The organism is Nonomuraea glycinis (genome assembly GCF_014646515.1).
In the GTDB taxonomy this organism is placed as follows: domain Bacteria; phylum Actinomycetota; class Actinomycetes; order Streptosporangiales; family Streptosporangiaceae; genus Nonomuraea; species Nonomuraea glycinis.
On sequence record NZ_BMNK01000007.1, the window covers coordinates 2,398 to 59,317 of the forward strand.

The following is a 56,920-nucleotide window of genomic DNA, read 5'->3' on the forward strand; positions in this document are numbered from 1 at the left end:
CTCGTAGTGATTTCCGTTCCGATCGTGGTGGTCGTCCTGAGGGTGCCTCGGGTGAGCGTCGGCCGTTCCGGGATCGGGATGACCGTGGCCCTCGTGGTGAGGGTGCCTCCGGCGGCGAGAGCCGGCCGTACCGGGATCGGGACGATCGTGGGCCGCAGCGTGGGGGTGGCGAGGGCCGGCCTCCGTTCCGTGGGCGGGACGATCGTGCGGGTTCCGCCGGTGGTGAGCGCCGGCCGTTCCGGGATCGGGACGATCGTGGGCCTCGGCGGGAAGGCGGGTATCAGGGCGGTAATGACCGTTCGCGGTCGTTCTCACGGGATTCGCGTGAGGAGCGTCCCGACAGTGGGACGCGGGCGAGGTACGGCAGGGACGACCGTGCGGCGGAGGCCCCGGCGCGCGAACCGTTGCCCGAGCTTGAGCCGGACATCACGGCTGACGAGCTCGACAAGGAAGTGCGTGAGGAGCTTCGGTCCCTGCCCAACGACCTGGCGGAGCTGGTCGGCCGGCACATGATCGCCGCCGAGCGTGCTCTCGAACAGGATGATCCCGACAAGGCGTACGAACACACCAAGGCGGCTCGTAGGTTCGCGGCCCGCATCGGCGTTGTACGTGAGGCGGCCGGCATCGTCGCCTACCGTGCGGGGCACTTCTCCGAGGCGCTGAGCGACCTGCGTGCCGCGCGGAGAATGACCGGCTCGGATGCGTACCTGCCGATCATGGCTGACTGCGAGCGGGGGATGGGCAGGCCGGAGCGGGCGCTGGACCTTGTGCGTTCGCGGGAGGCTGATCGTCTCGACCGGGCAGGCCGTATCGAGCTGTCGATCGTCGAATCTGGCGCTCGGCGCGACCTCGGGCAGCACGACGCCGCCGTCATCACCCTCCAGCGCCTGCCCGAACTGCGCGATTCGCAGCCGAAGCCCTGGTCCGCGCGGCTCGCCTACGCCTACGCTGACGCGCTGGCCGAGGCGGGGCACGAGGAGGCGGCCACGGACTGGTTCGGCAGGGCGATGGCCTTCGACGAGGACGGGGAGACGGAGGCCGCCGAGCGGTACGCCGAGCTGACCGGTACCGTCATCGAGGACGTCGAGGAGGAATTCGTCGACGACGATGACTCCGACGAGGCGTCCGTGGAGGAGGGTGACCTTCTCGAAGACTCGGCGGCGGAGGAGTCCGACGAGCTCGTCGACGAGTATCCGGAAGACGCCGAGCCGGGGATCGATCAGGACACTTCTGATTCGGTCGAGGTGACGGAAGTCGCCGCCGGCGATCTGGCGGACACTCCCGCTGAGGCTGGACCGGAGCGGGATGAAGTTCCGAGCGGCTCGAAGGATGCTGATCGAGGCGACGTCCTGGATGACCCGCGTGATGGGGAGCGGGACGACGCTCTGGACGATGGCCCTGATGCGAAGCAGGACGACGTTCAGGACGAGCCGCGCGATGCGGAGCGGGACGGCGTTCAAGATGGGGCGGAGGATGCCGGGTCGGGTGATCTTCTGGATGACCTGGAGGACGCCGAGTCGGACGAGGTCTCGGAGGTTGCCGGGTCGGGTGACTCGGAGGGCGATGTCTCTCCGGCTGCGCAGCCGGAGAAGGTCATGGAGCTTGGTGTTCCGAGCATCACCCCGGCTTTCATCGAGCCGGACTTCGGTGACATCCTCGACCAGCCCGACGAGGAGCCTCAGGACACCTCGAAGCGCGACAAGTAAGCCTTCATGCGGGTACGGCTCCCGTACCCGCATGAAGAGTTACGGCGTGACGCGGTCGAGCCAGTGCAGGATGCCCGCGACGTTCGAGGGAGCGCCGCTGAGGAGTTCGAGCTGCTCGGCCGCGCCGTCATCGGCGGCGAGCGCGCTGTAGCGCTCCTTGGTACGGTCGCGGACCATCGCGACGGCATGATCGAGGTCCATGCCCTCGGCGTGGGCCTGGCGGGTCAGATCCACCCAGATCTGGAGTTCTTCCGCGGATCGTTCGAGCGTTTCATGTACGGCATCAACCGGTCCGTAGTGGCTGAACAGCAGCCGCTGCGGACCGAGCGCCTCGAACAGGGCGATCGAGTTGAGTGCCGTCTGCAGGTCGAAGTCCGGTGGGGGCGTCGCGGGACGGAGGTCGCCGGTCTCGGGCAGGTAGACGCCCGCGGCGTCGCCGACATACAGGTCACCGGTGGCGGAATCGATCAGGCCCACGTGGTGCTTGGCGTGGCCGGGCGAGTAATGGCTGCTCAGTGTTCTGCCGTTGCCGAGATCGATGGCTCCGGTGTCGCCCAGTGCGACGATGCGTTCGGCTTCGGTGGGCGACAATTCCCCGAAAAGTGTGTCGAGGCGATCTCCCCACACCATGCGGGCGCTGGCCATCAAGCGGGACGGCTCGGCCAGGTGCCGCGCGCCCTTCTCATGTACGACCACCTGCGCAGACGGGAAAAATTTGGCGATATCGCCCACTCCGCCAGCGTGGTCCAGGTGGATGTGCGTGACCACCACCGTGGCGAGGTCCTCCGGGCCCACGCCCAGCGAGGCCAGCGCATCGCGCACCACCGGCGCGGACGTCGAGGTCCCGGTCTCCACCAGGCATGGGCGATCACCGAGGATCAGGTAGCCGGCGGTGATTCCGGTGTAGCCGGCCATCTTCGTGTCGATCTCATAGACGTCGCCGCCTAGCGCGGTGATGTTGTCCACAGGCACACTCCCGAGCAGCGTCGGCTATCCCCAGAACGGCGTTCGAGCCGAACCGGACTCCCTCTCATCGTAGAGAGTGATCTCCACCACGACATCAAGGGGAGGACGACAGTGGACCGCAACGAGGTCTTGCTGGTGGGGCGGCTGTCGGCGGCGGTGGAGGACCGGCGCCTGCCGAGCGGCGACATCATGACGAAATGGCGGCTGCTGGTGCGCCGCCGCAAGCACGGGCGCGTCGGAAGCCACACGGACAGCATCCCTTGCGTCACCTTCGACCCCGAGGCGGCCGAGCTCGTCCGGAATCTCAAGCCCCGAGACGCGATGGAGATCACCGGTGCCTTCCGCTGCCGGGTCTACGGCCCGACGGGGGCGAAGATCTGGTGTTACCAGGTGGAGGTGAGCACGGTCAGACCGCTCGAGGCCGAGCTCTTGCCTCAGGCGGAGTCCTTGGCCGAACCCGATCCGCCGGAGTCCTTGTGGCCCCGGCCAGTGGCTTATCTCGCTGATGCGAGTTGATGGCATGGGGGTGCGGTGGGTGGCGTACGGGCGTGCGTGAGGTCGGCCATCTGAGCCGGTGACGTTGAGGCCGGCCTGGTCGGCTGAGCCGGTGGCGCTGAGATCCACCGGGTCGGCTGGGCCGGTGGCGTTGAGGTCGGCTTGGCCGGCTGGGCCGGTGGCCGGGTGAGGGTGGTCCAGCCGGTGCGGGGTGGGGTCGGCTCAGTCGGTGGCGAAGGTGCGGAGGACGAGGCCTGTTCGGGGTTTTGGGCCGAAGGAGGTGGATTTGCGGGGGACCCGTTCGCCGCCCGCCGCGACTGCCAGCACGTCGTTCATGGCCAGCGGCTTGAGGATGACGGCGGTGCCGCCCGTGGTGATGGCCAGTCTCGCGGCGGCCTGAGCGTCGTGGTGCACGATGCGTACGGTCTGCTCGTTGTCCTCCAGGCCCCACACCTTCGGTAGGACGAACTCGGTGAGGATGGAGGTGTTCAGCGAGTTCCATCGGTCGGAGTGGTCGGCGGGCATGGCGAGGGCGAGCTGCACGGGATCAGGGTCGGTGATGAGGTGGACGCCTTCCTCGCCGGCCAGCAGGAATGCGGGCTCGCCGACGGCGCCGAGGGCGGCCAGGCCATGTTCGAGGTCCCCGTGATCGTGGACGCGCCAGGATCCCCTCGCCCGGGCGACCGCCTCCTCCAGGGGGAGGTCGGGGATGACCCGGTGGATCGCCTGGAGGTTCGGCGCGTACGTGGTGGAGTCCACGAGCAGGGCGAGGCCGAAGTCCCATGGGCTCGACTCACGCCGGCTCGGTCCGGGCTTCAGAGCGTCCGTACGGGGTGTGTCTTCTGAGGCCGGCGGGATCGTTTGCTCGGCTGGGGCGGGGGGTGCCGTGGTCGGCTGAGCTGCGGTGGGGGGTGCGGTGGTCGGCTGGGGTTCGGCGGAGGCTGCGGTGGTCTGGGTGAGGTGTTGCTGGCGCTGAAGGACGCGGTAGGTGGCGTATCTGTGGTGGCCGTCGGCGATGAGCGCTTGGCGGGGGTGGAGGTCGGCGTTGATGGCGTCGATCTCGGCCTGGTCGGTGATGCACCAGAGGCGGTGGGTCAGGTCATCTTCCGTGTGGGCGGTGATGAGGGGCGGGCGCGTTGCGGCCACCTCGTCCACCAGCGTCGTGGCCGCGCCGTGGTCGCCGTTGTAGAGGAGGAAGATGGGTTCGAGGTTGGCCTGGGTGGTGCTCATGAGCGCGAGGCGGTCCGTGATGGGGCCGGGGAGCACGTCCTCGTGCGGCAGGATGATGCGCTGCGCGGGATCGGTCAGGCCCACGTCCCCGATGAGTCCGCGCTGGAGGACGTCCTGGCCGCGCTGCTCGTAGACGTACAGGGCCGGCTGTTCGTCGCGGACGAGCACTCCGGACTTCAGCCAGGCCAGCAAGGTGTTGCGGGCCTCGCTGTACCGGGAGGGCGATGGGGCGGAGCCTTGGGGACGGTTAGGAGTTGTGTCGGTATTTGTCGCATCGGTTGGCTGGGGAGCCTCGGGGAGTTGCCGTACATGTTCGATGGGGGCGTCCGATGGGGGCGGGGCGGGAAGGATGAGACGGACGACGTTGTTGGGATGGGAGTCCAGCAAGGTGTGGGCGTCCCCGTTCGAAATCAGGTCGTACGGTGGGGAGGTCACCTTGGCGGGATCATCAACGGCGAAACGGACACCTCGGAACGGGCGTAGCACAAGCCCATCCGGTATCGGCAGTTCGGAAATCCCCATACCGGGCATGCTGCCATAAACCCTTGAGCCTTTCCGTAGTAGCCCCGACGCCACGACGGCGTCCGATTCCGCAGGAAATCGTCGTATGTCGAAGAAGGAGAGCTCACGTATGGTTCAGGGCGGAAACGTACACGATGACCCTTATGGGACCCCGGGTGGTGATGTCTACGACTGGTACCAGCGTGGGGTGAAGTTGTTGCAGGAAGGTAGTCCGGCTGCCGCCGCCGCGCTGCTGGAGCGGGCCGCCGTCGCTGAGCCCGACTCGCGCAGCATCCGGGAGGCGCTGGCCAGGGCGCAGTTCAACTCCCGGCAGTACGCCGAGGCGGCCAGCAGCTTCCGCCAGATCGTCGATGCGAACCCGGCGGAGGACTACGCCTATTTCGGGCTGGGGCTGTCGCTGTGGCGCACGGGTGACATCGAGGGGGCCCAGGAGCCGCTGGCCATCGCTGTGGCCATGCGCCCCGACGAGAACCACTACGTGTCGGCCTTGAAGAGTGTGCGCGCGACGCTGCGCGCGCGGCGGGAGATGTAGACCCGAGAGATTCTCGGCAGCGGCGCTTACGCAACGAGGGCAGCTTCGAAGGGCAAGCGGTTCCTGATCGCCGAGCTGACGCCGGAAGATGCCCGCCCACGAGTGAAGCCCTTGCGGTGAGCCTGCCTCCAGAGCATGCGCGCCCTCGCCTCCCAGACCCGACCGACCCACCCTGCCCCGACCAGGCCCTCACCCGACCGACCCCACCCCTGACCCGACCAGGCCCTCACCCGACCGACCCCACCCCTGACCCGACCAGGCCCTCACCCGACCGACCCCACCCCTGACCCGACCAGGCCCTCACCCGACCGACCCCACCCTGACCCGACCCGCCCCCGACCAGAAGAGAACTGGCCCGGCCTACCGGACAGGGTCGACCTGAGCCTGAACCGGGTCCTGAGCCCTAAGCGGGTGCCCAACCCGAACCGGGTCCCGAGCTTGAACCGGGGCGGTTCAGCGGGGTGTCCAACTCCGGTCCCGGCTTGGCGCGGCTGACGAGGTGGTGGGGAGAGCGTGGGTTCGGGTTGGGTCAGGGGGCGTGGCGGGTGGCGTTGGACAGGATGGCGTGCCGGTAGTACGTCGCCAGGCCGGGAGTCGTGCGGTCGATGGCGGCTGTGAAGCGCGGGTCCGTGACGTACAGCTCGGCGAGACCCCGGTGGATGTCGTACCCGCACGGATAGCACCAGCGGGTGATGTGCGCGCGGTGCTCCTCCGCCAGGTCCATCGCCTGCTCGCCGGTCGCCGGGGCGCCGGCCAGCATCAGGGCCGCCAGCCGGTCGGAGATGTCGGCCGCCTCGGCGGTGAAACGGGCCCAGTCCTGCTTGGTCATCGACCGGGTACGGGCGGCCGACTTCGTCCAGGCGTCGGTGCCGCCCCATCGCTGCTCCGCCTCGGTCGCGTACTCCTCCGGGGGGAAATCGCCAAAAAGCTCCGCCTTATCCTCTTGGGTGAGATTGAGTTCCATGGACATGGTCAGCCTCCTCATAGGTGGGTACGCCGCCGAGGCTAAGGTCTGACGCGACGTGAGAGTCAACGGAATGAGGCGCGGTGCTGATCGACGGCTACGACACCCTGCTACTGGACCTGGACGGGGTCGTCTATCTGGGTGATCGGGCGGTGCCGGGGGCGCCGCGGGCGTTGGAGGAGGCGCAGCGGCGTGGCGTGCGGCTGGCGTACGTGACCAACAACGCCTCGCGGACGCCCGCCGCGATCGCCGCGCACCTGCGCGCGCTGGGCGTGCCCGCGGGCAGTGCCGATGTCGTCACCTCGGCGCAGGCTGCGGCGCGGCTGGTCGCGGAGAGGGTTCCGGCGGGGTCGAACGTGCTGGTGGTGGGCGGGTCAGGGCTTCGGCTGGCGGTACGGGACCAGGGGCTCAGGCCGGTCAGCACGGCGGCGGACTCGCCTGTGGCGGTGGTCCAGGGGTTCGCGCCGGGATTGTCGTACGGGCTGCTCTCGGAGGGGGCGCTGGCCGTCCGGCAGGGGGCGCTGTTCGTGGCCTCCAACGGCGACAGCACGATGCCCACGGGGCGCGGGGAGCAGCCGGGCAACGGGTCGATGGTCCGGGTGATCGCCACGGCCACGGGGGTGGAGCCGGTGTACGCGGGTAAGCCCGATCCGCCGCTGCATCGCGAGTCGGTCATCCGTACCGGGGCGCGGCGGCCGCTGGTGGTGGGGGATCGGCTCGACACCGACATCGAGGGCGCCGTGAACGCGGGTGTCGACGGGCTGGCGGTGCTCACGGGCGTCTGCACTCCGCTCGACCTGCTCACGGCGCCTGCCCGGCGCAGGCCGACGTACGTGAGTGAGGATCTGTCCGCGCTCCTGCGGCCCTATCCAGAGGTACGGCACGGCGACTGCGGAGGCTGGCGGGCCGGGTGGGTGAACGGCTCGCTGCGCCTGGAGGGAGACGGCAGCCGGATCGACGGGCTGCGCGCCGCCTGCGACGCGGCCTGGGCCGAGGCGGGTGCGGGCAGCGCCGAGGAGGACGCGGTCAAGCCGGTGCTCGACCGCATCACCTGACACCGTCCACGGTCGATCGCCGTACCAGCTGAAGGTCGCGGGAGGCGGCACCGCAGGGGAGGGCGCCGGGCGGGCTGGGGGTGGCACGAGTGCCGCCGGGCAGCCTGGAGCTGGAGGTGGCGGGGGCGGCGCAGCTGGGTGGGCTGGAGGTCATAGGAGGCGGCGTAGGCGGAGGAGGTCGCCGAAGCTTGCGTCGATCTTCACCCGGCCGCCGAACAGCGCGCGGGCCAGGTCGAGCCGGCCGTCGGCCAGGGCGATCAGGTCGTCGCTGCCGATGGTGAGCTTGACGTCGGCCGGTTTGCCGTCGGCCGGAGCCTGCTCCAGGAACGGGTCCAGCCCTCCGTGGTGCAGGCGGCCGTAGAAGACGACGTCAAGGTCGGACAATCTGCAGCTGACCGTACGCTCGACCACATGCTTGGCCCGGTCCGCCTCGTCGATCTCGTCGAACTGGGCGACGAGCTTGACCAGTGCCGTCCGGCACTCCTCGACGCTTGCCATGGTGTTCCCTTCTGCCCTTTTACGGTCCGTAGCGTTCCACATCACGGTCGCTGGTACGAACCTCCAACGACTGACACCCCTTCCAAGGTCCCGGACGCTTCCGCGAGGCGTTACCGTCGTGTCATGAGTGAGCTGCCGGAGGAGACCGGCGACGAGCGGGTCGACGCGGTCCTCGCGGGGCTGGCCCGCCTGCCCGGGTTGCCGGTGAGCGACCACGTGGCGGTCTTCGACGAGGCGTTCTCCGGGCTGGAGGCCACCCTCGGCGCTGTGGACGCCCAGTGAGCCGCAGGCTCCGGCTCGACAGCGAGCTGGTACGCCGCGGCCTGGCCAGATCGCGGGAGCAGGCGGCCCAGCTCATCGAGACGGGCCGGGTCAGCGTGGGCGGCCGGCGCGCGGCCAAGCCCGCGACCCAGGTGGACACCGCGTCGGCCATCGTCGTGGCGGAGTCCGACGACGGGCCCGACTACGTCTCGCGTGGCGCGCACAAGCTGGTCGGGGCCTTGGACGCGTTCGGCGAGCTGTCGGTGGAGGGACGCCGCTGCCTGGACGCGGGTGCGTCCACCGGCGGGTTCACCGACGTGCTGCTGCGCCGCGGCGCCGCCGGCGTGCTCGCGGTCGACGTCGGCTACGGCCAGCTCGCCTGGCCGCTGCGCAGCGACGAGCGGGTGACGGTCATGGAGCGGGTCAACGTCCGCGATCTCACGCCCGATCAGGTCGGCGAGCCGCCGACGCTGATCGTCGGCGACCTGTCGTTCATCTCGCTGCGGCTGGTGCTGCCCGCCCTGGTGGCGGTCGCGGCACCGCGGGCGGACTTCGTGATGCTGGTGAAGCCCCAGTTCGAGGTGGGCAAGGAGCTCGTCGGAGCGGGTGGTGTGGTGCGCGATCCCGAGCTGCGGGCCGGCGCCGTGCGCGAGGCCGCCGCCAAGGCGCGGGAGCTGGGCCTGAGCGTGCGCGGGGTCGTCGCCAGCCCGCTGCCCGGACCGGCGGGCAATGTGGAATACCTGCTCTGGCTGGGCAAGGGTGAAGGCGAGCCGCCGGTCGCCGACCTCGAGACCGAGATCCGGCGGGCCGTGGCGGAAGGGCCGCAATGAACCGGACCGTGCTGGTCACCGTGCACACCGGACGGGAAGCCGCCATCGAGAGCGCCCGCCTGGTGATCGACCGGCTCCTCGATGCGGGCATTCGCGTCAAAGTGCTCGATGTGGAGGCGGGTGACCTCGGCTGCCATGGCGCGGAGGTGGTGACGGGCGAGCCCAGCGCCGTCAAAGACGCCGAGGTCATGATCGTGCTCGGCGGCGACGGGTCGCTGCTGCGCTCGGCCGAGCTCGCCAGGCCCACCGGCACCCCGCTGCTCGGCGTCAACCTCGGGCACGTCGGCTTCCTCGCCGAGGCCGAGGTCGCGGACCTGACCACCGCCGTCGACAGCGTGGTGGCGGGCCGCTACGACGTCGAGGAGCGCATGACCATCGACGTGCTCGCCAGGCAGAACGGCCAGATCATCGCCGACACCTGGGCGCTGAACGAGATCACCGTGGAGAAGCAGGACCGCATGCTGGAGGTGGTGGCCGAGATCGACGGCCACCCGCTGTCCCGCTGGGGCTGCGACGGTGTGATCTGCGCCACACCGACCGGCTCCACCGCCTATGCCTTCTCCGCGGGCGGTCCGGTGGTGTGGCCGGAGGTGGAGGCCATGCTCATGGTGCCGATCAGCGCGCACGCGCTGTTCGCCCGGCCGCTGGTCGTCTCGCCGCGCTCCACGCTCGCCGTCGAGATCCTCCCCGACACGCCCGGCGGGGTGCTGTGGTGCGACGGCCGCCGGCGCTTCGACCTGCCGTCGGGCGCACGGGTGGAGGTCCGGCGCGGCAGCGAGCCGGTACGGCTGGCCAGGCTGCACGGGGTGGAGAGCACCGGCGCGCCGTTCACCGACCGGTTGGTCGCCAAGTTCGAACTACCCGTTCAGGGGTGGCGCGGAAGGGTGCGACCCTGAGTCAATTGGTGAGCGAGCGCGTAGGATCACATGCGCACAGGTGTTCGGAACATGCCTGAGGCGTTCTGCCGAGCGCGTGATCATGAAACACGGAAGTGACGGGAGTGGGCAGTTGCGACCAAGGGTCGAGGAGGTCCGCATCCAGGGACTCGGCGTCATCGACGAGGCCGTGCTGGAGCTTTCGCCGGGCTTCAACGTGGTCACAGGCGAGACCGGTGCGGGCAAGACGATGGTCGTCACCGGGCTCGGACTGCTGTTCGGCGGCCGGGCCGACCCCTCGCGCATCCGTCCGGGCGCCGACAAGGCCACCATCGAGGGCACGCTCGTCATCGAGGGCGGCGGCCGCGTCGCCCAGCAGGTCGAGGACGTCGGTGGCGAGGTGGAGGGCGGCGAGCTCATCATCTCCCGCACCGTCTCCGCCGAGGGCAGGTCCAGAGCCTGGCTCGGCGGCCGCACCGTGCCGGTCGGCACCCTGACCTACCTCGCCGACGACCTGGTGGCCGTGCACGGGCAGATGGACCAGCAGCGCCTGCTGCAGCCCGCCAGACAGCGCGCCTCCCTCGACCGCTACGCCGGAAACGACCTGGTCAAGCCGCTGCGCGCCTACACGCAGACCTACAAGCGGCATAAGCAGGTCGCCGCGTTGCTCGACGAGCTCACCACCAGGGCCAGGGAGCGTTCGCAGGAGGCCGACCTGCTCCGGTTCGGCCTGCGGGAGGTCGAGAAGGTCGACCCGAAGGCGGGCGAGGACCAGGACCTGCTCGTCGAGGAGGAGCGGCTCTCGCACGCCGACGCCCTGCGCAGCGCCGCGACCACCGCCCACACGGCGCTGCTCGGCGACCCGATGGAGGCCACCGGCGGTGCGGATGACGTGATCTCGCTGCTGGGCGAGGCCCGCTCCGCCGTCGAGGCGGTGCGCGACTTCGACACCCAGCTCGCCGACATGGCCGACAGGCTCGCCGAGGCCGGCTACCTCATCGCCGACGTGGCCACCGACCTGGCAGCCTACGCCGAGTCGATCGAGAGCGACCCCGCCCGGCTGGCCGCCGTACAGGAGCGGCGCTCGGTGCTGACCGGGCTCATCAGGAAGTACGGCGAGGACAGCGCGTCGGTCCTGGCCTGGGCGCAGGAGGCCGCAGGCCGGCTGACCGAGCTCGAGGGCGACGACGAGCGCATCGGCGAGCTGACCCGCGAGCTCGAGGAGCTGACCGAGCGCCTGACCGAGCAGGCCGCCGAGCTCACCCGGGTCCGGGTGGCGGCCGCCGAGCGGTTCGGCCGGGCCGTCACCGAGGAGCTCACCGCCCTGGCCATGCCGCACGCCCGGGTGACCGTCGAACTCTCCGAGGCGGCCGAGTTCGGCCCCGACGGCGTCGACGAGGTGGAGCTGCGGATGGCGGCCCATCCCGCCGCGCCGCCGCTGCCGCTCAACAAGGGCGCCTCGGGCGGCGAGCTGAGCCGGGTCATGCTCGCGATCGAGGTGGTGTTCGCCGGCGCCGACCCGGTGCCCACGTTCGTGTTCGACGAGGTCGACGCCGGAGTCGGCGGCAAGGCCGCGGTCGAGATCGGGCGCCGGCTCGCCCGGCTGGCCCGCACCGCGCAGGTGATCGTCGTCACCCACCTGCCGCAGGTCGCCGCCTTCGCCGACCAGCACCTGGTGGTGGAGAAGGCCGGGGACGGCAGCGTAGTGCGCAGCGGCGTCGTCACGCTCAATCACGAAGGTAGGGTCAAGGAGCTGTCACGCATGTTGGCCGGACTGGAGGACTCCGAGCTGGGCAGGGCACATGCGGAGGAACTGCTCGGCCTGGCCGCCAACGACCGGTGATCCTGCGTGACATAGTGGACACGCCCCGCAGTGCGTGGCCTCCTAAGTGATTCCCTCTGGCAGGATGGTCTTGATGAAGGTTCCGGGTAACAGGATGCCGGGCCTCCGCGGACGGAAGGTCAACGACCTTCCCGGTGTCACGGGTGTGGCGCGAATCGACCGGCGGACGAAGAGGCTCACCAAGCGCCTCAAGCCGGGCGAGATCGCGATCATTGACCACGTCGACGTGGACCGGGTCAGCGCGGAGGCACTGGTGTCATGCGAGGCCGCGGGCGTGGTCAACGTCGCCGCGGGCATCAGCGGTCGCTACCCCAACCTCGGCCCGCAGATCATCATCGAGGCCGGTGTCCCGTTCATCGACAACGCCAGCCAGGAGCTGTTCGAGCGGATCAAGGACGGCGACACCGTCCGGCTGCACGAGGGGGCCGTCTACGTCGGCGACGAGGTCGTCGGCAAGGGCGAAGCGCAGACTCCCGAAGCCGTCGAGGCCGCCATGGCCGAGGCCCGGGCCGGCCTGGCCGTGCAGATCGAGGCCTTCGCCGTCAACACGATGGAGTACGTCCGCGGTGAGGGCAAGCTGCTCATCGACGGGGTGGGAGTGCCGCCGATCCGCACGCCCATCGAGGGCAGGCACGCCCTCATCGTGGTGCGCGGCTATCACTACAAAGAAGACATCGCCACCCTGCGCCCCTACCTCAGGGAATACCGGCCGGTGCTCATCGGCGTCGACGGCGGCGCCGACGCGCTCCTGGAGGCCGGCTACCTGCCCGACGTGATCGTGGGCGACTTCGACTCTGTCTCCACCAAGGCGCTCACCTGCGGAGCCGAGCTCATCGTGCATGCTTACCGGGACGGCCGGGCGCCCGGCCTGGAGCGGGTCCACCAGCTCGGCCGCGACGCCGTGATCTTCCCGTCGACCGGCACCAGCGAGGACATCGCGATGCTGCTGGCCGACGACAAGGGCGCCGAGCTGATCGTGGCCGTCGGCACCCACGGCACGCTGGAGGAGTTCCTCGACAAGGGCCGCTCCGGCATGGCCAGCACCTTCCTGACCCGGCTGCGCGTCGGCAGCAAGCTCGTTGACGCCAAGGGCGTGAGCATGCTCTACCGCAGCCGCATCTCCACCCCGCAGCTGCTGTTGCTGGCGATCACCGCGCTGATCACGATGGGTGTCGCGCTCGCGCTGTCGCCGCTCGGCCAGACCTGGCTGAACGGCCTGCAAGATATCTGGAACTCCTTCATCTTCTGGTTGGTCGGGCTCTTCTCGTGATCGATTTTCGCTATCACCTCGTCTCCATCGTCGCCATCTTCCTGGCGCTGGCCGTGGGCATCGTTCTCGGCACCACGCTGCTGGAGAATCCCGCGATCAGGTCGGCCGAGGAGTTGACGCGCCAGCTCACCGCCGACAAGCAGGAGCAGCGCGGGCAGATCGACGAGCTGCTGAGACGCAACCAGGCCACCGACTCGTTCGTGACCACCCTCACCCCGAAGCTCGTCGAGGGTGAGCTCGCCGGCGAGCAGGTGCTGCTGGTGGAGGCGCCGGGCGTCAACGCCAGCATGCGCGAGGCCGAGCAGGAGATGCTCACCACGGCCGGCGCCGTGATCACCGGCCGCCTGTCGCTGGCCGACAGATACTTCGACCCCAAGAGCGCGGGCGTGCTCGACGGCCTGGTCAACCAGCTCAAACCCGCCGAGATGACGTTCGCTACGACGGCCACCACGCATGACAAGGCCGCCACCCTGATCGCCGCCACCGTCATGACCGCCGACCAGGCCCAGGTGGGCGTCGCCGACCAGACGGCCGAGGCCGTGCTCACCGGCCTGGAGACGGGTGGGTTCCTCGACCTCGACGGCGACCCTGGCAAGCGGGCCACCCTCGCGGTGATGCTCGCGCCGGAGACCCCCTTCGAAGGCGACGGCGCACCGGCCCAGGCCGCGGCCTTCACCACGCTCGCCGGCGGGCTGGACGCCGGCGGCAAGGGCGTGGTGATCGCAGGGCCGCCCACCTCCGCCGCCGCCGGCGGCGTGATCACCTCGTTGCGCGAGGACGCCGAGCTCGCCAAGCGGGTCTCCAGCGTCGACCGGGTCGATCTGCCTGAGGGCCGGGTCGTGACCGTCTATGCTCTGCGGGAGCAAGTGAGCGGGGGCGCCGGACAATACGGCACCGGCCAGGGGGTCAGCGCGTTCCAGCCCGTGGAGCCGACCCCGACCCCGTCATCCACCGAGTCAGGGAGCTGACATGGCCCGTGGCCTGCTCTACGCCCTCGCCGGCGCCACGCTCGGCGCCGCCGCGGCCCGCGCCGCCTACACCGCCTTCACCCGGGACAGGGACACGGGCAGTCGCTGGGCCCGCAAGAACCACCGGGGCGAGCCCATCACGCTGCTGGAAGGCCCCGCGTTCGTGGCCGGGGCCGGCGCGGCCGCCGCGATGGCGCCCGGTCTGCCGCCCCGGGTGCGGATGGCCGCCCTGCTCGCGGGCGCGGGCAGTGGAGCGCTGGGCGCCTACGACGACCTGTACGGGACGACCTCGTCCAAGGGCTTCAAGGGGCACCTGACGGCGCTCGCGCGCGGCGAGGTCACCAGCGGTGCCGTCAAGATCCTCGGGATCGGCGCGACCGGCCTCGCCGCCGCCGCCCTGGTCTCCCGCGGCCCGGTCGACACGATGGTCAACGGCGCCGCCATCGCCGGGGCCGCCAACCTGGCCAACCTGTTCGACCTGCGCCCCGGCCGGGCCATCAAGGTCGGGCTGCTCACCGGCGGGCCCCTGCTCGTGGCCGCCGTCGTCCGTGACGCGCCGATGACGGCGGCGCTGGCCGCGGTGCCGCTGGGCGCCGCCGCCGCACTGCTGCCCGAGGACCTCGGCGAGCAGGCGATGCTCGGCGACGCCGGCGCCAACGCCCTGGGCGCCCTGCTCGGCCTCGCCGCCGTGACCCAGCTCGGCCGCCCCGGCAGGCTGGTCCTGCTCGGCACCGTGGCGGCGCTCACCGCCGCCTCGGAGAAGATCAGCTTCACCAAGGTCATCGCGGGCAACCCGGTGCTCAACCGGCTGGACATGCTGGGGCGCCGCCCCGTCGACCCCGTGTGAGGACCGTGCCCACCGTGATCGGGCGAATGTCAGGAGGAGTGTGACGTCCCGGCTCGCGCGCGGCGTGGCAGGAGGCGCGCTGCTCATCGGGGCGATCACCGTCCTGGCCCGCATCACGGGCTTCGCCAAGCAGTACGCCCTCGCCCAGACCGTCGGCACCAACTGCCTGTCCTCGGCCTACTTCACGGCCAACCAGATCCCCAACATCGTCTTCGAGGTCGTCATCGGCGGGGCGCTGGCCGGGATGGTGGTGCCGGTCCTGGCCGGCTCGGCGGCCGGAGTGACCGAGCCCGGGTCCGGCCGCGACCGGGTGGGGCGGATCACCTCGGCCCTGCTGACCTGGGTGCTCGTGGTGCTCGTCCCGGTGGCCGTGCTCACCGCGCTGCTGGCGGGGCCGATCGTCGGCCTGTTCAGCGTGGACGGGTGCGAGGCGTCGGCGGTGAACGCCGTCGCGACCCGGATGCTGGTCGTCTTCGCGCCGCAGATCCCCCTGTACGGCGTGGCCGTCGTGCTCTACGGCCTGCTCCAGTCGCACAACAGGTTCGCCGGGCCCGCCGTCGCGCCGCTCGTGTCCAGCATCGTGGTCATTGTCGGCTACCTGCTGTTCGTGCCGCTCAGCGACGGCACGGTGGACCCCGGCCAGGTCCCGAGGGCCGCCGAGCTCGCGCTGTCCATCGGGACCAGCCTCGGCGTGCTGGCGCTCGTCCTCACCGTCGTCGGCCCCACCGCCCGGCTGGGGCTGCGATGGCGGCCCACGCTGCGCTTCCCCGAAGGGGTGGCCGGGCAGGTGCGCAGGCTCGCCCTGGCCGGGATCGCCGCGCTCCTGGCCCAGCAGGCCGCCATGGTGGTCGTGCTGGCCCTGTCCAACAAGGTGATCGGCGGGGGCGCGCTGGCGGCCTACAACTACGCGTGGGCCATCTACCTGGTGCCCTACGCGGTGCTGGCCGTACCGATCGCCACCAGTGCGTTTCCCAGGCTGTCCGCGCAGGCGGAGGGGGGCGAGACGGAGGCGTTCTCGGCGCTCGCGGCGAGCACCACGCGCGCGGTCGTGCTGGTGTCGGGGGTGGCGGCCGGGATGCTCGTCGCCGCGTCCGAGCCGGGTTCGGTGGTGTTCCTGGGCAGCAGCGAGACCACCGTGTCGCCGGTCGAGCTGGCCCGGACGGTCGCGCTGTTCGCGCCGGGGTTGATCGGATACGGGCTCATCGCCCACCTGAGCCGGGTGCTGTACGCCCTCGGGCGGGGCCGGGCCGCCGCGGCCGGGACGGTGCTGGGGTGGGGGGTGGTGATGATGGCGCAGACCGCGTTCGCGCTGGCGTTTCCCACCGGGTGGCAGATCGCGGGGATGGCGCTGGGGATGACCGCCGGGATGACCGTGGGCGGGGGAGTGCTGCTGTTCTTCGTGGTGCGGGCGCGGGGCAGGGCCGCGATGGCCGGGCTGGGCCGGGCGGGGGCCGCCGCCGTCGTGGGGGGCGCGGCCGGGTTCGGGGCGGGGGCCGCCGTGGCGAGCGCGTTCGGGGCGACGGGGACGTGGGCGAACGTGGGGGCGACGCTGCTGGCCGCCGTGCTGGCGCTGGCCGTGGGAGGCGGTGTCGTGATTCTGCTGGACCGGGCCGACGCCAGGATGGTGGCCGACGCGCTCGGCAAGCGCGGAGGGTGATGAGACTGGGCGAGGGCTCGTGCGGGCGGAGGCCCGTGCGCTGGGTGGATGCCTGTCAGCCCGGGGAGAGGCTCATCAGACCAGGCGGAGGCCTATGCACCGGGCGGAAGCCGGGCAGTCCGGGCGGAGGTCTTTGCGGCTAGGGGGAGTCCGCCCGTCTGGGAAGAGCTTGGTGGGGCTTAGCCGGGGGTGCGCGGCTCAGCGGGGGCTTGTGAGGGTGGAGGCGGGGGTGGTGACGGTTGGTCGAGAGGGAGGAGTGGCTGTGCGGGTGGCTTTCGTGCTGGGCACCACGTCAGGAGGTACCGGGCGGCATGTGCTGATGCTGGCCGGTGGCCTGGCGCGGCTCGGGCATCGCGTGCTGGTGGTGGGGCCGCGCAGCGTGGAGGAGCGGTTCGGGTTCGGCGCGGTGGGAGCCCGGTTCGCGGAGGTGCGCGTCTCCGAGCGGCCGGATCCGGTCAACGACCTGCGGACGGTTCTGGCGATCAGACGTCTGACCAGGGGGGCCGACGTGGTGCACGCCCACGGGCTGCGCGCCGGGGCGCTGGCCGGGCTGGCATGGCGGGGCGGAGCGGGGCTGCTGGTTCGCCGGGGTACGCCGAGGCTGCCGGTGCGGCAGGGTGCGCCGGGGCCGGCGGTTCGGCGGGGTGGCCCGGGGCTGGTTGTCACCCTGCACAACGCGCTCACCGCCGGGGGCGCCGTCGGGGCGGTCTACGGGGTGCTGGAGCGGATCGTGGCGCGGCTGGCCGATCAGGTTCTGGTCGTCTCGCCCGATCTGGGAGAGCGGATGCGTGCGCTCGGCGCCCGGGATGTGCGCCCGGCGGTGGTGCCCGCGCCGGTACCGCGCGCCGCCCGGCGCTCCCCGGCCGAGGTGCGGGCGGAACTGGGGGCGGGGGAGCGGCCCATCGTGCTCACGATCGCCAGGCTCGCCCAGCAGAAAGGGCTCGAAGGCCTCTTGGACGCCGCCGCGGGCCCGTGGCCGGGCGGGCGGGAGCCGCTCTTCGTGATCGCCGGGGAAGGGCCGTTGCGCCCCGCCTTGCAGCGCAGGATCGACGACGAGCGGCTGCCCGTGCTCCTGCCGGGCAACCGGGACGACGTACCCGACCTGCTCGCCGCCGCCACCGTGGCCGTCTGGGCCAGCAGGTGGGAGGGGCAGCCGCTGAGCCTCAGTGAGACCCTCATGGCCGGGCGGCCGGTCGTCGCCACGGCCGTCGGCGGGGTCCCCGAGCTCGTCGGCGACGCCGGGGTGCTGGTGCCCTACGGGGACGTGCACGCGCTGCGGAGTGCCGTACACGAGGTGATCGCGGATCCGGCGGCGGCGGCGCGGTGGGCGGCGGCGGCGGCGCGGCGCGGCGCGGAGTTGCCGGGGGAGGACGATGCCGTCAGGAGCGTCCTGGATGTCTATGAGCGGTCAGATCGAAGCCCTGATTAGGTGCGGCATACGCGTTCTCGTATACTGCGTGCGTTAAGGGAGGGGAGTATCCCTTCGCGGCAGCCTCGTCATCACGGTGTAGTCCCACTCCACGGGGCCCCCGGGGCTGCCGGTCCGCGTGTCAGGCGGGCGGGAGAGACCTCCGGCAATCCGCCGTGTATGCCGGAGGTAAAGCAACGTGAGCGAACCATGGTGGGCTTGGGCTGTCGTCATCGGCGGGCTTCTGCTCGTGTTGGCGATCGACCTGTGGATTGTTGATCGCGGTGAAGCCCGCGAGTTCTCGATGCGGCAGGCCGGTTACTGGGTCTCCTTCTACATCGCGCTGGCCGCGATCTTCGGCGTAATCCTCTGGATGACAGCGGGACCGGTGAAAGCCGGCGAGTTCTTCGCCGGATATATCACCGAATACAGCCTCAGCGTCGACAACCTGTTCGTCTTCTTCATCATCATGAGCCGGTTCGCCGTGCCCAAGGCCTATCAGCACAAGGTGCTGCTCGTCGGCATCCTGCTCGCCCTGGTCATGCGCGGCATCTTCATCGCGGTCGGCGCGGTCGCGCTTGAGCGGTTCAGCTGGCTGTTCTACGTTTTCGGCGCCTTCCTGGTCTACACGGCGGTCAACATCATCCGCCAGCACCTCAAGGGCGAAGAGGAACAGGTCAACGAGAACCTGTTGCTCCGCTGGGCGCGCAAGACCTTCCCCACCACGGAGACCTACGTCGGCTCCAAGGTCACCGTCAAGATCGACGGCAGGCGCATGGTCACCCCCATGCTGATCGTCATGATCGCCATCGGCAGCACCGACCTGCTGTTCGCGCTCGACTCGATTCCGGCGATCTTCGGGCTCACCACGGATCCGTTCATCGTCTTCACCGCCAATGCGTTCGCCCTGATGGGACTGCGTCAGCTGTACTTCCTCCTGGGCGGGCTACTGCAGCGACTCGTGTACATCAGCTATGGTTTGGCGTTCATCCTGGGGTTCATCGGGGTTAAGCTGGTATTGGAAGCTCTGCACGCCAGTGGGGTTTCCTGGGCACCGCAGATCCCCATCTGGGTGTCGCTCACGGTCATCGGCGTCACCATGGTGGTCACAACCGTGGCGAGCCTGGTCAAGTCCCGCATTGACGCGCGTAAGAGCGAGCAAACCCCATCGGAGCAGGTCTAGCGGAATGGCTTTCGGGGCGCTTTGCTTGTGTAGTTGCGTCGTGTCATAGTTGCGTGTTCTGTAACATCACGGCAAAGCGCCTCAGTCCTAGTCACCACCGAAGGTTGTACGTGTCAGTCGATTCTGCTAAGTCGGGCCGTGTAAGGCTCGCACGCGGGGTCTCCCCGTGGCTCCTCCCGACGGTGGCCACGGCGGCCGCCACCGCGCTTCTGACGCGACGGGATCGCCGGTGGGCGCTCGCGGCAGTGCCGCTGGGCGCGTTGACCGGTGCGATGCTCTGGTTCTTCCGCGACCCCGACCGCAGCGCGGGCGAGGGCCGGATCCTGGCACCCGCCGACGGCGTCGTGCAGAGCGTCGATCCATGGCCGGACGGCCGCACCCGGGTCGCGATCTTCATGAGCCCGCTGAACGTTCACGTCAACCGGGCACCCCTTGCGGGAAATGTCGCATCCGTGCAGCATGTGCCAGGTGGGTTCCTGCCGGCTTTCAACAAGGACAGCGACCAGAACGAGCGCGTGGTGTGGCATTTCGAGACCGCACTCGGTGACATCGAGATGGTGCAGATCGCGGGCGCGGTGGCGCGCAGGATCGTGCCGTACGTGAGCGCCGGAGCGAAGGTCGCGCGCGCCGAGAGGATCGGGCTCATCCGGTTCGGATCGAGGGTCGACATCTACCTTCCCGAAGGGATCTCCCCCGCGGTTTCCGTGGGCGAGAAGACGGTTGCGGGGGTGACCAGAATTGACCACGGCTGACGCCGGCGGCTGGCAGGCCGAAGAGGAAGAGCCTCGCGGTCCTGTCGGAAAGGCGTTCCGCCTGTCCGCCGCAGACTCCTTGTCCTTGGGCAACGCGCTGTGTGGATTCCTCGCCGTATGCGTGCTGGCCGCCTCGGCGATCGAGGCCCTCAAGACGGACGGCAACTTCAAGCCCGCTCCCAGCTACTTCGCCACGGCGGTGGTGCTCCTGCTCATCGGCGCCACCTGCGACCTGTTCGACGGCCTGGTCGCGCGGCGCTTCCGCGCCTCCGCCATGGGCGCCGAGCTCGACAACCTCGCCGACGTCATCAGCTTCGGGTTCGCGCCCGCGTTCATGATCGTGATCTGGGGTGGGTTCACCGACGACCTGCCCTTCGCGGCGGTGGTGGGCGCCGCCGCGGCCCTGCTCGTCGCCGGGGTCGTACGCCTGGCGCGGTTCGCCTGCGTCAAGACCAAGAGCGGCGACTTCATGGGCTTGCCCATCCCGATGGGCGCGATGACCGTGATCTCGATCGTGCTGCTGTTCGAGCCGGGCATCTGGTCGCTGCTGGCCGTGCTGGGCGTGGCCTGGCTGATGGTCAGCCGCATCGAGTACCCCAAGCCGAAGGGGCAGCTCGCGGCCGTCGTCCTCGCCTGGATCATGGTGAACGTCGCGTTCCTCACCTTCTGGGTCGCCTGGCCCGAAGGCGGCGACATGCCCATCAAGATCGGTGCGACCATGCAGATCGCGCTGGTCGCCGCCATTCCGCTGCGCGTGCTGTTCTACAAGCGCGAACTCCGCCGGGAGGCGGAGCGCATCGGCTCCTGACCACTGCGGATTTCGATCGGATGGCATCGCGAGGGGCAGGATTTTCGCGGTGACATCCGCTTTGATGGAGACATGCCGGCCACGCCCCGTGAGCACACCCGAACGTACTTCCTCGGCAAGCTGGCCGTGGAGCTGGAGCGGCACGGGCTGACCACCACCCTGCGCGCCGACCCGCCCGCGCTGCGGATCAGCCATCCCGACACGGCGCTGCTCGCCGAGACCGTGGACTGTGTGCCCCTGCCTGACGGGTGGTTCTACCGGTGGTCGTGGGGCGAGCTGGTGGGGGTGGCCGACGATCCCGCGCTGGCCGCCACCCGGATCGTGCACGTACTCGGCCGCCGCTGATTCGTACCCGCTGGTGGCGGTAGGGCTTCCATGGGGGCGCCCGCTGATCCGTACCTGCCCGTCGCGGTAGGGCTTGCCGGGGAGCGGCCGCTGACCCGGAGGTGGCGGGTCCCCGCGACGGCGCGCGCGGGCGCCGTCGCGGGGGTTCGCGGCGAGCGTGATCTGGTACGGCTCCCCGGGCGCGGCGTGTCGGTCGTTACCAGCCTCGGGCCTTCCACTCCGGCAGGGAGGGGCGCTCGGCGCCCAGGGTGGTGTCCTTGCCGTGGCCCGGGTAGACCCAGGTCCGGTCCGGGAGGCGGTCGAACAGGCGCTCGGCCACGTCCGTGTAGAGCTGCTGGAAGCGTTCGGGATCCTTCTGGGTGTTGCCCACGCCGCCGGGGAAGAGCGAGTCACCGGTGAACAGGTGCTGCTCGTCGTCGCCGCCGTCGTAGAGCAGGGCGACCGAGCCCGGGGTGTGGCCGCGCAGGTGGATGGCCTCGATGGTGACGACGCCGACGGTGACGCGGTCGCCGTGCTCGATCGTGCGGTCCACCGGGATCGGCAGCCCGGGAGCGTCCAGGGGGTGGGCCAGCACCTGAGCGCCCGTCACCGAGGCCACCCGCTCCAGCGCCTGCCAGTGGTCGCCGTGCTGGTGGGTGGTGATGATGGCGCTGATCGGCTGGTCGGCCACCAGGGCGAGCAGGCGGTCGGCCTCGGCCGCCGCGTCGATGAGCACCCCGTCGCCCGTCTCGGTGCAGCGCAGCAGATAGGCGTTGTTGTCGTACGGGCCGACCGCGAGCTTGTAGATCTTCAGGCCGGGCAGCTCTCGCACGTCGGCGGGGCCGCCGACCTGAACGTCGCCTGTGTAGGTCATGGGTAGTCCTTCGGTGGCGTCGCGGGAAGGTCAGCGGGAGCGGTCATCGTCAGCCACGGCGGTGCCGGCGGAAGGTCCGAGCCTGCCGCGCCGGGTTGCCACGATCGCCCCACGGGCACCACCTTAACGCCCTCGCCCGCTGATCTTCCGGTGAGCCAGGCCAGGATGTCCGTCGGTGCGCCCTCCACCGCGGGGCCCCGGCCGAGGTCCGGCCAGGGCGGGAGCGAGGAACCGGTGAAGCGCACCGCGCCGACCGTGCTGTGCTCGTGCCCCCACATCCGGTGGCAGTCGTGCAGTTCCCTGCGGACGAACGCGGCGGGCCAGGGCGACGCTGTCTTCGATGTCGGCGATGAGCTCGGCGGCCGGGAGGGCGGCGCGGGACTCGATCTGCCGCTCGCGAACGGCCATGCTCGGGTACTGCGGGGTCACGATTCCCGTCCTGGCCCAGGTGAGCAGGTTGAGGTGGCTGTCGGCGTTCCTGGCGACATGGACGAGCACGTGGCCTCTGGACCAGCCGGGCAGGCGGGACGGCGCGAGGACGTCCGCGTCGGACAGGGAGGCGGCGGTGGCGAGCAACCGGTCGTTGGCGGCGGCCATCTCGGCCAGTAGTCTCTGAAGGACGGTCATGATCTGATATTTCATCATCTGAGGTCAGCCGGGGCCCGACCGGTCAAGTCGCCGGTGATGGGCATAAACGGGCAGGTCGCGGGGTTGATTCAGGAAGGCCTCCTGTCGGGGTGGGAGTAGGCCGTAACCTGAGAGAGACGGATTTCCGCCCGGCCGTGTGCGGCCCCGCCGAAATTGTCGGACCCCCCGTCTACCATCCCCCGTGGACCTATCCGCCTTTCGACATCCGGGATCACCGTGGCAGACCGCCTGATCGTGCGTGGTGCACGAGAGCACAACCTCAAGGACGTCTCGCTGGACCTGCCGCGAGACGCTCTGATCGTCTTTACCGGCCTGTCCGGCTCTGGCAAGTCGAGCCTGGCCTTCGACACGATCTTCGCCGAGGGCCAGCGCCGTTACGTCGAATCGCTGTCGGCCTACGCACGCCAGTTCCTCGGCCAGATGGACAAGCCCGACGTCGACTTCATCGAGGGCCTGTCGCCGGCGGTGTCGATCGACCAGAAGGCGACGAGCAAGAATCCGCGCTCCACCGTCGGCACGATCACCGAGGTCTACGACTACCTGCGGCTGCTGTGGGCCCGCATCGGCAAGCCGCACTGCCCGGTCTGCGCCCGTCCCATCGCCAGGCAGACGCCGCAGCAGATCGTCGACCGGGTGATGGACCTGGAGGAGGGCACCCGGTTCCAGGTGCTGGCCCCGGTCGTCAGAGGCCGCAAGGGCGAGTACGGCGAGCTCTTCCGCGAGCTGCAGACCAAGGGCTTCGCCCGCGCCAGGGTCGACGGCACCGTGGTCCGGCTGGAGGAGCCGCCGACCCTCAAGAAGTACGAGAAGCACGACATCGAGGTCATCGTCGACCGCCTGTCGGTCAAGGAGTCGTCGCGGCGCAGGCTGACCGACTCCGTCGAGACCGCGCTGCAGCTGTCCGGCGGCACGATCACGCTGGAGTTCGTCGACCTGCCCGAGGGCGACCCCGGCCGCGAGCGCTTCTACTCCGAGCACCTCTACTGCCCGTACGACGATCTGTCGTTCGAGGAGCTGGAGCCGCGCTCGTTCTCCTTCAACTCGCCGTTCGGCGCCTGCCCTGAATGCACCGGCCTCGGCACGAAGATGGAGGTGGACCCGGACCTGGTCGTGCCCGACCCCGAGCGCGAGCTCGGCGAGGGCGCGTTGCACCCCTGGTCGGGCGGCCACACCAGCGAATACTTCGTCCGGCTCGTCGAGGCGCTCGGCCACACCATGGGCTTCACCCTCGCGACGCCGTGGGAGAAGCTGCCCAAGAAGGCGCAGAAGTCGCTGCTGTTCGGCCACGACGAGCAGGTGCACGTCCGCTACAGCAACCGCTACGGTCGTCAGCGCTCCTACTACACCACCTTCGAGGGCGTCATCCCGTGGGTGCAGCGCCGGCACGCCGAGGCGGAGAGCGACGCGACCCGCGAGCGGTTCGAAGGCTACATGCGCGAGATCCCCTGCCCGGCCTGTAAGGGGGCCAGGCTCAAGCCGGTCACGCTGGCCGTCACGGTCGATGGCAGGTCGATCGCCGACGTGTCCGGCATGTCGATCGGTGAGTGCGCGAAGTTCCTGGCCGAGCTCCAGCTGTCCGAGCGCGACATGCACATCGCCGAGCGGGTGGTCAAGGAGATCAACGCCCGGATGGGCTTCCTGCTCGACGTCGGCCTGGACTACCTCACCATGGACCGCGCCGCCGCCACCCTGGCCGGTGGCGAGGCGCAGCGCATCCGGCTGGCGACGCAGATCGGCTCCGGCCTGGTCGGCGTCCTCTACGTGCTCGACGAGCCCTCCATCGGCCTGCACCAGCGCGACAACATGCGGCTGCTCGACACGCTCATCAGGCTGCGCGACATGGGCAACACGCTGATCGTGGTCGAGCACGACGAGGACACCATCGCCGCCGCCGACTGGGTGGTCGACATCGGCCCCGGGGCCGGCGAGCACGGTGGTCAGGTGGTCGTCTCCGGCACGGTGCAGGAGCTGCTGGCCAGCGAGGAGTCCATGACCGGCCAATACCTGTCCGGTCGCAGGAGCATTCCGATCCCCGCCAAGCGCCGTAAGCGTGACAAGAAGCGCCAGATCACCGTCAAGGGTGCGCGCGAGCACAACCTCCAGGGCGTCGACATCGACTTCCCGCTCGGCGTGTTCACCGCGGTCACCGGCGTGTCGGGCTCCGGCAAGTCCACGCTGGTCAACGACATCCTCTACAGCGCGCTGGCCAAGGAGCTCAACGGCGCCCGCACGGTGCCCGGCCGGCACGCGCGCATCAACGGCATGGACCAGGTCGACAAGGTCGTGCACGTCGACCAGTCGCCCATCGGCCGCACCCCGAGGTCCAACCCGGCCACCTACACCGGCGTGTTCGACCATGTGCGCAAGCTGTTCGCCGCCACCGCCGAGGCCAAGGTGCGCGGCTACCAGCCCGGCAGGTTCAGCTTCAACGTCAAGGGCGGCCGCTGCGAGGCGTGCTCCGGCGACGGCACCATCAAGATCGAGATGAACTTCCTGCCGGACGTCTACGTCCCCTGCGAGGTCTGCCACGGCGCCCGCTACAACCGGGAGACGCTGGAGGTCCACTACAAGGGCAAGACGATCGCCGAGATCCTCGACATGCCGATCGAGGAGGGGCTCGCCTTCTTCGAGGCGATCCCGGCGATCAAGCGCCACCTGCAGACGCTCAACGACGTCGGCCTGGGTTACGTACGGCTCGGCCAGCCGGCCACCACGCTGTCCGGCGGCGAGGCGCAGCGCGTCAAGCTCGCCTCCGAGCTGCAGCGCCGGCAGACCGGGCGGACCATCTACGTGCTCGACGAGCCCACCACGGGCCTGCACTTCGAGGACATCCGCAGGCTGCTCGGGGTGCTCGGGCGGCTGGTCGACGGCGGCAACACGGTCATCGTCATCGAGCACAACCTGGACGTCATCAAGACGGCCGACTGGGTCATCGACATGGGACCCGAAGGCGGCTCACGCGGTGGCACCCTGGTCGCGGCCGGCACGCCGGAGGAGGTGGCCCTGGTGGACGAGAGCCACACGGGACGCTTCCTCCGCAAGATCCTTTCCGTCTAGACCCTTCGGATCTGGGACCTGTACGCCTCGCGTACGGGAGAGATCGCTTATGACGCCGTACGCGAGAAGGTGCGCCCGCGTACGGGCGAGATCGCCTGGGCGTGTGCGTACGGGAGAAGGGCGCGGCGTTGCGCGCCCGGGAGGAACGCGCTTGCAGGTGTGTGGCGACTGGTGCCGGCACCCGCCGGCGGGGGCGAGGGGCGTCGGTCCTAGGGTGAAGGGATGGTAACGGCCTGACCTGCAGGGGGTCAGCGGAGACGCGGAGGGGTCAGCGGCGATGACGGTTACTGAGGGCGGCTTCGCCATGCCCGCGGTCGGGCGGCGCGAGGCGCTCGGGGCGGCCGGGATCGCGGCCTGCGGGCTGGCGCTCGCCGGGTGCGGCACCGGGGACGCCGCGGCCGAGCCCGCGGCCAAGGGGATCAAGGGGCAGGTCATCGCGAAGACCGCCGACGTGCCCGTCGGGGGCGGCACGGTGGTGCGCAAGTGGAAGATCGTGGTCACGCAGCCGTCCGAGGGCGTCTACAAGGCGTACAGCTCGGCCTGCCCGCATCGCGGGTGCGCGGTCGGCGCGCCGAAGGACAACGTGATGAGGTGCCCGTGCCACGGCAGCGAGTTCGCCGCCGACACCGGCGAGGCGATGACGGGGCCCGCGACCAGGGCGCTGATCGCCTACCAGGTCAAGGTCGAGGGTGACGGCATCGTGGTGGTCTGAGCGGCGGACGTCTCCCCGCGACGGGAAGCCGGGCTTTCGGTAAATCTACGTAGTGCGCGGGATTAAGACACGGCACGCTGAACCGGGGTCAGGGCGGGAGCCGTACCTGAAGTGAGACCCACTACCTGGGAGGACGCACCATGACCGAATCGACGCGCCGCGCGGTGGTTTTCGGAGCCGGAGGCGCCGGGCTGGCCGCCGTTCTGACAGCTTGTGCCAGTTATGGATCGCCCACCACGGTGGTGGCGGATCCGGCTGAGGAGCCCGTCGGCGACGAGGAGTCGTCGGCCGCACCGAAGAAGAAGGCCAAGGCGCCGAAGGCGCTGGCCGACACCAGTGACATCCCCACCGGTGGCGGCAAGATATTCGAGAGTCAGAAGCTGGTGATCACCCAGCCGAAGGAAGGCCAGTTCAAGGCCTTCAGCGCGACCTGCACCCATGCGGGCTGCACGGTGGCCAGCATCTCCAACGGTGTGATCAACTGTCCCTGCCACGGCAGCCAGTTCAAGATCGAGGACGGCTCGGTGGCCAAGGGGCCGGCCAGCGACCCGCTGGAGGAGAAGCAGATCGACGTGGCGGACGGCAAGATCAGACTCGCCTAAGCCGATATTCATCATTTTCTCACGTGCGTGCGGTTTGCTGTGACGCATGGGAGATGACCTCAAGAGTCGTAGAACGGTGTTCGCAGGCGTCGGCGCGGGTGGCTTGGCGCTGGCGTTGACCGCCTGTGGGGCGGGTGGCGACACCACGGCCGCCGCACCCACGCAGAGTGCGCCGGCGGCCGGTGCGCCGTCCGCGGCGGGTGGCGGGCTGGCCAGCACCGCCGACATCCCCGTCGGCGGTGGCAAGATCTTCGCGGACCAGAAGATCGTGGTCACCCAGCCGACGGAGGGTGATTTCAAGGCTTTCAGCGCGACCTGCACGCACAAGGGCTGCGCGGTGACCGCCGTCGAGAACGGCGTCATCGACTGCGCGTGCCACGGCAGCAAGTTCAAGATCGAGGACGGATCGGTGTCGCAGGGGCCCGCCACCGAGCCGCTGGCCGCGCAGGAGATCAAGGTGGAGGGCGACCAGATCACCCTGGCCTGACCCGGACGGTTCCGCTCCGCCCGCCGTACCTGGCCGAAGGTATGGCGGGCATCCTTGTCGGTGGGGGCCATTAGGCTGGAATCGTGGCGAGATCAGCGGGCAGCCCCTTGAGTTTCCGGCCCAGTCCAGGCTCCATCCCCGATTCCCCCGGGGTCTACCGGTTCAAGGACGCCCACAGCCGGGTGATCTACGTCGGCAAGGCCAAGAGCCTGCGGCAGCGGCTCAACTCCTACTTCGCCGACTTCTCCGCCCTGCACCCGCGCACCCAGTCCATGCTGACCACCGCCGCGGCCGTCGACTGGACGGTCGTCGGCACCGAGGTGGAGGCGCTGCAGCTCGAATACTCCTGGATCAAGGAGTTCGACCCGCGCTTCAACGTGAAATACCGCGACGACAAGTCCTACCCCTACCTCGCGGTCACCATGGGCGAGGACTTCCCGCGCGTGCAGGTGCTGCGCGGCGCCAAGCGCAAGGGCACCCGCTACTTCGGCCCCTACTCCCACGCCTGGGCCATCCGCGAGACCGTCGACCTGCTGCTGCGCGTCTTCCCGGTGCGCACCTGCAGCGCGGGGGTGTTCAAGCGGGCCGGGCAGATCGGCCGGCCGTGCCTGCTGGGCTACATCGACAAGTGCTCGGCGCCGTGCGTCGGCAGGGTCAGCCCGCAGGAACACCGCGACCTGGCCGAGGACTTCTGCGACTTCATGGGCGGTAACACCACCCGCTTCATCAAGCGCCTTGAGAAGGACATGCGCGAGGCCGCCGCCGAGCAGGAGTACGAACGCGCCGCCCGGCTGCGCGACGACATCCAGGCGCTGCAGCGGGCGCTGGAGAAGCAGGCGGTGGTGCTCGGCGAGGCGACCGACGCCGACGTGATCGCCCTCGCCGAGGATCCGCTCGAAGCCGCCGTCCAGGTGTTCTACGTGCGCGGCGGCCGCATCCGCGGCCAGCGCGGCTGGGTGGTCGACAAGGTCGACGAGGTCACGCCCGGCGAGCTGGTCGAGCAGTTCCTGCTGCAGATGTACGGCGAGGCCGGCGCCGAGTCGATGCCCCGCGAGGTCCTGGTGCCGACGCTGCCGCCGGACGCCGAGGCGGTCGTCGAGCTGCTGTCGGAGCAGCGCCGGGCCAGGGTGGACGTGCGCGTGCCGCAACGCGGCGACAAGAAGTCGCTGATGGAGACCGTCGAGCGCAACGCCAAGGAGTCGCTCGCCCAGCACAAGATCCGCAGGGCCGGCGACCTGACCACGCGCAGCAAGGCGCTGCAGGAGATCACCGACGCGCTCGACCTGGAGCAGGCGCCGCTGCGCATCGAGTGCTACGACGTCTCCCACCTCCAGGGCGAGAACGTCGTGGCGTCGATGGTGGTCTTCGAGGACGGGCTGGCCCGCAAGGGCGAATACCGCCGCTTCGCCGTCAAGTCCAAGGAAGGCGACGTCGCCTCCATCCACGAGGTCATCATGCGCCGGTTCCGGCGCTATCTGGAGGAGCGCTCCGCCACCGGTGAGCTGGCCGCCGAGGACGACGCCCACGGCCCCATCGACCCGGAGACGGGCAGGCCGCGCAAGTTCGCCTACCCGCCCAACCTGGTCGTGGTCGACGGCGCCGGGCCCCAGGCCGCCGCCGCGCAGCGGGCGCTGGACGAGCTCGGCATCGACGACGTCGCCGTGGTCGGCCTGGCCAAGCGGCTGGAGGAGGTGTGGCTGCCGGGCGACGACCAACCGGTGATCATGCCCCGTTCAAGCGAGGGCCTCTACCTGCTGCAACGGGTCAGAGACGAGGCACACAGGTTCGCCATCACCTACCATCGAGCCAAGAGGTCCAAGTCCGTGAAGGAGAGTGCGCTCGACAGCGTGCCCGGCCTCGGACCGGCGCGCCGCCAGGCGCTGCTCAAGCACTTCGGCTCGGTGAAGAAACTGCGCGAGGCCACCGCGGAAGAAATCTGCGAGGTCCCGGGCATCGGCCCGGCCACCGCCGACGTGATCGTGTCGACCCTGAAGGGGGATGGACAGTGAACACCACCGAGCCGGCGTTCGTCATCGTCACCGGCATGTCGGGGGCGGGGCGCAGCACCGCGGCCAAGGCCCTGGAGGACCTCGGCTGGTTCGTCATCGACAACCTGCCACCGGGGCTGCTGTTCGCCATGGCCGAGGAGGCCGGCAAGGTCAAGCTGGCGGCCGACAAGGTCGCCGCCGTCGTGGACGTGCGCAGCCTGGCCTTCACCACCGACCTCAACGCCGCCATCGAGGAGCTGGAGGGCCGTGGCGTCAAGGTGCGCGTGGTGTTCCTGGAGGCCAGCGACGAGGAGCTGGTGCGCCGTTTCGAGAACGTGCGCCGCCCCCATCCGCTGCAGGGCGAGGGCCGCCTGGTCGACGGGATCGCCCGCGAGCGCGGCATCCTGCGCGAGGTGCGCGCCAACGCCGACCTGGTCATCGACACCTCCGCGCACAACGTGCACGAGCTGCGCGGCAAGATCGTCGCCTACTTCGGCGGCGACAACCGGCCCGGTCTGCGGGTCAACGTGCTGTCCTTCGGGTTCAAGTACGGCCTGCCGGTCGACGCCGACCTCGTGGTCGACTGCCGATTCCTGCCCAACCCGCACTGGGTGCCCGAGCTGCGGCCGATGAACGGCATGGACCCGGCCGTGCGCGACTACGTGCTCGGCCAGCCCGGCGCCAAGGAGTTCCTCGACGCCTACGAGGAGGTCCTCAAGGTCATCGCCGGTGGCTACGCGCGTGAGGGCAAGAGCTACGCCACCCTCGCGGTCGGCTGCACCGGCGGCAAGCACCGCAGTGTGGCCATGTCCGAGCAGATAGCCGCCCGTCTGCGGGACCGCGGCATGGAGGTCCAGGTGAGTCACCGGGATGTGGGGCGGGAGTGACCGATGAACGCCTCGGCGCGATGGCGAGCGAGTTAAGCCGGGCCTCGTCCAGGGCGCAGCCGCCGCCCGGCGGCCCGAAGGTGGTCGCGCTGGGCGGCGGGCATGGCCTGTACGCCTCGCTGTCGGCGCTGCGCGTGGTGACCGACGCGCTCACCGCGGTGGTGACCGTCGCCGACGACGGCGGATCCAGCGGCAGGCTCAGACGTGAGCTCGGCGTGCTGCCCCCCGGCGACCTGCGGATGGCGCTGGCCGCGCTGTGCGGGGACGACGAGTGGGGCAGCACCTGGAGCGAGGTCGTCCAGCACCGCTTCCGCAGCGAGGGCGACCTGCACGGGCACGCGGTGGGCAACCTGCTCATCGTGGCGCTGTGGGAGCTGCTCGGCGACCCTGTCGCCGGACTCGACTGGGTGGGGCGGCTGCTCGGGGCGCACGGCAGGGTGCTGCCGATGGCGTCGGTGCCGCTCGACATCGTCGCTCAGGTGGAGCTCGACGGGGTGATCTCCACGGTGCGTGGCCAGGTGGCGTGCGCGCAGACCGCCGGCCGGGTGCAGTCGGTCACCCTGGTCCCCGAGGATCCGCCCGCGCGGCCGGAGGCCGTCGAGGCGGTGCTGGAGGCCGACTGGGTCGTGTTCGGGCCCGGCTCGTGGTTCACCAGCGTGCTGCCGCACCTCAAGGTGCCCGAGCTCGCCAGGGCGCTGCACCGGACACGGGCGCAGCGGCTCGTCACGCTCAACCTCGCCCCGCAGCCGGGCGAGACCGACGACTTCTCCCCGCAGCAGCACCTGGAGGTGCTCAGACAGCACGCTCCGGGACTGTCGCTGGACGTAGTGCTCGCCGACGCCGGGGTGGTCGACGACCTCGACGCCCTTGACAAGGCCGCTGCCGGTTTCGGCGCGCGGCTGGTCATGGCCGACGTGGCCGCGACCGACGGCTCGCCCCGGCATGACCCACGACGTCTTGCCTCCGTCCTGGACGAGATTTTCCTCCAGAAGCGTTGATCCTGGTCGGCGCGGCGGAAAGGTGCGAGAGACTGCTGTGAGCCGGTCTGAATGGGGGAGGACTAACGCTTATGGCAATGACGGGTGTGGTGAAGGACGAGCTGAGCCGCCTGCCGGTGCTGAAGCCCTGCTGCCGCAAGGCGGAGGTGTCCACGCTGCTGCGATTCGCCAGTGGCCTGCATCTCGTGGGCGGGCGCATCGTGATCGAGGCGGAGCTTGACACCAACGCGACCGCACGACGGTTGATCAAGGACATCGGTGAGGTGTTCGGCCACAAGGCGGAGGTTCTCCTGCTCGCGCCCGCCGGGCTGCGCAAGGGATCACGTTATGTGGTGCGCGTCTACCGCGACGGCGAGGCGCTCGCCCGCCAGACGGGGCTGATCGACAACCACGGGCGGCCGGTGCGGGGCCTGCCGCGCCAGGTCGTGGCGGGCGCGGCCTGTGACGCGGAGGCGGCCTGGCGGGGCGCCTTCCTCGCGCATGGCTCGCTCACCGAGCCCGGGCGGTCCATGTCCCTGGAGGTCACCTGTCCCGGCCCGGAGGCCGCGCTGGCCCTGGTCGGCTCCGCCCGGCGGCTCAAGATCCACGCCAAGGCCCGTGAGGTGCGCGGGGTGGACCGCGTCGTGGTGCGTGACGGCGACGCCATCAGCGCCCTGCTCACCCGGCTCGGCGCGCATGACAGCGTGCTGGCCTGGGAGGAGCGGCGGATGCGCCGCGAGGTCAGGGCCACCGCCAACCGGCTCGCCAACTTCGACGACGCCAACCTGCGCCGCTCGGCCCGTGCGGCGGTCGCGGCGGGCGCCCGGGTGCAGCGGGCGCTGGAGATTCTCGGTGACGAGGCGCCCGACCATCTCGTGGTGGCCGGGCGGCTGCGGGTGGAGCACAAGCAGGCGTCTCTGGAGGAGCTGGGGCAGATCGCCGACCCGCCGCTGACCAAGGACGCCATCGCGGGGCGGATCAGGCGGCTGCTGGCCATGGCCGACAAGCGCGCTTCCGACCTCGGCGTCCCCAACACCGAGGCCGGCCTCACGGTGGACATGCTGTCGTCCTGACCTGCGACTCGCCGTGCGTGCGGCCACTGCCATCGGTCCCGCCCGTGCGCGGTCCGTATCGCGCCCTTCCGTACGGAAGGGCGCGGTCAGGCTTCCGTACGGGAAGGTGAGGCCCCAGGCTCCCGTACGGGAGGGTGCGGTCAGGCCTCGCCGCGGTCGGGCGGGCTGAAGAGGTTGGGTGGGGCGGTGGCGGGCTTGGCGGCCTGGAGCGGCTCGAAGGGGGCGCGGTAGTCGGCCTCCTGGTCCGCGGGAGGCTTCTCGGCGGCGGCGCCCTGGTCGAGCCGTGCGCGGCGGCGCAGGCGCAGCACGCGCAACAGGGTGAGGAGCAGGGCGGTGCCCGCGGCGATGGTCAGATCCCGCCAATGGTCAGGTGAGGCCAGGAACAAGCTCGCCGTCATCGATGCCGTCTGCTTGAGGATGTCAAGGAACGTGTCGATGGTCTCCACCGGAAAACCGATGCCGATGGTGTTGAAGGCCGTGTGGCCACCGATCCAGCCGAGCACCATGGCCGCCAGTGCGTACAGTGCCGCGGTGAACGGCAGGAAGAGACTCCGCGCCCGCGCGGCCCAGTGCGCGAGAGCGATGACGAGCCCGACCGCGAAGGCGCCGGCGGCGGGCAGCACTATCCCGCCGCCGAGCCACCGGACGTCGTATGGCAGTTGGCCACGGTAGAAGAGCCACGTGCCGTATGCCGCCGCCGTCAGTAGCGCCGCGATCAACCCGATGATCAGTCCGCGCAGCAGGCCGGACCTCTTGTGTGACATCTCAGCCCCCAGAGAATGCCTAATTTACTCCGACGAGTCGGGCACTTTACTCGAACCTCGCAAATTGTGCCTCCTGAACAGCGATTCGCAACGTGGGGGTTGAAGTGGTCTAAACCAATTTGGTTCCGATAGGGTTCGATGGTTGAGGTAAGACTCCGTCATCACGTACGAGGAGATCGGTTCCGTGAGCATCCGCGTAGGCGTCAACGGCTTCGGCCGCATCGGTCGCAACTTCTGGCGCGCGGTCGCCGCCAGTGGCAAGGACATCGAGATCGTCGCGGTCAACGACCTGACCGACAATGCGACGCTGGCCCACCTGCTGAAGTACGACAGCATCCTGGGCCGCCTGCCGTACGAGGTGAAGGCCTCCAGCGACGAGATCACCGTGGACGGCAAGGCCATCAAGGTCTTCGAGGAGCGCGACCCGGGCAAGCTGCCCTGGGGCGACCTCGGGGTCGACGTGGTCGTGGAGTCCACGGGCCTGTTCACTGACGCCAACAAGGCCAGGGCGCACGCCGACAACGGCGCCAAGAAGGTCATCATCTCCGCCCCGGCGAAGAACGAGGACGTCACCGTCGTGATGGGCGTCAACCACGACACCTACGACCCGGCGCGGCACACGATCGTCTCCAACGCCTCCTGCACCACCAACTGCCTGGCCCCGATGGCGAAGGTGATCCACGACACCTTCACCATCGAGAAGGGTCTGATGACCACCATCCACGCCTACACGCAGGACCAGAACCTCCAGGACGGCCCGCACTCCGACCTGCGCCGCGCCCGCGCCGCCGCGCTCAACGTGGTGCCCACCTCCACCGGCGCCGCCAAGGCCATCGGCCTGGTCCTGCCCGAGCTCAAGGGCAAGCTCGACGGCTTCGCGATGCGGGTGCCGATCCCCACCGGCTCGGCCACCGACCTCACCGTCGACCTCGGCCGCGAGGTCACCGCCGAAGAGGTCAACGCCGCGGTCAAGGCCGCCGCCGAGGGGCCGCTCAAGGGCATCATCAGCTACACCGAGGACCCGATCGTCTCCTCCGACATCGTCACCGACCCGGCCTCCTGCATCTTCGACGCCGGCCTCACCAAGGCCATCGGCAACCAGGTGAAGGTCGTCGGCTGGTACGACAACGAGTGGGGCTACTCCAACCGCCTGGTCGACCTCATCGAGCTGGTGGGCAAGGACCTGTGACCGGAGTCCGCCGCACCACGCCGTCCGAGCGGACGGGAGGAGCTTAGTTGCGCAAGCTGGACGATCTCGAGGTGAAGGGCCGGCGCGTGCTCGTGCGCGCCGACCTCAACGTGCCGCTCGACGGCGCGACGATCACCGACGACGGGCGCATCCGGGCGTCCGTGCCCACGATCACCGCGCTGGTCGAGGCCGGGGCGAAGGTCATCGTCTGCGCCCACCTCGGCAGGCCCAAGGGGCAGCCGAAGCCCGAGTTCTCGCTGCGGCCGGTGGCCCGCCGTCTGGGCGAGCTGCTCGGCCAGGAGGTGGCCTTCGCCGGCGACGTGGCGGGGCCGAGCGCGCGGAGCACCGTGGCGAGCCTGCAGGACGGCCAGGTCGCCCTGCTGGAGAACCTGCGCTACGAGCCGGGTGAGGAGTCCAAGGACGACGCCACCCGCCGGGCGTTCGCCGAGAAGCTGGCGGACCTGGCCGAGCTCTACGTGAGCGACGGCTTCGGCGCCGTGCACCGCAAGCACGCCAGCGTCTACGATGTGCCCGCGCTGCTGCCGCACGCGGCGGGCGGGCTGGTCGTGGCCGAGGTGGAGGTGCTGCGCAAGCTCACCGAGGACACCGAGCGGCCCTACGTGGTCGTGCTCGGCGGCGCCAAGGTCAGCGACAAGCTCGGCGTCATCGCCAACCTGCTCACCAAGGTCGACAGGCTGCTCGTCGGCGGCGGCATGGCCTACACCTTCCTCGCGGCCCAGGGCCACGAGGTGGGCAACTCGCTGCTGCAGGCCGACCAGCTCGACCAGGTGCGCGGCTTCCTCGACGAGGCGGCCAAGCGCGGCGTCGACCTGGTGCTGCCCGTCGACGTGCTGGCCGCCACCGGCTTCGCCGAGGACGCGCCGTACGACGTCGTGGGCGCCACCGAGATCCCGGCCGACCGGGAGGGGCTCGACATCGGGCCGGAGACCCGCGAGCTGTTCGCGGCCAAGCTGGCCGACGCCAGGACCGTCTTCTGGAACGGGCCGATGGGCGTGTTCGAGTTCGAGGCGTTCTCCGGCGGCACTCGGGCGGTGGCCGAGGCGCTGATCGCTTCCGACGCCTTCACCGTGGTGGGCGGCGGTGACTCCGCCGCGGCCGTGCGCAGGCTCGGCCTGGCAGAAGACGGCTTCTCCCACATCTCCACCGGTGGCGGGGCGAGCCTGGAATACCTCGAGGGCAAGATCTTGCCCGGACTCGCCGCCTTGGAGGACTGACGTGAGAAAGCCGCTCATCGCCGGCAACTGGAAGATGAACCTCAACCACCTTGAGGCGATCGCGCTGGTCCAGAAGATGGCCTTCGCGCTCAACGACAAGGATTTCGACAAGGTCGAGGTCGCGGTCCTGCCGCCGTTCACGGACCTGCGCAGCGTGCAGACGCTCATCGACGGCGACAAGCTGCGCATCCTCTACGGCGCCCAGGACCTGTCCGCCCACGACGCCGGCGCCTACACCGGTGAGGTGTCCGGCGCGATGCTGGCCAAGCTGGGCTGCACCTTCGTGCTGGCCGGGCACTCCGAACGGCGTCAATACCACCGTGAGGACGACGACCTGGTCAACGCCAAGGTGCAGGCGGCCCTGCGGCACTCGCTCACCCCCATCCTCTGTGTGGGCGAAGGGCTGGAGGTGCGGCAGGCGGGCGGTCAGATCGCCCACACGCTGGGCCAGCTCGAAGGCGCGCTGCGCAAGGTCTCCGCCGATCAGGCAAAATCGATCGTGGTGGCCTACGAGCCGGTCTGGGCGATCGGCACCGGCGAGGTGGCCACTCCGGAGGACGCCCAGGAGGTCTGCGGCGCTCTGCGGGTGCGACTCGCGGAGCTCTACGACGCCGAAGTGGCCTCGTCGGTCCGTATCCTTTACGGAGGTTCGGTCAAGTCAGGAAACATAGCGGGGATCATGGCGCAAGCGGATGTGGACGGTGCGCTCGTGGGCGGTGCCAGCATCGATGCCGCGGAGCTCGTGCGTATCTGCCGTTTCTCCGAAATGCCTGGCTAACTGAGTCGTTCTGGGGGTGCGATTTGACATCAGGCCGTACCCTCAAGAAGCAAGTTTGAATCGTCACGCGTAACAGAGCATTGAAGGAACAGGCATACCGTGGAACTCGGAATCTCCATCGCCGTCACCCTGGCGAGCCTTCTCATGATCCTGCTCGTCCTGCTGCACAAGGGGAAGGGCGGCGGTCTGTCTGACATGTTCGGCGGCGGCTTCTCGTCGAACTTCGGCGGTTCCTCGGTGGTGGAGCGCAACCTGGACCGGCTGACCGTCATCACGGGTGTCGTCTGGTTCGTCTCCATCATCGCTCTGGGCCTGGTCGTCAAGCCCTGAGAGGCCAAGTAAACGCGTGACAGTGATTCTGCCCCCGTGTCTCACGGGGCGATCGAGCGAGGAGTTCATCCGTGGGTAGTGGCAACGCGATCCGTGGCAGCCGAGTCGGCGCCGGCCCTATGGGGGAGGCCGAGCGCGGCGAGGCAGCTCCGAGAGTGCGGGTCTCGTTCTGGTGCGCCAACATGCATGAGACGCGCCCCAGTTTCGCCAGCGACGCGGCGGTTCCCGAGCTGTGGGACTGTCCGCGCTGTGGGCTCCCGGCCGGCCAGGACGAGGCGGCCCCGCCTGCCCCGCCCCGGAACGAGCCGTACAAGACGCACCTGGCGTATGTGAAGGAGCGCCGGAGCGACAAGGACGGCAAGGCGATCCTCGAGGAAGCGCTGGAGCGTCTGCGTAACAACAAGTCCCCCTGGTAGGGACGGCAACGTCAGCAGGGCCCCGGCGATCGTTCTCGCCGGGGCCCTGCTGTTCTGTCACGGCCTGTCGTGGACGGGGACGCCGTCGACGAAGGTCATGCGGACCCGGGTGGTCCAGATCTCCCCGGCGGGCAGCGCGAACGGGTCACGGTCCAGCACCACCAGGTCCGCCGGGCGGCCCGGCTCGATCACTCCGGCGGGGGAGCGGTTGATCCAGGCCGAGCCCGCCGTGTAGGCGGTCATCGCGGTCGCCAGGTCGAGGCGCTGCTCCGGCAGGAACGGCGTCCGCGCCGTCGGGTAGTCCACGTGCACCGAGCCGCCCGGCTCGGTGCGGTTCACCGCCACGTGCATGGCCTGCAGCGGGTCGGCGGTCGACACCGGCCAGTCGCTGCCCGCGCAGAACCGGGTGCCGTGCGCCAGCAGGTCCGCGAACGGATACTGCCACGACGAGCGGGGCTCGCCCAGGAACGGCAGCGTCAGCTCGTCCATCTGGGCGTGGTGGGTGGCCCACAGCGGCTGCAGGTTGGCGGTGACGCCGAGCGCGGCGAAGCGCGGCACGTCCGACGGCTCGATGATCTGCAGGTGCGCGATGTGGTGCCGGTTGGCCGGGTCGGTGCCTTCGAAGCTGTCGAGCGCCTCACGCACCGCCCGCTCGCCGATGGCGTGGAAGTGCACCTGGAAGCCGAGCCGGTCCAGCTCCGCGACGTACTCCTTGAGCCTGGCCGGGTCCACGTACGACAGGCCGGTGCCACCGCAGCGGCAGTAGGGCTCCAGCGTGGCGGCGGTGAAGTTCTCGGTGATGCCGTCCTGCATGATCTTCACCGAGGTCGCCGCGAAGCGGTCCAGCCCCTCGGCGGCGGCCCGCCGCGCCACCAGGGAGTCGATCTGCTCCAGGCCGCGGGTCCTGTCCCACCACAGCGCGCCCACCACGCGGGCCCGCAGCCGCCCTGAGCGCGCCGCCGACAGGTAGGTGGGGAGCTGGTCGTCGGAGCCCGCGTACGAGCCCACGATCGCGTCCTGCCAGCCGGTGATGCCCAGCGAGAACAGGTGACGCTCGGCGCCGGCCAGGGCCGCGTCGAGGTCCTCGGCGGTGGGCCGGGGCGTGAGCAGGCCGACCAGGTCCATCGCGCCCTCGTGCAGGACGCCGCTGGGGGCGCCGCCGGCGTCGCGCTCGATCCGCCCGTCGGCCGGGTCGGGCGTGTCCCTGGTGATCCCGGCCAGCTCCAGCGCCCTGCTGTTGACCCAGGCGGCGTGGTGGTCGCGCTGGATCAGATAGACCGGCCGGTCCAGGAAGTCGAGCTGGTCGCGCCGGGGCAGCCCGCCGGGGAACGCCGTCATGTCCCAGCCGCCGCCGTCGATCCACTCCTTGCCGGGGTTCGCCTCGGCGTACGCGCGCACGGCGTCGAGGTAGTCGCCGAGGCCGTACAGCTCCGACAGGTCGCATCTGGCGTGCTCGAGTCCCGCCTGGACGGGGTGCAGGTGCGCGTCGGTGAACCCCGGCGCGAGCAGCCCGCCGTCCAGGTCCACCGTGTCGTGCCGGCCGGCCAGGCGGGTGAGCTCCCGCTCGGCGCCCACGGCGGCGACCGTCCCGTCCCGCACCAGGACGGCCTCGGCGAAGCCGCCCCGGGCGGTGAACACGCGTCCGCCTCTGAAGAGAATGTCCACAGGAGTGTCTCCCATCTCGCTGCCGCCCATCATGCCCGGACGGTCAGTGGCCGGTGATCCGGTCGGCCAGCCGGGCCAGCACCGAGGTGCGGGTCATGGAGCGTTCCCGATGGTCGGCCACCCGATAGAGGCGGTACATCGTGTGCACGCCCAGCCAGCGCAGCGGCTCCGGCTCCCACGCCCGCACCTCGCGACCCACCCACGGCAGCGTGGTCAGCGGCGTCTCCTCGCCCAGGATCAGGTCGCGCAGGGTACGGCCGGCCAGGTTGGTGGTGGTCACCCCGTGGCCGGTGTAGCCGCCGGCCCAGCCGAGCCCGGTCGCCGGGTCCAGGTGCACGGCCGAGCACCAGTCACGCGGCACGCCGAGCACGCCTGACCAGGTGTGCGCCACGCTGGAGGAGGCCGCCGCCGGGAAGAAGTCGGTCAGCAGGTCCCACAGGTCCTCGACCGTCCGTTCGTGGGTGTGACCGCGGGCGTCGACGCGGGAGCCGTACAGGTAGGGCTTGCCCCGGCCGCCGAAGGCGATGCGGTCGTCGGCGGTGCGCTGGGCGTACATGTAGTAGTGCGCGAGGTCGCCGAGCAGCTCGGCGCCGTGCCAGCCGGTCTCCGCCCAGAACGACGCGGGCAGCGGCTCGGTGACGATCATGGAGCTGTTCATCGGCAGCCACTGCCGCCGCAGCCCCCGCAGCCGGGCGGTGAAGCCCTCGGTGGCGCGGATCACATGGCGGGCGCGCACCGTGCCGTACGGGGTCCGCGCCAGGTGCGGGGCGATCTGAGTGACGGGCGTCCCCTCGTAGATCGTCACCCCCAGGTCGCGTACGGCCCGCGCCAGGCCCTGAGCCAGCTTGGCCGGCTGAATGCGCGCGCAGTGCGGGCTCCAGGTGGCGGCGACGGCTCCGGCCACCCGCAGGCGCTCGCCGGGCTCCACCAGCCGCAGGTCCTGCTCGGTGATGCCCCAGGGGCGGGCGGCCGTGACCGAGGCGCGCAGCCGGGCGGCCTGGGCGGTGGTGCGGGCCACGTTGACGACGCCGTCCTTGACGATGTCGGCGTCGATGCCCTCCTTCTCGCAGACGGCGATCACCTCGTCGATCGAGGCGTACATCTCCCGCTGCAGCCGCTTGGCCTCGGCGAGCCCGTGCGTCTTGGCGTAGCGCTCGTGCGAGCCGGCCAGGTCGCCGGTGAGCCAGCCACCGTTGCGGCCGGAGGCGCCGAACCCGGCGAACTCCTGCTCCAGCACCACCACCTCCAGGGAGGGGCGGGCCTTCTTGAGGTAGTAGGCCGTCCACAGCCCGGTGTAGCCGGCGCCGACGATGACCACGTCGGCCTGGAGGTCTCGATCGAGCGGCGGGCCGGGGGCAGGCACGCCGGAGGAGCGGTACCAGAAGGCGACATCGCCATTGACGTACCCGGGTGACAAGGGAACTCGCGCGCTCATGACGCCATATCCTGCTATATCCGGATTAGTTTGCGCATCTCGGTACGAATTCCGTGACGAAACATGGCCTTAGCGGTACCGTAACAGGTGCCCGGCATCCTTCTCATATGGGATTTATGCGCATCCGCACCACGGTCGACGAGCGGCCGGGACGGCTTGCCTCCCTCGCCGCGGCCCTTGCCGCCCGGGGTGGCAACATCCTCGGCCTGAGCGTCCAGTCCGACAGCGACGGCACCGTCGACGAGTTCGTCGCCGACATCCCCGCCCACCCCGAAGCCGTACGCGAGGCCCTGGAGGCGGCCGGCGGACGCCGGGTCCAGGTGGTCCCCGCGACCGCGCACGAGCTCACCGACGAGCCCACCCGCGCGCTGCTGCTCGCCTCCAGGCTGCGCGCCATGCCCTGGCGGCTGCCCGAACTCCTGGCCGAGCTGCTGCGCGCCGACGACGCCAGGTGGATCTATGGTGAGGCGGTGAGTGATCTTCCCGACCCGACGCAGCTCGTGGTGCCCGTCGCGCCGAGGCGCGCCGTCCGGCTGCGCCGCACCGAGTTGCCCTTCACCCTGACCGAGGCGGCCAGAGCGGCCTCCTTCGCCCGGCTGGCCCAGCCGCCGGTGGAGCAGCCCGCCGGAGAGAGCCCGATCAAGCTGGCCGACGGCGTCGAGATCACCATCCGGCCGCTCACCTCGATCTACCGCGAGGCCGTACGCGACCTGCACGACAGGTGCTCGCCGGAGGCGCGCAGGTTCCGCTACTTCACCGCCATGCCCACGCTGCCGCCCCGGATGTTCGACCGGCTCTGCGACCGCAGCCGGGGATATTCGCTGGTGGCGGGCAACGACGGACAGGTGGTAGGGCTGGCCACCCTGCACTTCACCGCCGATCCCGGCGTCGCCGAGATGGCCTTCCTGGTCGAGGACCGCTGGCAGGGGCGCGGTCTGGGCCTGGTGCTGGCCAGGATGCTGGTGGGCGAGGCGCGCGATCGAGGCTACGCCGAGGTCAGGGCCACCATGCTGTCGGACAACGTACGGATGCGCAGGCTGATGATCTCGCTGGGCGCCACCCTCGGCTACACCGAGGACCCCGGCGTGGTGGAGGCGAGGCTTCCGGTCGGAGCCGTGGCACCGGTCTGAGCCGGTGCGGGCTCTTGGCCGAGCTAGAAACCTGCCCAGGTGGGGTATCCCATCTGGGTGGATCTTGACGAGGTGGCAGGCCGGCTGTACGCGCTCGCGCCCTCGGAGTTCACCGCCGCCCGCACCGCGGAGGCCGCCGCGGCCAAGCGGGCGGGCGACGCCGCGCTGGCGCGGCGGATCGCCGGGCTGCGCAGGCCCACGGTCTCGGCCTGGGCGGTGAACCGGGTCGCCCGTGAGCATCCCGACGAGCTGGACGAGCTGCTCTCCCTCGGGCAGGAGTTGCGCGCGGCCTGGCAGGCGCAGGACGCCGCCGCGCTGGCGGAGCTGACCCGGCGGCGCGGCGAGGTGACCGGCCGGCTCGCCAGGCTGATCCGACAGAGTGGCGAGGTCTCGGCCGCCGCCGCGGCCGAGGTGGACCAGACGCTCGACGCCGCCGTCGTGGACGCCGCCGCGGCCGAGGAGGTACGGCGCGGCCGCCTGGTCAAGCCGCTCAGCTACAGCGGCTTCGCCCCGGCCCCCGCTGTCGGCCGACGTCCCGCAGGCAGGAAGAAGTCCCCTGCGGCGGACGAGGAGGTGCGGGCCGGCAAACGCGCGGAGGCCGAGGCTGAGAGGGCCAGGGAGCGGCAGGAGGCCGAGGTCAGGGCGCGGCAGGAGGCCGAGGCCGCGCACCGGGAGTGGAGCGAGGCGCTGGCCGGGGCCGAGCGGGAGCACGGCGAACGCGCGGAGAAGGTCGCCAAGCTGGAGGCCAAGCTGGCCAAGGCCCGCAAGCGGCTCGCGGAGAGCGCGCAACGTCTGGAGGTGACCAGACGCGAGGAGCGCCACGCTCGGCAACGGCTGGAGGAGTAGGGCTGGGGCCGCCAGGTGGGCCTAAGACGCCCTGGGGCGTCGGGTCGGTCCACCTCTGGCCTTGTGCTCGTAGCGTCAAGCTGGAGCCCCTACAGCGGCTCGCGAAGGGGTGCCATCTGTCGCGGAGGTACACCACCCGAGGGGGACAAGGTGAAGCGGACATTCTTGTGTGAGATATCGCCCTAAATCCTTACGGAAGGTGAAATGTCCGGCCTATCGTCGTCGGCATGACCCTCGACGCCTTCATCCAAGCTCTGCCCAAGGTCGAGCTGCACGTGCACCTGATCGGCTCCGCCTCGGTGCCCACGGTGCTGGAGTTGTCGCGCCGGCACCCGGACAGCGCGGTGCCCACCAGCGAGGAGGAGCTCCGCGCCTTCTACACCTTCCGCGACTTCCCCCATTTCGCCCAGGTCTACGGCGCCGTCAACGCGCTGGTACGGGAGCCCGAGGACGTGGCCGCCCTGGTCCTCGGCCTGGCCCGGGACCTGTCCACCCAGGGTGGGCGCTATGCGGAGCTGCAGGTGACCCCGTACGCGCACCACATCATGGGCCTGCCGAAACGCGAGGTCACCCAGGCCCTGGACATCGCCGCGAAGCAGTCCCTGGCCGAGCACGGCGTCGAGATGGCGTACATCTTCGACATCCCCTCGGAGTTCGGACGGGAGGCGGCCGAGATCACCCTCGACCACGCGCTGGGGGAACCTCCCGCCGCGCTGGTAGGTTTCGGGATCGGCGGGATCGAGCAGCGCCGAGCCCCCTTCAGGGACGTCTTCCGCGACGCGTTCGCCGCGGCGCGGGCCGCCGGCCTGCACAGCGTTCCACACGGTGGCGAGATGACGGGTCCGGAGACCATCTGGGAGGTCATCGAAGGGCTGGGGGCCGAGCGCATCGGCCACGGCATCGCCTGCCTCGACGACCCGCGCCTGGTCGCGTACCTGCGTGAGACCCAGCTTCCGCTGGACGTCTGCCCCACCTCGAACGTCCGCACCGGCCAGGTGGCCCGGATCGAGGACCACCCGCTGCCCCGCATGCTCGCCGAGGGCCTGTTCGTCACGCTCAACAGCGACGACCCGCCCATGTTCGCCACCACGCTGAGCGAGGAGTATCGCCTCGCCGCCCGCGTGTTCGGCCTCGGCGTCGAGGACCTGGCGCGGCTGGCGGGCAACGGCGTACGGGCGTCCTTCCTGCCGGCCGAGCGCAAGCGGGCCCTGCTGGACGAGATCGGCGCCCTGGCCGCCGCCTGAAGCGGTCAGGGTGAGGCGATGCGGCCCAGGCCCGGCGGGATCTTCCCGGCGGCGGCACGGTCGAGCAGGAACAGCGTCCGGCCCCGGCCACGGGCGCCCGCCGCGGGCACCTGGACCGGCCCGGACTCCGACAGCGCGAGCCGTACGGCGCCGGACTTGCCCTCACCGGCCGCCACCACCCACACCTCGCGCGAGCCCTGGATGACGGGCAGCGTCAGCGAGATGCGCGTCGGCGGCGGCTTGGGCGCGCCGTGCACCGCCACCACGGTGCGGGTGTCGTAGAGCGAGGGCATGCCGGGGAACAGCGACGCCACATGGGCGTCCGGCCCCATGCCGAGCAGCATCACGTCGAAGCTGGGAGCCGGGCCGTGGTCCTCCGGACGGGAGGCCTTGCGGAGCTCGGTGGCGTAGGAGTCGGCCGACTCCTCGGCCGACAGGCCGGAGTCGGGGCCGAGCATGACGTGCACCCGCTCGGGGTCGACGTCGACGTGGTCGAGCAGCGCCTGCCTGGCGCCGGTCTCGTTGCGCTCGGGGTCGCCGGTGGGCAGGAAGCGCTCGTCGCCCCACCAGATGTCCAGGCGCCGCCAGTCGACGGCGTCACGGGCGGGCGTGTCGCGGATCGCGGCCAGCGTGGCGACGCCGACCGTGCCTCCGGTCAGCACCAGGGACGCCGACCCCTTGGCGGACTGCACGTCGACCAGTCGGGTGATGATCCGCGCCGCCACGGCCTTGGCCAGCACTTCGCCGTCACGGTGCACAACAACAGTGGGAACACTCACGGCGACACTCTTTCACGTTTCGTCCCCGGCCAGGCCCAGGCGCCGCCGTGTGCCCACGGCGGCGCCCGGGACTCAGGGCCGGTACAGCTGGGCCAGGCGCTTGACCGCGGCCTCGTAGACCTCGTCGGTGTCCAGCCTGCGCAGCTCCTCCGCCAGGAGCTCCGACAGCTGCCGCCGGGCCAGCGCCACGTTCCTGCCGGGCTGTCCGGGGCGGGACAGCACCGCCTGGCGGGCGTCGCCGCGCACCACCGACAGCTCCCCGTCGTCGATCGCGAGCCGGACCGCGGTGATGCCGGGGCCGTTGGACACGCCGACCCGCATCTTCGCGCCGAGCCGCTCCGCCAGCCAGGCCGCCAGCAGCGGCACGCTCGGGTTGCCCGCGGCACCCTCCACGACCCCCCGGTGCACCGCGCCCACGGGCTGGTCGAAGGCGGCGGCCAGCAGGCTGCGCCACGGAGTCAGCCGGGCCCACGCCAGGTCGGTGTCGCCCGGCGCGTAGCCCTTGGCCCGGTCGGCGAGGAAACAGACGCCGTCGTCGCCGGCGTTCTTGGCGTCGGTGAGGCGTCGCTGGGCGAGCATGCCGATCGAGTCCGCCGACGGCACCTCGGGGGCGCGGCTCGGCCACCACGCGACCACCGGCGTGTCCGGCAGCAGCAGCGGGCTGACCACGGAGTCGGCGTGCTCGGTGAGCTCGCCGTACAACCTCAGCACCACGATCTCGCCCGGCGAGGACTCGCCGATGCGCAGCTCGGCGTCGAGCCGGTTGGCCTCGTCGGTCTCCCGGTTGATCACCACCAGGATGCGTGACGGATGCTCGCGCGCCGCCTCGGTGGCGGCGCGCAGCGAGTCGTACTGGTCGCGTTCCTCACAGACCACGACCAGCGTCAGCACCATGCCGACGGCGGGTGCGCCCATCTGGTGGCGCAACTGCGTCAGCTGGCTGGAGATCTTGCCCGCCGTCGTGTCGGCCAGCATGAACGTCGTCACTTAGAGCCTCCTCCAGACACGCCCGTCGCGGGCCATCATCGCGTCGGACGCCGGCGGCCCCCACGAACCCGAGGGGTACGGCTCCGGCTGGCCCTGGGTGGTCCAGAACTCCTCGATGGGGTCGAGGATCTGCCACGACAGCTCGACCTCACGCTGGTGCGGGAAGAGCGGCGGGTCGCCGATCATCACGTCCAGCAGCAGCCGTTCGTACGCCTCGGGCGACGACTCCAGGAACGACTCGCCATAGGCGAAGTCCATGGACACGTCCCGCACCTCCATGGCCGTCCCCGGCACCTTGGAGCCGAACCGCACCGTGATGCCCTCGTCCGGCTGCACCCTGACCACCAGCGCGTTCTGGCCGAGGATCTCGGTGTCGTCCTTGCTGAAGGGCAGGTGCGGCGCCCGCTGGAACACCACGGCCACCTCGGTGACCCGGCGGCCCAGCCGTTTGCCGGTGCGCAGGTAGAACGGCACGCCGGCCCAGCGCCGGTTGGCGATCTCCAGCTTGATCGCGGCGTAGGTCTCGGTGGTGGAATCCGTGGAGATCCCGTCCTCCTGGAGGTAGCCGACGACCTTCTGACCGCCCTGCCAGCCCGCCGCGTACTGGCCGCGTGAGGTGTTGAGCGACAGGTCCGCCGGCAGCCGCACCGCCTTGAGCACCTTCTCCTTCTCCCGCCGCAGGGCGGAGGCGTCGAAGGAGGTCGGGTCCTCCATCGCCACCAGCGCCAGCAGCTGGAGCAGGTGGTTCTGGATCACGTCGCGGGCGGCGCCGATGCCGTCGTAGTAGCCGGCCCGGCCGCCGATGCCGATGTCCTCGGCCATGGTGATCTGCACGTGGTCGACGAAGCTGCGGTTCCAGATCGGCTCGTAGAGGTTGTTGGCGAACCTCAGCGCCATGATGTTCTGGACCGTCTCCTTGCCCAGGTAGTGGTCGATCCGGAAGATCGAGCTCTCCGGGAAGGCGGAGTTGGTGATCTCGTTCAGCTCGTGCGCCGACTTCAGGTCGTGGCCGAACGGCTTCTCGATGACCACCCGCCGCCACGACCCGTCGGGCGCGTCGGCCAGCCCCGTCCGCCTGAGCTGCTCCACCACCACGGGGAAGAACTTCGGCGGCACCGACAGGTAGAAGGCGTAGTTGCCGCCCGTGCCCCGCAGCTCGTCGATCTCCCGCAGCGCCATGGCCAGCGCGTCGAACGCCCCGTCGTCGGAGAACTCGCCCGGCACGAAGTGGATGCCCTCGCGCAGCTGGTTCCAGACCTCCTCGCGGAAGGGGGTCCTGGCGTGGGCCTTCACGGCGTCATGGGTCAGCTTGGCGAAGTCCTGGTCCTTCCAGTCCCGCCTGGCGAACCCGACCAGGGAGAAGCCCGGGGGCAGCAGCCCCCGGTTGCCCAGGTCGTAGATCGCCGGCAGCAGCTTGCGTTTGGCCAGGTCACCCGTCACGCCGAACAGCACCATCACGCACGGTCCCGCCACCCGCGGCAGTCGCTTGTCGCGCGGGTCCCGCAGCGGGTTCGCGGCGGCCACCTCCAGTGTGGTGGAGGTGCCGGCGACGGCTGAGGCCACGGCGACGGCTTCTTCAGGGGGGCCTGCGGGCTCACTCATCTCAAACCTCCTGCGCCGCTGGGAGCGGCCGCGCGGCTCCCCACCGCGCGGCCCCGTGACAGGGAGACGGCGCCGGCCGCCTCCTCGCCACGGTGGGACAGCCTCATCAAGGGACCAGGTTCTTGCTGACGCTGTCGAGCAGTTCGTTCCACGAGGCCTCGAACTTCTGCACGCCCTCGTCCTCCAGCACCCGCACCACGTCGTCGTAGTCGACGCCGGCCTCCTTCAGCTCGGCCATGGTGTTCCAGGCCTGCTCGTAGAAGGGGCGGACGGTGTCGCCGGTGACGTTGCCGTGGTCGGCGGCCGCGTCCAGCGTCTTCTCCGGCATCGTGTTGACGGTGCCGGGGGCGACGAGGTCGTCGACGTACATCGTGTCGCGGTAGTCGGGGTTCTTCACGCCTGTGGAGGCCCACAGCGGCCGCTGCGTACGGGCTCCGGCGGCGCGCAGGCGCTGCCAGCGCTCGGAGTTCATGACCTCCTCGTAGGCGGCGTAGGCCAGGCGCGCGTTGGCGACGCCCGCCTTGCCCTTCAGCGCGTCCTTGCCGCCGATCTTGTCCAGGCGCTTGTCGATCTCGGAGTCGACGCGGCTGACGAAGAACGACGCGACCGACTCGATCGTGGCCAGGTTGAGCCCCTTGGCCTGCGCCGCCTCCAGCCCGGCCAGCCAGGCGTCCATGACCGCGCGGTAGCGGGCCAGGGAGAAGATCAGCGTGACGTTGACGCTGATGCCCTCACCGATCGCCTGCGTGATCGCGGTCAGGCCCTCCACGGTCGCCGGGATCTTGATGAACAGGTTGGGCCGGTCGACCAGCCACCACAGGGCGCGGGCCTCGGCGATCGTCTTGTCGGCGTCACGGGCCAGGCGCGGGTCGACCTCGATCGACACCCGCCCGTCGACGCCGGAGGTGGCGTCGTAGACCGGGCGCAGCACGTCGGCGGCCCAGCGGATGTCGTAGGTGGTGATGGCCCGCACGGCCTCGCCCACGTCGACGCCGCGTACGGCCAGGTCGTGCATCTGGGTGTCGTAGGCGTCGCCCTTGCTGAGCGCGCCGGCGAAGATCGTCGGGTTGGACGTCACACCGACCACGTTCTTGTCCCGGATCAGGTCGTCCAGGTTGCCGGTGCGCAGCCGCTCACGGCTGATGTCGTCGAGCCAGATGGACACGCCCTGGCCGGACAGCTTGTTCAGGATCTCGCTCATTTTCTCAGTTTCCCGTCGTCTCGCCCTTGTCCTGACCCAGCTTGGCCAGACTCGACCTGGCCGCCGCCGCCACCCGCTCCGGCGTCAGCCCGAACTGCTCGTAAAGAGTCTTGTACGGCGCGGACGCGCCGAAGTGTTCGAGGCCGACGACTTCGCCGCACTCCCCGACGAACTCGTGCCAGCCGAGTGCGATGCCCGCCTCGACCGCCACCCGAGCCCGGATCGACGGTGGCAGAACGGTCTGCCTGTACGCGGAATCCTGCCCCTTGAACCACTCGACACACGGCATGGAGACCACCCGTGTCGGAATGCCCTGGGACTCCAGCAGCTCGCTGCCCTCGACGGCGATCTGCACCTCGCTGCCGGTGGCGATGAGGATCACCCGCGGCTGGCCGCCGGTGGCCTCGCGCAGCACGTAGCCGCCGTGGGCCACGCCCTCGGTGCTGGTGCCTTCGTACACCGGCAGGTTCTGCCGGGACAGGGCGAGCGCGGCGGGGCGGTCGGTGTGCTCCAGCACCGCCTTCCAGGCGGCGGCGGTCTCGTTGGCGTCGGCCGGGCGCACCACGTCGAGGCCGGGGATGGCGCGCAGCGCCCACAGGTGCTCGATCGGCTGGTGCGTCGGGCCGTCCTCGCCCAGGCCGATGGAGTCGTGCGTCCACACGTAGGTGACCGGCAGCTTCATCAGCGCGGCGAGTCGTACCGAAGGCCGCATGTAGTCGGAGAAGACCAGGAAGGTGCCGCCGTAGGGGCGGGTGCCGCCGTGCAGCGCGATGCCGTTGAGAATGGCGCCCATGGCGTGCTCGCGGATGCCGAAGTGCAGCGTGCGGCCGTAGCGGTGGCCGGGGAAGTCCTTGGTCTGGTGCTCCTCGGGGATGAAGGACGGCTCGCCCTTCATCGTGGTGTTGTTGGACCCGGCCAGGTCGGCCGAGCCGCCCCACAGCTCCGGCAGCACCGGCGCGAGCGCGCTCAGCACCTCGCCGGAGGCGCTGCGGGTGGCCACCGAGGTGCCGGTCTCGAACGCCGGCAGCGCGCTCGCCCAGCCGGCGGGCAGCTCGCGGCGGGAGATGCGGTCGTACTCGGCCGCCCGCTCCGGGTTGGCCGCGCGCCAGCGCGCGTAACCCTCCTGCCACGCCGTGTGCGCCGCACGCCCGCGCGTGGCGGCCTGGTGCGCGTGCTTGAGCACCTCGTCCGGTACGTCGAACGACTTGTCCGGGTCCATGCCGAGGACCCGCTTGGTGGCGGCGACCTCGTCGGCGCCGAGGGCCGAGCCGTGGATCTTGCCGGTGTTCTGCTTGTTGGGCGCGGGCCAGCCGATGACGGTCCGCAGCCGGATGAAGGACGGCCTGCCGGTCTCGGCCTTGGCCTCCTCCAGCACGGCGTGCAGCGCCGCCACGTCCTCGACGTAGGTGCCGGTGTCGGTCCAGTCGACGCTGGCGGTGTGCCAGCCGTAGGCCTCGTAGCGCTTGAGGACGTCCTCCGACAGGGCGATGAGCGTGTCGTCCTCGATGGAGATCTTGTTGTCGTCGTAGATGACGACGAGGTTGCCCAGCTGCTGGTGAGCGGCCAGGGAGCTGGCCTCGTGGCTGATGCCCTCCTCGATGTCGCCGTCGCTGACGACGCACCAGATGTGGTGGTCGAAGGGGGAGGTGCCGGGCTCGGCGTCCGGGTCGAACAGGCCGCGCTCGCGGCGGGCCGCCATCGCCATGCCCACGGCGTTGCCGAGGCCCTGGCCGAGCGGGCCGGTCGTGGTCTCCACGCCCGCGGTGTGGCCGTGCTCGGGGTGACCCGGCGTCAGGCTGTCCCACTGGCGCAGGCGGCGCAGGTCCTCCAGCGTGAGCCCGTAGCCGGACAGGAAGAGCTGGATGTAGAGCGTCAGGCTGGTGTGCCCGGCGGACAGGACGAAACGGTCACGTCCGAGCCAGTTGGGATCGGTCGGATCGTGCCGCATCGTACGCTGAAAGAGCAGGTAGGCGGCGGGAGCCAGGCTCATGGCGGTGCCGGGGTGTCCCGAACCCGCCTTCTCCACTGCGTCCATCGCCAGGGCTCGAACGACATCGACGGCCTGCTTGTCGAGGTCGGTCCATTCGAGGGCTGGCACGAGTTCGGTGCTCAAGTGCTCGGTCTCCGGAATCTAGTCGTCATTGGTGGTGCCGGTTGGCATATCCCGCCCACACCGGACCCTAACCGAGCGGCGCTGGCGATCAATTCCCTTTCTGTCGTGGTGTCCGTAGATGGCGCGAGCCCCCCATTGGCCGGACCGGCCATCCCTGCGACTACAGTTTGGTTGTTCGCAGGGTCGCCACGGCACCCGTTCACGAATCCGCTCTAATCTGAGGTTACGCGTTGACTCCGCACGTGCTGGAAGCGCCTTGACGGTGCTGACGAACAGGCAGACGACGGCCCCCGCCCTCGAGGCCGAGGCGCCGCGAACGATCGGCCCCCGCTCCGTCGGCGCGGTCGTGAAGGCCTATATCGCGCTGACCAAGCCGCGGATCATCGAGCTGCTGCTGATCACGACGCTGCCGGTGATGTTCCTGGCGGCCGGTGGCCTGCCGCCGCTGTGGACGGCCGTGTCGGTGATGGTGTTCGGCACCCTGTCGGCGGGCAGCGCCAACGTGCTCAACTGCTACGTCGACCGGGACATCGACCAGATGATGCGCCGCACCCGGCGGCGCCCGCTGGCCAGGCACCAGGTGTCGCCCCGGGGCGCGCTGGTCTTCGGCATCGTGCTGGGCGTGCTGTCCACCGCCGGGCTCTGGCTGACCACCAACTGGCTCGCGGCCGTGCTGTCCACCGGCGCCATCCTGTTCTACGTGCTGGTCTACTCGATGATCCTCAAGCGGCGCACCGCCCAGAACATCGTGTGGGGCGGCATCGCGGGCTGCATGCCGGTGCTGATCGGCTGGTCGGGCATCACCGAGCGGCTCGACTGGGCGCCGCTGGTGCTGTTCGGCGTGGTGTTCTTCTGGACGCCGCCGCACACCTGGACGCTCGCCATGCGCTACAAGGAGGACTACGCGGCGGCCAAGGTGCCGATGCTGCCCGTGGTGGCCACCGAGCGCCGGGTGATCACGGAGTCGATCCTCTACACCTGGGCCACGGTGGCGTGCTCGCTGGCGCTGTGGCCGGTGGCGGGCACGACGCTGTTCTACCCGGTGGTGGCCGCCGCCCTCGGCGTGATGTGCCTGTGGGAGGTGCATCGCCTGATGGCCCGCCTCAACGCCGGCAAGACCGGCGTGGACCTGCGCCCGATGCGCTTCTTCCACTGGTCCAACGCCTACCTGGCGCTGCTCTTCCTCGCCGTCGCGATCGACCCGCTGCTGGCCTGAGCCCGCCGCCCCCTGTTGCGGCGGGTCTCTTTCCGCCCTTAATATGCATATATGAATAGCTCTTCAGGTGTCGTAGCGGCGTTGGACGGGTGCGTCACCCCCGAGCCGGACGCGGCGCGGGTCGCCGCCACCCGCGACCGGCTGGTGACCCCGCAGGAGGCCACCCGGCTGGCGGAGCTGTTCCGGCTGCTCGGCGACCCGACGCGGGCCCGGCTGCTCTACGCGCTGCTGGAGGCGGGGGAGCTGTGCGTGTGCGACCTGGCCGACGTCGTCGAGGTCACCGACACGGCCGTCTCCCACGCGCTGCGCCTGCTGCGTACGGCGGGCATCGTGGCCAGCCGGCGGGCGGGCCGCATGATTTACTACCGGCTGGCCGACGGGCACGTCCGGATGCTGCTGGACCTGAGCCGCGAGCACCTGAGAGAGGTGACCTGATGGGCGGTGGGCACGGGCACGGACATGGGCACTCCGCCACGGCGGACAAGCGCTACCTGATCGGCGCGCTCGCCCTCATCGCCGGCTTCATGGTGATCGAGGTGGTCGCCGGTGTCATCGCCAACTCGATCGCGCTGATCTCCGACGCGGCCCACATGCTCACCGACGCCAGTGCCATCGCGCTGGCCCTGGTCGCCATGCGCATCGCCGCCCGGCCCGCGCGGGGCGCGTACACCTTCGGCTTCAAGCGCGCCGAGATCCTGTCCGCGCAGATCAACGGCGTGACGCTGCTCCTGCTGGTGGCGTACTTCGTCTATGAGGGCGTGCAGCGGCTGGTGGACCCGCCGCAGGTGTCGGGGCCCGTCGTGGTCGTCACGGCGCTGGCCGGCATCGCGATCAACGCGCTGGCCGCCTGGCTGATGTCCAGGGCCGACCGCCGCAGCCTCAACGTCGAAGGCGCCTTCCAGCACGTGCTCAACGACATGTACGCCTTCATCGCCACCGCCGTCTCCGGCGTGGTGGTCTGGGTGACCGGGTTCCGTGCGGCCGACGCCATCGCCGCGCTGGTGGTCGCCGCGCTCATGCTGAAGGCCGGCTGGGGGCTGCTGCGCGACTCCGCGCGCGTCCTGCTGCAGGCCGCGCCGAGCGACCTCGACCCGGACGAGATCGGCCGGCTGCTGGCCGCCGACGAGGACGTGGTGGAGGTGCACGACCTGCACGTCTGGACGGTGACGAGCGGCTATCCGACGCTGTCGGCGCACATCATCGTGGCGCGCGGGGCCGACTGCCACAGCCTGCGCGTCCGCCTGTCGAGGCTGCTGCATGACCGCTTCGACATCGGGCACACCACCTTGCAGGTCGACCACGGCGCCGCCGAGACCGGCGAGCACTGCGACGACCCGCACGGGCCCCGGCACCTGGGGAGGACGGCGCGCGAGCATTAGATAACCGCAAGCTGTATATTATCCCAGGTGGCTGTGACTCTGCGGTCCAACGGTGACGTCGTCTTCCGATGCGCCTTCCTCGTCGTGTGGTGCACGAAATATCGCAGGCAGGTGCTCGGCGACAAGGTCGAAGGACGCCTTACGGAGCTCATCCACGAGGTCGTGGCGGACAAGGAGGCCTGGCTGGTGGAGGCGGAGGTGAAGGCCGACCACGTGCGCCTGGTGGTGGAGGTGGACCCGCAATACGGCGTGCACCGGCTGGTCAAGGCCGTCAAGGGCCGCTCCTCCCACGCGCTGCGCGAGGAGTTCCCGCACCTGCGCAGCCGGCTGCCGACCCTGTGGACCAACTCCTATTTCGTGGCCACCGTGGGAGGCGCTCAGGACGCGATGGTCGAGCACTACCTCGAGCAGCAGCAGGGCCGTTGAATGCCGGCGCCGCCGTGAGCGCGTCCCCGCCCTTCGGGAACGAAGGGCCCACCAGGACGTCCAGGGATCCGCGCTGGGTGCTGAAGGACCGCCCGTCGTCCGCGCTGATCACCGGGCTGGTCCTCACCGGGCTCTGCACGCTGGCCTCGTTCTCCTTCGACGTGCTCAACGGCGAGCCGGTGCAGTTCTTCATCGCGCTCGGCCTAGCGCTGGCCCCCGTCCCGCTGCTGCTGGCGGCCGTGCTCGCGCTGGACCGCATGGAGCCCGAGCCGCGCAGCAACCTGGTCTTCGCCTTCGCCTGGGGGGCCGGGGTCGCCGTGCTAGTGGCCGGCCTGATCAACTCACTGAACCTGCACTACATCATGGACACCGTCCAGCTCTCCGAGGCCAGCGCCCGCAACATCGCCGCCACCTTCGGCGCCCCGGTGGTCGAGGAGACCATGAAGGGGCTGGTCCTGCTCGGGCTGTTCAAGTTCCGCAGGGCCGAGCTCGACGGGCTCACCGACGGCATCATCTACGCCAGCATGGTGGGCCTCGGCTTCGCCATGAGCGAGAACGTCAGCTACTACCTGGCCGCGCTCAACTCGGAGGAGGGCGGGGTCGGCCTGGCGGTCACCGTGGTGCTGCGCGGCATCCTGTCGCCGTTCGCCCATCCGCTGTTCACCTCGATGATCGGGCTGGCGGTGGCCTTCGCGGCCCAGCGTCCGGGGGCCGAGCGGGTCTTCTCCATCCTGGTCGGCTGGTCCGGCGCCATGATCCTGCACGGCCTGTGGAACGGCCTGGTCTCCTACGGCGGCTTCACCGGCCTGGTGATCGCGTACGTGGTGCTCATGGTGGTGCTCGTGGTGCTGATCGTGGTGGTGTTCCGGGACCGGCGGCGCATCGTCGCGCTCATCCAGCGCTACCTGCCGCCGTACGAGCCGACCAGGCTGGTCAGCAAGGACGACATCACCATGCTGTCGGCGCTGCCCCAGCGCAGGCGGGCCAGGCAGTGGGCGAAGATGTACGGCGGCCGGCGGGGGCTGCGCGCCATGAACGACTACCAGCTCGCGGCGACCGAGCTGGGACTGCTGCACGAGCGCGCGGCCAAGCGCATGGTGGACGAGCAGACCTTCCACGAGGAGCAACGGGCGCTGCTGGAGTGCATGAGCGTCGCCCGGGCCGACTTCCCCTCGTCGCCGGCGGGCAAGCCGCCGCCCTACAACCCTGGCTGAGCCAGGATCCGCCGCCCTGCGCCCGCAGCCGGGGCGTACGTCGCGGCGTGGTACGAGGGGGGCGGACAATTGCTGGCAAAAAGGCACTTCTCAGCAGTGGGGGAGTGGCCGACCTTTCACTCCATACGCTGGCATATGGTCTCAGGCTTCGGCGGTCGCCTCGGTGGGGGAGGGGGAGGCGGGCTCGCCCTGCGGGTCCCGTACGCGCAGCGCGGTGACGACCCGCAGGGCGCCGATCCAGACCAGGGTGGAGCCGAGCACGTGCAGCCCCACCAGGAAGGCGGGCACGCCCAGGAAGTATTGCGTGTAGCCGATGACGCCCTGCGCCAGCTCGATCACCAGCAGCGCCAGCGCCGCCCGGCGGGCCGGCCGGGGCGCGTCGGTCACGTGCAGGGCGAACAGCAGCGCGAAGGTCAGCCCGACGACCACGTAGGCGAGGTCGGCGTGCAGCCTGGCCACGGTCTCGATGTCGAAGTCGTAGCGCGAGGCCAGCACGTCACCCGAGTGCGGGCCGGTGCCGGTCACCACCACCCCGACGACCAGCAGCGCGAACACCGCCGCGAGCAGGGCCTGGCCGAGCCGCCAGGTGGCGGGGTGGGCCACGCGGCGCACGGGGGCGTCACCTTCGCCGGAGCGGGCGTACAGCGCCCAGCAGGCGGCGATCAGGCCGATGGAGATCAGGAAGTGCATGCTCACCGTGAACGGGTTGAGCATCGTGCTGACCACCAGGCCGCCCCACAGGGCCTGGGCGGCGATGCCCAGGGGCTGCAGCCAGGCCAGCCGCACCAGCGACGTGCGCCGGGGGGCCAGCCGCATCGCCGACAGCACGCAGGCAATCCCCACGATCAGCACCAGGAAGGTGACCATCCGGTTGCCGAACTCGATGGCCATGTTGATCGGCGAGATCTCCGGATGCGCGACCGGCAGCAGGCTGTCGGGGGTGCAGTTGGGCCAGGTGGGACAGCCGAGCCCGGACTCGGTGACCCGCACCACCGCGCCGCTGACCGTGATGCCGGCGTTGACCACCACGGAGGCCAGCGCCCAGCCCCGCATCGTCCTCGGGGTCGGCGTCCAGAAGGAGAACAACCGGCGCGCCAGAGGGGGGCGATGGTCTGTGGATAGCTTCACGTCATCGATGTTAGAGGCCGGGTAGGGCGGTCCTGTCACCGCCTTTTCCCTCGAATAGGTATGTGACATATTACTCCTGGGAGGTGGTCGATGTCCGACGTGATCGTCGTCGGCGCCGGGGTGGTCGGCGCGGCCTGTGCCTACTACGCCGCACGCGCGGGACTCGACGTGACGGTCGTGGACCGGGGGCCGGTGGCCGGGGGCACGACCGGCGCGGGAGAGGGCAACGTGCTCGTCTCCGACAAGGAGCCCGGCCCCGAGCTCGACCTGGCCCTGCTGTCCAACCGGCTGTGGCGCGAACTCGACCGGTCGGTCGGCGGCTTCGAGTTCGAGGCCAAGGGCGGGCTAGTCGTCGCCGAGACGGCCGACGTCCGGCTCCAGCTCGCCGACCTGGCCGCCAAGCAGGGGATCCAGCACGAGAACGTGCCCGCGCACGCCCTGCGCGACCTTGAGCCACACCTGGCCGACGGCCTGGCCGGTGGCGTCCTCTATCCGCAGGACGCCCAGGTCCAGCCCATGCTGGCCGCCGCCCGCCTCCTCCGGCACAGTGCCGGTGGCCGTGGCGGCCGTCTCCCGGGAGGCGGTGCGGTCCGGTTGCGGCTGGGCGTGACCGTCACCGGTCTCCTCCGCTCCGGCGAGCGGGTCAGCGGCGTCCGCACCGACCAGGGCGACCTGCCCGGCGGGGCCGTCGTCAACGCCGCGGGCACCTGGGGCGGCCGGATCGCCGCGCTCGCCGGGGTGGACCTGCCGGTCCAGCCCAGGCGCGGCTTCATCCTGGTCACCGAGCCCCTTGGCGAGCCGTTGATCCGGCACAAGGTCTACACCGCCGCCTACGTCACCAACGTCGCCAGCGACTCGGCCGACCTGGAGACCTCGGCCGTGATCGAGGGCACCCCGGCGGGCACCGTGCTGATCGGCGCCAGCCGCGAACGCGTCGGCTTCGACCGCACCACCTCCCCGCCGGTGCTCGCCCGGCTGGCGGCGCAGGCCGTGGCGCTGTTCCCGGTGCTGCGTGACGTGCGGGTCATCAGGTCCTACTGCGGGTTCCGCCCGTACTGCCCCGACCATCTGCCGGTGATCGGCGCCGACCCGCGCGCGCCCGGCCTCTACCACGCGTGCGGGCACGAAGGCGCGGGCATCGGCCTGGCCCCGGCCACCGGACACCTGCTCGCCCAGCTCATCCAGGGGCACCGGCCCGACCTGGACCCGCACCCGTTCCGCCCCGACCGCTTCCAGGCCGAGGAGTCCCGTTGACCGAACCCTTCCAGATCACGATCGACGGCCACCCGGTGCCCGTGACCCCCGGCCAGACGATCGGCGCCGCCCTGCACGCGGCGGGCCGCCGCTCCTGGCGCACGACCCGCTTCGGCGGCCGCCCGCGCGGGCTGTTCTGCGGGATCGGCGTCTGCTTCGACTGCCTGATCACGGTGAACGGCCGGCCTCCCGAACGCGCCTGCCTCCTGCCGGCCCGGCCAGGGGACGAGGTGACCACGTGACCCCGCCCCGGCCGTCCCCCTCACCAGACGGTGGCTCCCCGGCCTTCG

55 protein-coding genes are annotated in these 56,920 nt (G+C 70.6%); 40 read left to right on the top strand and 15 right to left on the bottom strand.

The annotated features are described in order from the left end of the window. The first annotated feature begins 404 nt into the window (after nt 1-404). On the top strand, nt 405-1,706 hold the full coding sequence (locus IEY87_RS20500; RefSeq protein WP_189140340.1) for a tetratricopeptide repeat protein: 1,302 nt from the start codon (nt 405-407) through the stop codon (nt 1,704-1,706). Nucleotides 1,707-1,745: 39 nt separating this feature from the next. On the opposite strand, the gene IEY87_RS20505 is transcribed toward IEY87_RS20500, so the two are convergent. Beyond that, complete coding sequence (locus tag IEY87_RS20505) at nt 1,746-2,672, bottom strand: MBL fold metallo-hydrolase (protein WP_189140341.1); 927 nt, start codon at nt 2,670-2,672, stop codon at nt 1,746-1,748. 111 nt (nt 2,673-2,783) lie between these two features. On the opposite strand from IEY87_RS20505, the gene IEY87_RS20510 reads away from it, so the two are divergent. Then, the gene (locus tag IEY87_RS20510; RefSeq protein ID WP_189140342.1) at nt 2,784-3,188 is read left to right on the top strand and encodes a single-stranded DNA-binding protein; all 405 of its coding nucleotides are present in this window, start codon (nt 2,784-2,786) and stop codon (nt 3,186-3,188) included. Nucleotides 3,189-3,389: 201 nt separating this feature from the next. Here the strand turns inward: IEY87_RS20510 and IEY87_RS20515 are convergent, their stop codons facing one another. Then, nucleotides 3,390-4,928 (bottom strand): DUF1015 family protein, encoded by a 1,539-nt coding sequence (locus IEY87_RS20515; RefSeq protein ID WP_308112947.1) that lies wholly within the window; start codon nt 4,926-4,928, stop codon nt 3,390-3,392. Between the two features lie 100 nt (nt 4,929-5,028). On the opposite strand from IEY87_RS20515, the gene IEY87_RS20520 reads away from it, so the two are divergent. Then, entirely contained in the window at nt 5,029-5,451 is a 423-nt protein-coding gene (locus tag IEY87_RS20520; RefSeq protein ID WP_189140344.1) for a tetratricopeptide repeat protein, read from the top strand. Nucleotides 5,452-5,980: 529 nt separating this feature from the next. Here the strand turns inward: IEY87_RS20520 and IEY87_RS20525 are convergent. Next, complete coding sequence (locus IEY87_RS20525) at nt 5,981-6,421, bottom strand: TipAS antibiotic-recognition domain-containing protein (RefSeq protein ID WP_225277202.1); 441 nt, start codon at nt 6,419-6,421, stop codon at nt 5,981-5,983. A 77-nt stretch (nt 6,422-6,498) separates the two neighbouring features. On the opposite strand from IEY87_RS20525, the gene IEY87_RS20530 reads away from it, so the two are divergent. After that, nucleotides 6,499-7,470, top strand: coding sequence for an HAD-IIA family hydrolase (locus tag IEY87_RS20530; RefSeq protein WP_189140346.1), 972 nt, complete (start codon nt 6,499-6,501; stop codon nt 7,468-7,470). 150 nt (nt 7,471-7,620) lie between these two features. On the opposite strand, the gene IEY87_RS20535 is transcribed toward IEY87_RS20530, so the two are convergent. Then, nucleotides 7,621-7,968 (bottom strand): SCP2 sterol-binding domain-containing protein, encoded by a 348-nt coding sequence (locus tag IEY87_RS20535; RefSeq protein ID WP_189140347.1) that lies wholly within the window; start codon nt 7,966-7,968, stop codon nt 7,621-7,623. 123 nt (nt 7,969-8,091) lie between these two features. Between IEY87_RS20535 and IEY87_RS20540 the strand changes: the two genes are divergently transcribed. The 13 genes from IEY87_RS20540 (at nt 8,092) to IEY87_RS20600 (ending at nt 21,015) form a co-directional block, all read left to right on the top strand. Next, nucleotides 8,092-8,250, top strand: a complete 159-nt coding sequence (locus IEY87_RS20540; RefSeq protein WP_189140348.1) for a hypothetical protein — start codon at nt 8,092-8,094, stop codon at nt 8,248-8,250. Beyond that, nucleotides 8,247-9,059, top strand: a complete 813-nt coding sequence (locus IEY87_RS20545; RefSeq protein WP_189140349.1) for a TlyA family RNA methyltransferase — start codon at nt 8,247-8,249, stop codon at nt 9,057-9,059. Before IEY87_RS20540 ends, IEY87_RS20545 begins: the two co-directional genes overlap by 4 nt. Continuing rightward, entirely contained in the window at nt 9,056-9,955 is a 900-nt protein-coding gene (locus IEY87_RS20550; protein ID WP_189140350.1) for an NAD kinase, read from the top strand. The genes IEY87_RS20545 and IEY87_RS20550 overlap by 4 nt, the downstream gene beginning before the upstream one ends. A gap of 82 nt (nt 9,956-10,037) precedes the next feature. Continuing rightward, nucleotides 10,038-11,777: a DNA repair protein RecN gene (gene recN / locus IEY87_RS20555; protein ID WP_189140351.1), complete on the top strand. Its 1,740-nt coding sequence runs from the start codon at nt 10,038-10,040 to the stop codon at nt 11,775-11,777. Nucleotides 11,778-11,850: 73 nt separating this feature from the next. After that, complete coding sequence (gene steA, locus IEY87_RS20560; RefSeq protein WP_189140352.1) at nt 11,851-13,047, top strand: putative cytokinetic ring protein SteA; 1,197 nt, start codon at nt 11,851-11,853, stop codon at nt 13,045-13,047. Next, nucleotides 13,044-14,015 carry a copper transporter gene (locus IEY87_RS20565; RefSeq protein ID WP_189140353.1) on the top strand — a complete coding sequence of 324 codons (972 nt, stop codon included), beginning with the start codon at nt 13,044-13,046 and terminating at the stop codon, nt 14,013-14,015. The genes steA and IEY87_RS20565 overlap by 4 nt, the downstream gene beginning before the upstream one ends. Before the next feature lies 1 nt (nt 14,016). Continuing rightward, complete coding sequence (locus tag IEY87_RS20570) at nt 14,017-14,862, top strand: hypothetical protein (RefSeq protein WP_189140354.1); 846 nt, start codon at nt 14,017-14,019, stop codon at nt 14,860-14,862. A gap of 40 nt (nt 14,863-14,902) precedes the next feature. After that, complete coding sequence (gene murJ / locus IEY87_RS20575; RefSeq protein WP_189140355.1) at nt 14,903-16,519, top strand: murein biosynthesis integral membrane protein MurJ; 1,617 nt, start codon at nt 14,903-14,905, stop codon at nt 16,517-16,519. A gap of 262 nt (nt 16,520-16,781) precedes the next feature. Then, nucleotides 16,782-17,948: a glycosyltransferase family 4 protein gene (locus tag IEY87_RS20580; protein WP_225277203.1), complete on the top strand. Its 1,167-nt coding sequence runs from the start codon at nt 16,782-16,784 to the stop codon at nt 17,946-17,948. Between the two features lie 178 nt (nt 17,949-18,126). Then, on the top strand, nt 18,127-19,110 hold the full coding sequence (locus IEY87_RS20585; RefSeq protein ID WP_189140357.1) for a TerC family protein: 984 nt from the start codon (nt 18,127-18,129) through the stop codon (nt 19,108-19,110). Between the two features lie 110 nt (nt 19,111-19,220). Next, a complete protein-coding gene (locus IEY87_RS20590; protein ID WP_189140358.1) occupies nt 19,221-19,862 on the top strand; it encodes a phosphatidylserine decarboxylase in 642 nt (213 codons plus the stop codon). Then, complete coding sequence (gene pssA / locus IEY87_RS20595) at nt 19,849-20,670, top strand: CDP-diacylglycerol--serine O-phosphatidyltransferase (RefSeq protein ID WP_189140359.1); 822 nt, start codon at nt 19,849-19,851, stop codon at nt 20,668-20,670. Before IEY87_RS20590 ends, pssA begins: the two co-directional genes overlap by 14 nt. Nucleotides 20,671-20,742: 72 nt before the next feature. Further along, a complete protein-coding gene (locus IEY87_RS20600) occupies nt 20,743-21,015 on the top strand; it encodes a hypothetical protein (protein ID WP_189140360.1) in 273 nt (90 codons plus the stop codon). Between the two features lie 196 nt (nt 21,016-21,211). On the opposite strand, the gene IEY87_RS20605 is transcribed toward IEY87_RS20600, so the two are convergent. Continuing rightward, nucleotides 21,212-21,868 carry an MBL fold metallo-hydrolase gene (locus tag IEY87_RS20605; RefSeq protein ID WP_189140361.1) on the bottom strand — a complete coding sequence of 219 codons (657 nt, stop codon included), beginning with the start codon at nt 21,866-21,868 and terminating at the stop codon, nt 21,212-21,214. A 123-nt stretch (nt 21,869-21,991) separates the two neighbouring features. Further along, the gene (locus IEY87_RS20610) at nt 21,992-22,495 is read right to left on the bottom strand and encodes a maleylpyruvate isomerase N-terminal domain-containing protein (RefSeq protein WP_189140362.1); all 504 of its coding nucleotides are present in this window, start codon (nt 22,493-22,495) and stop codon (nt 21,992-21,994) included. 237 nt (nt 22,496-22,732) lie between these two features. On the opposite strand from IEY87_RS20610, the gene uvrA reads away from it, so the two are divergent. From uvrA to whiA, 8 genes are all read left to right on the top strand, one after another. Then, a complete protein-coding gene (uvrA, locus tag IEY87_RS20615; protein ID WP_189140363.1) occupies nt 22,733-25,573 on the top strand; it encodes an excinuclease ABC subunit UvrA in 2,841 nt (946 codons plus the stop codon). A gap of 277 nt (nt 25,574-25,850) precedes the next feature. Continuing rightward, nucleotides 25,851-26,285, top strand: coding sequence for a Rieske (2Fe-2S) protein (locus IEY87_RS20620; RefSeq protein ID WP_189140364.1), 435 nt, complete (start codon nt 25,851-25,853; stop codon nt 26,283-26,285). Between the two features lie 140 nt (nt 26,286-26,425). Continuing rightward, complete coding sequence (locus IEY87_RS20625) at nt 26,426-26,887, top strand: Rieske (2Fe-2S) protein (RefSeq protein ID WP_189140365.1); 462 nt, start codon at nt 26,426-26,428, stop codon at nt 26,885-26,887. Between the two features lie 46 nt (nt 26,888-26,933). Beyond that, nucleotides 26,934-27,374, top strand: a complete 441-nt coding sequence (locus tag IEY87_RS20630; RefSeq protein WP_189140366.1) for a Rieske (2Fe-2S) protein — start codon at nt 26,934-26,936, stop codon at nt 27,372-27,374. 107 nt (nt 27,375-27,481) lie between these two features. After that, complete coding sequence (uvrC, locus tag IEY87_RS20635; RefSeq protein ID WP_189140717.1) at nt 27,482-29,383, top strand: excinuclease ABC subunit UvrC; 1,902 nt, start codon at nt 27,482-27,484, stop codon at nt 29,381-29,383. Between the two features lie 35 nt (nt 29,384-29,418). Beyond that, nucleotides 29,419-30,249: an RNase adapter RapZ gene (gene rapZ, locus IEY87_RS20640; RefSeq protein ID WP_229699370.1), complete on the top strand. Its 831-nt coding sequence runs from the start codon at nt 29,419-29,421 to the stop codon at nt 30,247-30,249. Between the two features lie 20 nt (nt 30,250-30,269). Beyond that, nucleotides 30,270-31,247 (top strand): gluconeogenesis factor YvcK family protein, encoded by a 978-nt coding sequence (locus IEY87_RS20645; RefSeq protein ID WP_189140718.1) that lies wholly within the window; start codon nt 30,270-30,272, stop codon nt 31,245-31,247. A gap of 71 nt (nt 31,248-31,318) precedes the next feature. Continuing rightward, entirely contained in the window at nt 31,319-32,299 is a 981-nt protein-coding gene (whiA, locus tag IEY87_RS20650) for a DNA-binding protein WhiA (protein WP_189140368.1), read from the top strand. A gap of 140 nt (nt 32,300-32,439) precedes the next feature. Here whiA and IEY87_RS20655 read toward each other — a convergent pair whose 3' ends face one another. After that, the gene (locus tag IEY87_RS20655) at nt 32,440-33,063 is read right to left on the bottom strand and encodes a hypothetical protein (protein WP_189140369.1); all 624 of its coding nucleotides are present in this window, start codon (nt 33,061-33,063) and stop codon (nt 32,440-32,442) included. A 184-nt stretch (nt 33,064-33,247) separates the two neighbouring features. On the opposite strand from IEY87_RS20655, the gene gap reads away from it, so the two are divergent. The 5 genes from gap to IEY87_RS20680 all read left to right on the top strand — a co-directional run bounded on the left by gap (nt 33,248) and on the right by IEY87_RS20680 (nt 37,011). Continuing rightward, nucleotides 33,248-34,252: a type I glyceraldehyde-3-phosphate dehydrogenase gene (gene gap, locus IEY87_RS20660; protein WP_189140370.1), complete on the top strand. Its 1,005-nt coding sequence runs from the start codon at nt 33,248-33,250 to the stop codon at nt 34,250-34,252. A gap of 47 nt (nt 34,253-34,299) precedes the next feature. Next, complete coding sequence (locus tag IEY87_RS20665; protein ID WP_189140371.1) at nt 34,300-35,487, top strand: phosphoglycerate kinase; 1,188 nt, start codon at nt 34,300-34,302, stop codon at nt 35,485-35,487. 1 nt (nt 35,488) lies between these two features. Further along, nucleotides 35,489-36,265 carry a triose-phosphate isomerase gene (tpiA, locus tag IEY87_RS20670; protein ID WP_225277205.1) on the top strand — a complete coding sequence of 259 codons (777 nt, stop codon included), beginning with the start codon at nt 35,489-35,491 and terminating at the stop codon, nt 36,263-36,265. A gap of 99 nt (nt 36,266-36,364) precedes the next feature. Further along, the gene (gene secG, locus IEY87_RS20675; protein WP_189140372.1) at nt 36,365-36,595 is read left to right on the top strand and encodes a preprotein translocase subunit SecG; all 231 of its coding nucleotides are present in this window, start codon (nt 36,365-36,367) and stop codon (nt 36,593-36,595) included. A gap of 71 nt (nt 36,596-36,666) precedes the next feature. Next, nucleotides 36,667-37,011: an RNA polymerase-binding protein RbpA gene (locus tag IEY87_RS20680; RefSeq protein ID WP_189140373.1), complete on the top strand. Its 345-nt coding sequence runs from the start codon at nt 36,667-36,669 to the stop codon at nt 37,009-37,011. Nucleotides 37,012-37,068: 57 nt separating this feature from the next. Here the strand turns inward: IEY87_RS20680 and IEY87_RS20685 are convergent, their stop codons facing one another. Further along, nucleotides 37,069-38,676, bottom strand: coding sequence for an amidohydrolase (locus tag IEY87_RS20685; RefSeq protein ID WP_225277206.1), 1,608 nt, complete (start codon nt 38,674-38,676; stop codon nt 37,069-37,071). A 43-nt stretch (nt 38,677-38,719) separates the two neighbouring features. Further along, nucleotides 38,720-40,111, bottom strand: a complete 1,392-nt coding sequence (locus IEY87_RS20690; RefSeq protein WP_189140374.1) for an NAD(P)/FAD-dependent oxidoreductase — start codon at nt 40,109-40,111, stop codon at nt 38,720-38,722. A gap of 107 nt (nt 40,112-40,218) precedes the next feature. On the opposite strand from IEY87_RS20690, the gene IEY87_RS20695 reads away from it, so the two are divergent. From IEY87_RS20695 to add, 3 genes are all read left to right on the top strand, one after another. Further along, the gene (locus tag IEY87_RS20695) at nt 40,219-41,241 is read left to right on the top strand and encodes a GNAT family N-acetyltransferase (protein ID WP_189140375.1); all 1,023 of its coding nucleotides are present in this window, start codon (nt 40,219-40,221) and stop codon (nt 41,239-41,241) included. A 57-nt stretch (nt 41,242-41,298) separates the two neighbouring features. Then, nucleotides 41,299-42,087, top strand: coding sequence for a hypothetical protein (locus IEY87_RS20700; RefSeq protein ID WP_189140376.1), 789 nt, complete (start codon nt 41,299-41,301; stop codon nt 42,085-42,087). A gap of 227 nt (nt 42,088-42,314) precedes the next feature. After that, nucleotides 42,315-43,331 carry an adenosine deaminase gene (gene add, locus IEY87_RS20705; protein ID WP_189140377.1) on the top strand — a complete coding sequence of 339 codons (1,017 nt, stop codon included), beginning with the start codon at nt 42,315-42,317 and terminating at the stop codon, nt 43,329-43,331. A gap of 5 nt (nt 43,332-43,336) precedes the next feature. Here the strand turns inward: add and pgl are convergent, their stop codons facing one another. From pgl to tkt, 5 genes are all read right to left on the bottom strand, one after another. Then, a complete protein-coding gene (pgl, locus tag IEY87_RS20710) occupies nt 43,337-44,110 on the bottom strand; it encodes a 6-phosphogluconolactonase (RefSeq protein WP_189140378.1) in 774 nt (257 codons plus the stop codon). A 72-nt stretch (nt 44,111-44,182) separates the two neighbouring features. After that, nucleotides 44,183-45,097, bottom strand: coding sequence for a glucose-6-phosphate dehydrogenase assembly protein OpcA (locus tag IEY87_RS20715; protein ID WP_189140379.1), 915 nt, complete (start codon nt 45,095-45,097; stop codon nt 44,183-44,185). Further along, complete coding sequence (gene zwf / locus IEY87_RS20720) at nt 45,098-46,699, bottom strand: glucose-6-phosphate dehydrogenase (RefSeq protein ID WP_225277207.1); 1,602 nt, start codon at nt 46,697-46,699, stop codon at nt 45,098-45,100. Between the two features lie 106 nt (nt 46,700-46,805). Further along, a complete protein-coding gene (gene tal / locus IEY87_RS20725) occupies nt 46,806-47,900 on the bottom strand; it encodes a transaldolase (protein WP_189140380.1) in 1,095 nt (364 codons plus the stop codon). A 4-nt stretch (nt 47,901-47,904) separates the two neighbouring features. After that, complete coding sequence (tkt, locus tag IEY87_RS20730; RefSeq protein ID WP_229699371.1) at nt 47,905-49,935, bottom strand: transketolase; 2,031 nt, start codon at nt 49,933-49,935, stop codon at nt 47,905-47,907. 334 nt (nt 49,936-50,269) lie between these two features. Between tkt and IEY87_RS20735 the strand changes: the two genes are divergently transcribed. The 5 genes from IEY87_RS20735 (at nt 50,270) to IEY87_RS20755 (ending at nt 54,248) form a co-directional block, all read left to right on the top strand. Next, on the top strand, nt 50,270-51,229 hold the full coding sequence (locus IEY87_RS20735; protein ID WP_189140382.1) for a heme o synthase: 960 nt from the start codon (nt 50,270-50,272) through the stop codon (nt 51,227-51,229). 51 nt (nt 51,230-51,280) lie between these two features. Beyond that, nucleotides 51,281-51,664: an ArsR/SmtB family transcription factor gene (locus tag IEY87_RS20740; protein WP_189140383.1), complete on the top strand. Its 384-nt coding sequence runs from the start codon at nt 51,281-51,283 to the stop codon at nt 51,662-51,664. After that, a complete protein-coding gene (locus tag IEY87_RS20745; RefSeq protein ID WP_189140384.1) occupies nt 51,664-52,608 on the top strand; it encodes a cation diffusion facilitator family transporter in 945 nt (314 codons plus the stop codon). The genes IEY87_RS20740 and IEY87_RS20745 overlap by 1 nt, the downstream gene beginning before the upstream one ends. Nucleotides 52,609-52,635: 27 nt before the next feature. After that, on the top strand, nt 52,636-53,034 hold the full coding sequence (gene tnpA, locus IEY87_RS20750) for an IS200/IS605 family transposase (protein WP_189140385.1): 399 nt from the start codon (nt 52,636-52,638) through the stop codon (nt 53,032-53,034). Between the two features lie 77 nt (nt 53,035-53,111). Next, the gene (locus tag IEY87_RS20755) at nt 53,112-54,248 is read left to right on the top strand and encodes a PrsW family intramembrane metalloprotease (RefSeq protein WP_189140386.1); all 1,137 of its coding nucleotides are present in this window, start codon (nt 53,112-53,114) and stop codon (nt 54,246-54,248) included. A 141-nt stretch (nt 54,249-54,389) separates the two neighbouring features. Here IEY87_RS20755 and IEY87_RS20760 read toward each other — a convergent pair whose 3' ends face one another. Then, complete coding sequence (locus IEY87_RS20760; RefSeq protein ID WP_225277208.1) at nt 54,390-55,376, bottom strand: COX15/CtaA family protein; 987 nt, start codon at nt 55,374-55,376, stop codon at nt 54,390-54,392. Between the two features lie 90 nt (nt 55,377-55,466). On the opposite strand from IEY87_RS20760, the gene IEY87_RS20765 reads away from it, so the two are divergent. Next, the gene (locus IEY87_RS20765) at nt 55,467-56,630 is read left to right on the top strand and encodes an NAD(P)/FAD-dependent oxidoreductase (protein WP_189140388.1); all 1,164 of its coding nucleotides are present in this window, start codon (nt 55,467-55,469) and stop codon (nt 56,628-56,630) included. Further along, complete coding sequence (locus IEY87_RS20770; protein ID WP_189140389.1) at nt 56,627-56,872, top strand: (2Fe-2S)-binding protein; 246 nt, start codon at nt 56,627-56,629, stop codon at nt 56,870-56,872. The genes IEY87_RS20765 and IEY87_RS20770 overlap by 4 nt, the downstream gene beginning before the upstream one ends. Nucleotides 56,873-56,920: the final 48 nt, after the last annotated feature.

Bases quoted from the DNA above. Each gene is read 5' to 3' on its own strand.
- IEY87_RS20515 (WP_308112947.1), bottom strand. From the start codon at position 4,928: ATGCCCGGTATGGGGATTTCCGAACTGCCGATACCGGATGGGCTTGTG.
- IEY87_RS20520 (WP_189140344.1), top strand. From the start codon at position 5,029: ATGGTTCAGGGCGGAAACGTACACGATGACCCTTATGGGACCCCGGGT.
- IEY87_RS20525 (WP_225277202.1), bottom strand. From the start codon at position 6,421: ATGTCCATGGAACTCAATCTCACCCAAGAGGATAAGGCGGAGCTTTTT.
- IEY87_RS20535 (WP_189140347.1), bottom strand. From the start codon at position 7,968: ATGGCAAGCGTCGAGGAGTGCCGGACGGCACTGGTCAAGCTCGTCGCC.
- IEY87_RS20540 (WP_189140348.1), top strand. From the start codon at position 8,092: ATGAGTGAGCTGCCGGAGGAGACCGGCGACGAGCGGGTCGACGCGGTC.
- IEY87_RS20550 (WP_189140350.1), top strand. From the start codon at position 9,056: ATGAACCGGACCGTGCTGGTCACCGTGCACACCGGACGGGAAGCCGCC.
- recN (WP_189140351.1), top strand. From the start codon at position 10,038: ATGAAACACGGAAGTGACGGGAGTGGGCAGTTGCGACCAAGGGTCGAG.
- steA (WP_189140352.1), top strand. From the start codon at position 11,851: ATGAAGGTTCCGGGTAACAGGATGCCGGGCCTCCGCGGACGGAAGGTC.
- IEY87_RS20570 (WP_189140354.1), top strand. From the start codon at position 14,017: ATGGCCCGTGGCCTGCTCTACGCCCTCGCCGGCGCCACGCTCGGCGCC.
- IEY87_RS20600 (WP_189140360.1), top strand. From the start codon at position 20,743: ATGCCGGCCACGCCCCGTGAGCACACCCGAACGTACTTCCTCGGCAAG.
- IEY87_RS20605 (WP_189140361.1), bottom strand. From the start codon at position 21,868: ATGACCTACACAGGCGACGTTCAGGTCGGCGGCCCCGCCGACGTGCGA.
- IEY87_RS20610 (WP_189140362.1), bottom strand. From the start codon at position 22,495: ATGACCGTCCTTCAGAGACTACTGGCCGAGATGGCCGCCGCCAACGAC.
- IEY87_RS20620 (WP_189140364.1), top strand. From the start codon at position 25,851: ATGACGGTTACTGAGGGCGGCTTCGCCATGCCCGCGGTCGGGCGGCGC.
- IEY87_RS20625 (WP_189140365.1), top strand. From the start codon at position 26,426: ATGACCGAATCGACGCGCCGCGCGGTGGTTTTCGGAGCCGGAGGCGCC.
- IEY87_RS20630 (WP_189140366.1), top strand. From the start codon at position 26,934: ATGGGAGATGACCTCAAGAGTCGTAGAACGGTGTTCGCAGGCGTCGGC.
- rapZ (WP_229699370.1), top strand. From the start codon at position 29,419: ATGTCGGGGGCGGGGCGCAGCACCGCGGCCAAGGCCCTGGAGGACCTC.
- IEY87_RS20645 (WP_189140718.1), top strand. From the start codon at position 30,270: ATGGCGAGCGAGTTAAGCCGGGCCTCGTCCAGGGCGCAGCCGCCGCCC.
- whiA (WP_189140368.1), top strand. From the start codon at position 31,319: ATGGCAATGACGGGTGTGGTGAAGGACGAGCTGAGCCGCCTGCCGGTG.
- IEY87_RS20655 (WP_189140369.1), bottom strand. From the start codon at position 33,063: ATGTCACACAAGAGGTCCGGCCTGCTGCGCGGACTGATCATCGGGTTG.
- IEY87_RS20690 (WP_189140374.1), bottom strand. From the start codon at position 40,111: ATGAGCGCGCGAGTTCCCTTGTCACCCGGGTACGTCAATGGCGATGTC.
- IEY87_RS20695 (WP_189140375.1), top strand. From the start codon at position 40,219: ATGGGATTTATGCGCATCCGCACCACGGTCGACGAGCGGCCGGGACGG.
- add (WP_189140377.1), top strand. From the start codon at position 42,315: ATGACCCTCGACGCCTTCATCCAAGCTCTGCCCAAGGTCGAGCTGCAC.
- zwf (WP_225277207.1), bottom strand. From the start codon at position 46,699: ATGAGTGAGCCCGCAGGCCCCCCTGAAGAAGCCGTCGCCGTGGCCTCA.
- tal (WP_189140380.1), bottom strand. From the start codon at position 47,900: ATGAGCGAGATCCTGAACAAGCTGTCCGGCCAGGGCGTGTCCATCTGG.
- tkt (WP_229699371.1), bottom strand. From the start codon at position 49,935: ATGGACGCAGTGGAGAAGGCGGGTTCGGGACACCCCGGCACCGCCATG.
- IEY87_RS20740 (WP_189140383.1), top strand. From the start codon at position 51,281: ATGAATAGCTCTTCAGGTGTCGTAGCGGCGTTGGACGGGTGCGTCACC.
- IEY87_RS20745 (WP_189140384.1), top strand. From the start codon at position 51,664: ATGGGCGGTGGGCACGGGCACGGACATGGGCACTCCGCCACGGCGGAC.
- IEY87_RS20765 (WP_189140388.1), top strand. From the start codon at position 55,467: ATGTCCGACGTGATCGTCGTCGGCGCCGGGGTGGTCGGCGCGGCCTGT.